This window comes from Arenibacter amylolyticus (assembly GCF_002150785.1).
Taxonomy (GTDB): domain Bacteria; phylum Bacteroidota; class Bacteroidia; order Flavobacteriales; family Flavobacteriaceae; genus Arenibacter; species Arenibacter amylolyticus.
The window spans coordinates 1-52,993 of record NZ_MTAZ01000042.1; the positions used below are offsets into that span (position 1 = coordinate 1).

Annotated in this window: 51 protein-coding genes and 1 pseudogene; 22 read left to right on the forward strand and 30 right to left on the reverse strand. The window is 40.6% G+C overall.

Annotated elements, in window-relative coordinates; genetic code table 11:
* Positions 1-296: 296 nt before the first annotated feature.
* Genes BV214_RS13475 through dnaA form a run of 3 tightly spaced genes read right to left on the reverse strand, consistent with a single transcriptional unit; the run spans position 297 to position 2,925 of the window.
* On the reverse strand, positions 297-1,019 hold the full coding sequence (locus BV214_RS13475) for an SAM-dependent methyltransferase (protein WP_086478034.1): 723 nt from the start codon (positions 1,017-1,019) through the stop codon (positions 297-299).
* Positions 1,020-1,487, reverse strand: coding sequence for a low molecular weight protein-tyrosine-phosphatase (locus BV214_RS13480; RefSeq protein WP_086478035.1), 468 nt, complete (start codon positions 1,485-1,487; stop codon positions 1,020-1,022).
* Positions 1,488-1,500: 13 nt separating this feature from the next.
* Positions 1,501-2,925, reverse strand: coding sequence for a chromosomal replication initiator protein DnaA (gene dnaA, locus BV214_RS13485; RefSeq protein ID WP_086478036.1), 1,425 nt, complete (start codon positions 2,923-2,925; stop codon positions 1,501-1,503).
* A gap of 199 nt (positions 2,926-3,124) precedes the next feature.
* Here dnaA and BV214_RS13490 point away from each other — a divergent pair, with 199 nt between their 5' ends.
* Positions 3,125-3,523 carry an acyl-CoA thioesterase gene (locus BV214_RS13490; protein ID WP_086478037.1) on the forward strand — a complete coding sequence of 133 codons (399 nt, stop codon included), beginning with the start codon at positions 3,125-3,127 and terminating at the stop codon, positions 3,521-3,523.
* Here BV214_RS13490 and BV214_RS13495 read toward each other — a convergent pair.
* Genes BV214_RS13495 through ribD form a run of 4 tightly spaced genes read right to left on the reverse strand, consistent with a single transcriptional unit; the run spans position 3,512 to position 6,648 of the window.
* On the reverse strand, positions 3,512-4,126 hold the full coding sequence (locus BV214_RS13495; RefSeq protein ID WP_086478038.1) for an IMPACT family protein: 615 nt from the start codon (positions 4,124-4,126) through the stop codon (positions 3,512-3,514). The two genes, BV214_RS13490 and BV214_RS13495, sit on opposite strands and share 12 nt — an antisense overlap.
* Before the next feature lie 8 nt (positions 4,127-4,134).
* Positions 4,135-5,004 (reverse strand): EamA family transporter, encoded by an 870-nt coding sequence (locus BV214_RS13500; protein ID WP_086478039.1) that lies wholly within the window; start codon positions 5,002-5,004, stop codon positions 4,135-4,137.
* Entirely contained in the window at positions 5,004-5,606 is a 603-nt protein-coding gene (locus BV214_RS13505; RefSeq protein WP_086478040.1) for an HAD family hydrolase, read from the reverse strand. Before BV214_RS13505 ends, BV214_RS13500 begins: the two co-directional genes overlap by 1 nt.
* Positions 5,599-6,648 carry a bifunctional diaminohydroxyphosphoribosylaminopyrimidine deaminase/5-amino-6-(5-phosphoribosylamino)uracil reductase RibD gene (gene ribD / locus BV214_RS13510; RefSeq protein WP_086478041.1) on the reverse strand — a complete coding sequence of 350 codons (1,050 nt, stop codon included), beginning with the start codon at positions 6,646-6,648 and terminating at the stop codon, positions 5,599-5,601. Before ribD ends, BV214_RS13505 begins: the two co-directional genes overlap by 8 nt.
* Positions 6,649-6,802: 154 nt before the next feature.
* On the opposite strand from ribD, the gene prmC reads away from it, so the two are divergent.
* The 4 genes from prmC (at position 6,803) to BV214_RS13530 (ending at position 11,004) form a co-directional block, all read left to right on the forward strand.
* The gene (gene prmC, locus BV214_RS13515) at positions 6,803-7,654 is read left to right on the forward strand and encodes a peptide chain release factor N(5)-glutamine methyltransferase (protein ID WP_086478042.1); all 852 of its coding nucleotides are present in this window, start codon (positions 6,803-6,805) and stop codon (positions 7,652-7,654) included.
* Positions 7,655-7,836: 182 nt separating this feature from the next.
* Entirely contained in the window at positions 7,837-9,834 is a 1,998-nt protein-coding gene (ligA, locus tag BV214_RS13520) for an NAD-dependent DNA ligase LigA (RefSeq protein ID WP_086478043.1), read from the forward strand.
* A 10-nt stretch (positions 9,835-9,844) separates the two neighbouring features.
* Positions 9,845-10,678, forward strand: a complete 834-nt coding sequence (locus BV214_RS13525) for a fumarylacetoacetate hydrolase family protein (RefSeq protein ID WP_086478044.1) — start codon at positions 9,845-9,847, stop codon at positions 10,676-10,678.
* Between the two features lie 17 nt (positions 10,679-10,695).
* The gene (locus BV214_RS13530) at positions 10,696-11,004 is read left to right on the forward strand and encodes a hypothetical protein (protein ID WP_086478045.1); all 309 of its coding nucleotides are present in this window, start codon (positions 10,696-10,698) and stop codon (positions 11,002-11,004) included.
* Positions 11,005-11,226: 222 nt separating this feature from the next.
* Here BV214_RS13530 and BV214_RS13535 read toward each other — a convergent pair whose 3' ends face one another.
* From BV214_RS13535 to BV214_RS13565, 7 genes and pseudogenes are all read right to left on the reverse strand, one after another.
* The gene (locus BV214_RS13535) at positions 11,227-11,739 is read right to left on the reverse strand and encodes a hypothetical protein (protein ID WP_217868774.1); all 513 of its coding nucleotides are present in this window, start codon (positions 11,737-11,739) and stop codon (positions 11,227-11,229) included.
* 148 nt (positions 11,740-11,887) lie between these two features.
* Positions 11,888-12,920: pseudogene (locus tag BV214_RS13540) on the reverse strand (IS1595 family transposase).
* A 174-nt stretch (positions 12,921-13,094) separates the two neighbouring features.
* Complete coding sequence (locus BV214_RS13545) at positions 13,095-15,419, reverse strand: FdhF/YdeP family oxidoreductase (RefSeq protein ID WP_086478046.1); 2,325 nt, start codon at positions 15,417-15,419, stop codon at positions 13,095-13,097.
* An 83-nt stretch (positions 15,420-15,502) separates the two neighbouring features.
* Positions 15,503-15,868, reverse strand: coding sequence for a DUF7009 family protein (locus BV214_RS13550; RefSeq protein WP_086478047.1), 366 nt, complete (start codon positions 15,866-15,868; stop codon positions 15,503-15,505).
* Between the two features lie 67 nt (positions 15,869-15,935).
* On the reverse strand, positions 15,936-16,769 hold the full coding sequence (gene fdhD / locus BV214_RS13555; protein WP_086478048.1) for a formate dehydrogenase accessory sulfurtransferase FdhD: 834 nt from the start codon (positions 16,767-16,769) through the stop codon (positions 15,936-15,938).
* Between the two features lie 139 nt (positions 16,770-16,908).
* On the reverse strand, positions 16,909-17,820 hold the full coding sequence (locus BV214_RS13560) for a bifunctional metallophosphatase/5'-nucleotidase (protein WP_086478049.1): 912 nt from the start codon (positions 17,818-17,820) through the stop codon (positions 16,909-16,911).
* A gap of 2 nt (positions 17,821-17,822) precedes the next feature.
* Complete coding sequence (locus tag BV214_RS13565; RefSeq protein ID WP_086478050.1) at positions 17,823-18,587, reverse strand: 5'-nucleotidase C-terminal domain-containing protein; 765 nt, start codon at positions 18,585-18,587, stop codon at positions 17,823-17,825.
* A 72-nt stretch (positions 18,588-18,659) separates the two neighbouring features.
* Between BV214_RS13565 and BV214_RS13570 the strand changes: the two genes are divergently transcribed.
* From BV214_RS13570 to BV214_RS13635, 13 genes are all read left to right on the forward strand, one after another.
* The gene (locus BV214_RS13570) at positions 18,660-19,193 is read left to right on the forward strand and encodes a DUF6913 domain-containing protein (RefSeq protein ID WP_086478051.1); all 534 of its coding nucleotides are present in this window, start codon (positions 18,660-18,662) and stop codon (positions 19,191-19,193) included.
* A gap of 2 nt (positions 19,194-19,195) precedes the next feature.
* The gene (dapA, locus tag BV214_RS13575; protein ID WP_086478052.1) at positions 19,196-20,086 is read left to right on the forward strand and encodes a 4-hydroxy-tetrahydrodipicolinate synthase; all 891 of its coding nucleotides are present in this window, start codon (positions 19,196-19,198) and stop codon (positions 20,084-20,086) included.
* Between the two features lie 407 nt (positions 20,087-20,493).
* Positions 20,494-21,303: an outer membrane protein assembly factor BamD gene (locus BV214_RS13585; RefSeq protein WP_223883395.1), complete on the forward strand. Its 810-nt coding sequence runs from the start codon at positions 20,494-20,496 to the stop codon at positions 21,301-21,303.
* A 13-nt stretch (positions 21,304-21,316) separates the two neighbouring features.
* Entirely contained in the window at positions 21,317-21,649 is a 333-nt protein-coding gene (locus BV214_RS13590; protein ID WP_086478055.1) for a DNA-directed RNA polymerase subunit omega, read from the forward strand.
* A 3-nt stretch (positions 21,650-21,652) separates the two neighbouring features.
* A complete protein-coding gene (gene coaBC / locus BV214_RS13595) occupies positions 21,653-22,858 on the forward strand; it encodes a bifunctional phosphopantothenoylcysteine decarboxylase/phosphopantothenate--cysteine ligase CoaBC (RefSeq protein WP_086478056.1) in 1,206 nt (401 codons plus the stop codon).
* Positions 22,851-23,738 carry a type IX secretion system protein PorD gene (gene porD / locus BV214_RS13600; protein ID WP_086478057.1) on the forward strand — a complete coding sequence of 296 codons (888 nt, stop codon included), beginning with the start codon at positions 22,851-22,853 and terminating at the stop codon, positions 23,736-23,738. The genes coaBC and porD overlap by 8 nt, the downstream gene beginning before the upstream one ends.
* 165 nt (positions 23,739-23,903) lie before the next feature.
* The gene (recN, locus tag BV214_RS13605; protein ID WP_086478058.1) at positions 23,904-25,556 is read left to right on the forward strand and encodes a DNA repair protein RecN; all 1,653 of its coding nucleotides are present in this window, start codon (positions 23,904-23,906) and stop codon (positions 25,554-25,556) included.
* Positions 25,557-25,777: 221 nt separating this feature from the next.
* Positions 25,778-26,590, forward strand: a complete 813-nt coding sequence (locus BV214_RS13610) for an enoyl-ACP reductase FabI (protein WP_086478059.1) — start codon at positions 25,778-25,780, stop codon at positions 26,588-26,590.
* Positions 26,591-26,741: 151 nt separating this feature from the next.
* Positions 26,742-27,749, forward strand: a complete 1,008-nt coding sequence (locus BV214_RS13615) for a glycosyltransferase (RefSeq protein ID WP_086478060.1) — start codon at positions 26,742-26,744, stop codon at positions 27,747-27,749.
* Between the two features lie 57 nt (positions 27,750-27,806).
* Positions 27,807-28,709 (forward strand): YbbR-like domain-containing protein, encoded by a 903-nt coding sequence (locus tag BV214_RS13620; protein WP_140157769.1) that lies wholly within the window; start codon positions 27,807-27,809, stop codon positions 28,707-28,709.
* Complete coding sequence (gene coaE, locus BV214_RS13625; protein ID WP_086478062.1) at positions 28,706-29,293, forward strand: dephospho-CoA kinase; 588 nt, start codon at positions 28,706-28,708, stop codon at positions 29,291-29,293. The genes BV214_RS13620 and coaE overlap by 4 nt, the downstream gene beginning before the upstream one ends.
* 79 nt (positions 29,294-29,372) lie before the next feature.
* On the forward strand, positions 29,373-30,947 hold the full coding sequence (locus tag BV214_RS13630; RefSeq protein ID WP_086478063.1) for a sensor histidine kinase: 1,575 nt from the start codon (positions 29,373-29,375) through the stop codon (positions 30,945-30,947).
* 8 nt (positions 30,948-30,955) lie between these two features.
* Positions 30,956-31,669: a response regulator transcription factor gene (locus BV214_RS13635; RefSeq protein WP_086478084.1), complete on the forward strand. Its 714-nt coding sequence runs from the start codon at positions 30,956-30,958 to the stop codon at positions 31,667-31,669.
* Between the two features lie 47 nt (positions 31,670-31,716).
* On the opposite strand, the gene BV214_RS13640 is transcribed toward BV214_RS13635, so the two are convergent.
* The 7 genes from BV214_RS13640 to BV214_RS13670 form a co-directional block, all read right to left on the reverse strand.
* The gene (locus tag BV214_RS13640) at positions 31,717-32,214 is read right to left on the reverse strand and encodes a gluconokinase (protein ID WP_086478064.1); all 498 of its coding nucleotides are present in this window, start codon (positions 32,212-32,214) and stop codon (positions 31,717-31,719) included.
* Positions 32,211-33,122 (reverse strand): tRNA (adenosine(37)-N6)-dimethylallyltransferase MiaA, encoded by a 912-nt coding sequence (miaA, locus tag BV214_RS13645; RefSeq protein ID WP_086478065.1) that lies wholly within the window; start codon positions 33,120-33,122, stop codon positions 32,211-32,213. The genes BV214_RS13640 and miaA overlap by 4 nt, the downstream gene beginning before the upstream one ends.
* Before the next feature lie 2 nt (positions 33,123-33,124).
* A complete protein-coding gene (locus tag BV214_RS13650; RefSeq protein ID WP_086478066.1) occupies positions 33,125-33,958 on the reverse strand; it encodes an ion transporter in 834 nt (277 codons plus the stop codon).
* On the reverse strand, positions 33,955-35,322 hold the full coding sequence (locus BV214_RS13655; protein WP_086478067.1) for an exonuclease domain-containing protein: 1,368 nt from the start codon (positions 35,320-35,322) through the stop codon (positions 33,955-33,957). Before BV214_RS13655 ends, BV214_RS13650 begins: the two co-directional genes overlap by 4 nt.
* A 65-nt stretch (positions 35,323-35,387) precedes the next feature.
* Complete coding sequence (locus tag BV214_RS13660; protein WP_086478068.1) at positions 35,388-36,041, reverse strand: YggS family pyridoxal phosphate-dependent enzyme; 654 nt, start codon at positions 36,039-36,041, stop codon at positions 35,388-35,390.
* 46 nt (positions 36,042-36,087) lie between these two features.
* Positions 36,088-36,975, reverse strand: coding sequence for a 3-hydroxybutyryl-CoA dehydrogenase (locus tag BV214_RS13665; protein ID WP_086478069.1), 888 nt, complete (start codon positions 36,973-36,975; stop codon positions 36,088-36,090).
* A gap of 64 nt (positions 36,976-37,039) precedes the next feature.
* Positions 37,040-37,999, reverse strand: coding sequence for a Gfo/Idh/MocA family protein (locus BV214_RS13670; protein WP_086478070.1), 960 nt, complete (start codon positions 37,997-37,999; stop codon positions 37,040-37,042).
* A 289-nt stretch (positions 38,000-38,288) separates the two neighbouring features.
* Between BV214_RS13670 and BV214_RS13675 the strand changes: the two genes are divergently transcribed.
* Positions 38,289-38,930 carry a protein-L-isoaspartate(D-aspartate) O-methyltransferase gene (locus BV214_RS13675; protein ID WP_086478071.1) on the forward strand — a complete coding sequence of 214 codons (642 nt, stop codon included), beginning with the start codon at positions 38,289-38,291 and terminating at the stop codon, positions 38,928-38,930.
* Between the two features lie 54 nt (positions 38,931-38,984).
* On the opposite strand, the gene smpB is transcribed toward BV214_RS13675, so the two are convergent.
* Positions 38,985-39,446 (reverse strand): SsrA-binding protein SmpB, encoded by a 462-nt coding sequence (gene smpB / locus BV214_RS13680; protein WP_086478072.1) that lies wholly within the window; start codon positions 39,444-39,446, stop codon positions 38,985-38,987.
* 129 nt (positions 39,447-39,575) lie between these two features.
* On the opposite strand from smpB, the gene BV214_RS13685 reads away from it, so the two are divergent.
* On the forward strand, positions 39,576-40,325 hold the full coding sequence (locus tag BV214_RS13685; protein ID WP_086478073.1) for a DUF6503 family protein: 750 nt from the start codon (positions 39,576-39,578) through the stop codon (positions 40,323-40,325).
* Here BV214_RS13685 and BV214_RS13690 read toward each other — a convergent pair.
* The 3 genes from BV214_RS13690 to clpB form a co-directional block, all read right to left on the reverse strand.
* Complete coding sequence (locus tag BV214_RS13690; RefSeq protein WP_086478074.1) at positions 40,322-40,852, reverse strand: SixA phosphatase family protein; 531 nt, start codon at positions 40,850-40,852, stop codon at positions 40,322-40,324. The two genes, BV214_RS13685 and BV214_RS13690, sit on opposite strands and share 4 nt — an antisense overlap.
* 229 nt (positions 40,853-41,081) lie before the next feature.
* Positions 41,082-41,678 carry a TetR/AcrR family transcriptional regulator gene (locus tag BV214_RS13695; RefSeq protein WP_086478075.1) on the reverse strand — a complete coding sequence of 199 codons (597 nt, stop codon included), beginning with the start codon at positions 41,676-41,678 and terminating at the stop codon, positions 41,082-41,084.
* 206 nt (positions 41,679-41,884) lie between these two features.
* Complete coding sequence (gene clpB, locus BV214_RS13700; RefSeq protein ID WP_086478076.1) at positions 41,885-44,500, reverse strand: ATP-dependent chaperone ClpB; 2,616 nt, start codon at positions 44,498-44,500, stop codon at positions 41,885-41,887.
* 167 nt (positions 44,501-44,667) lie between these two features.
* Here clpB and ytxJ point away from each other — a divergent pair, with 167 nt between their 5' ends.
* Positions 44,668-45,069, forward strand: coding sequence for a bacillithiol system redox-active protein YtxJ (gene ytxJ, locus BV214_RS13705; protein ID WP_086478077.1), 402 nt, complete (start codon positions 44,668-44,670; stop codon positions 45,067-45,069).
* Positions 45,070-45,123: 54 nt separating this feature from the next.
* On the opposite strand, the gene BV214_RS13710 is transcribed toward ytxJ, so the two are convergent.
* The gene (locus tag BV214_RS13710; protein WP_086478078.1) at positions 45,124-46,311 is read right to left on the reverse strand and encodes a hypothetical protein; all 1,188 of its coding nucleotides are present in this window, start codon (positions 46,309-46,311) and stop codon (positions 45,124-45,126) included.
* A 105-nt stretch (positions 46,312-46,416) separates the two neighbouring features.
* Entirely contained in the window at positions 46,417-47,703 is a 1,287-nt protein-coding gene (fahA, locus tag BV214_RS13715) for a fumarylacetoacetase (protein WP_086478079.1), read from the reverse strand.
* A gap of 115 nt (positions 47,704-47,818) precedes the next feature.
* On the opposite strand from fahA, the gene glyA reads away from it, so the two are divergent.
* A complete protein-coding gene (gene glyA, locus BV214_RS13720; RefSeq protein ID WP_086478080.1) occupies positions 47,819-49,093 on the forward strand; it encodes a serine hydroxymethyltransferase in 1,275 nt (424 codons plus the stop codon).
* An 80-nt stretch (positions 49,094-49,173) separates the two neighbouring features.
* Here glyA and BV214_RS13725 read toward each other — a convergent pair whose 3' ends face one another.
* From BV214_RS13725 to BV214_RS13735, 3 genes are all read right to left on the reverse strand, one after another.
* The gene (locus tag BV214_RS13725; RefSeq protein ID WP_086478081.1) at positions 49,174-49,842 is read right to left on the reverse strand and encodes a hypothetical protein; all 669 of its coding nucleotides are present in this window, start codon (positions 49,840-49,842) and stop codon (positions 49,174-49,176) included.
* A 232-nt stretch (positions 49,843-50,074) separates the two neighbouring features.
* Positions 50,075-50,743, reverse strand: coding sequence for a response regulator (locus BV214_RS13730; protein ID WP_086478082.1), 669 nt, complete (start codon positions 50,741-50,743; stop codon positions 50,075-50,077).
* Positions 50,744-50,753: 10 nt separating this feature from the next.
* A complete protein-coding gene (locus BV214_RS13735) occupies positions 50,754-52,820 on the reverse strand; it encodes a tetratricopeptide repeat-containing sensor histidine kinase (RefSeq protein WP_086478083.1) in 2,067 nt (688 codons plus the stop codon).
* Positions 52,821-52,993 lie beyond the last annotated feature (173 nt).

Here is a 52,993-nt window from a genome sequence, read left to right on the forward strand (position 1 = left end):
GGAATTCATGAATGCTGCGCATTTCAGCGATGGAAAAAAGTATTGAAAGGCCTGTTGAAAGGTGGATTATTGTTGTTGAGCTTACCTGATAATTTTGACTACACACAACTTTTGAGCTTGATCCTTTTTTTATGCGACTACCGCAATGTCTAAAATAGGAGATATATGATTAGGTCTAAAAACGGCCATAGGCCTTTGAGAATATACCGCAGAGAGTATAAGAGGTTAAAGAATAGATTGTTAGTCTTATTCTTTTAAGTGGATATCTTAGCTAAGCTAAAAAAAATAGTGATGTCTTAAGCCTGAATGATAAAGATGGTTGGCCTTTTATGCAGGTCTACCGAAACCCCTTTCCATTCTGCAACTGTCTTGGTTGCAATAAATTCGGTTGGCAGGGTTAAATTACAGGCAACGCAGACTTTGGTATTTGGCGACAAGATTTTAATGAATTCGGCCAATAGCTTGTCATTTCTATAGGGCGTTTCAATAAAAATCTGTGCTTGCTCTCGTTCCCTAGATAACTTTTCAAACTTCTTAAGGCTTCCTTTTCGTTCACTTGCCTCAATAGGTAAGTAGCCATTGAATGCAAAGCTCTGCCCGTTAAGTCCACTAGCCATCAATGCCAATAGAATGGAAGAGGGGCCAACTAGTGGTACCACCTGAATCCCTTTTTGGTGGGCGATATTCACCAATTCTGCTCCAGGATCGGCAATTCCGGGGCAACCGGCTTCAGACAAAATACCTACGTCGTAACCTTCTAAACAGGGGTCTAAAAATGTCGGTAATAAGTGAGGCTCCGTATATTTATTGAGCAGGTTGATGTGTAGTCCTGGCTGAGATTTCTTAGCGCTTATTTTTTTTATAAAATGCCGAGCAGTTTTTTCGTTTTCCACTACATAGTGGTCAATTTGCTCTATAGTGCCCTTTACAGAGATTGGTAAAACCTCCAAGGGGGCATTATCCCCCAAGGTACTGGGGATTAAATATAATTTGCCGTGTATGTTGCCGTTAGCCGCCATTTAGACGGTATGTTTTAGATTCAATTCTTCGGCTAGTTGCTCACATGCCATATCTATTAGTTGGTATACATGTTCAAATCCATCGTCACCCCCGTAATACGGATCTGGAACTTCCTGATCTTCTGTTGGTAATTGATGCAATAGCAATTTTACCTTTTGTTTTTCACGGTCGTCTTGTGCCAAGGCAATTATATTTGCGTAGTTGTCCTTGTCCATGGCGAAAATATGGTCAAATCGCTTAAAATCTTCTGCGGTAAATTGCCTGCAACGTTGCATGCTGATGTCTATCCCATGCTTTTTTGCAACTGCAATAGATCGTGGATCTGGCTGTTTTCCAATGTGGTAATTGGCTGTCCCGGCAGAATCCACCAATACAGAATCAGTATCAACTTTCCCTTTTAAAATGCCTTCTGCAAGAGGAGATCTGCATATATTTCCTAAGCAAACCATCAGAATTTTCGTGCTCATAAAACAAATTTTTTTATGAAAGTTTCTTCGTTAAATCGTCTATATACTTTCTAAACTGCTTATCTGTTTCTCCTAAATTGTCTACCGTCTTGCAAGCGTGTAGCACGGTAGCATGGTCTCTCTTTCCAATTTGGGATCCAATACTTGCCAGGGAAGCCTTGGTGAATTTTTTGGCGAAGAACATAGCGAGCTGTCTTGCTTGAACAATATGGCGCTTGCGCGTTTTGGATTGTAGGGTGGCGACGTCCATTTCAAAGTAGTCTGAAACCACTTTTTGGATATAGTCTATAGAAACTTCACGCTTGGTGTTTTTCACAAACTTTTCAACCACCATCTGGGCCAGTTCCAAGGTAACTTCTTTTTTGTTAAAGGAAGATTGTGCAATCAAAGAGATGATGGCTCCTTCCAATTCCCGGATATTGGTTTTAATATGCTTAGCAACATAGTCTATAATATCCTCTGGCATTTCCACACCGTCCCGGTACAACTTATTCTTGAGAATGGATATTCTAGTTTCATAATCTGGGCTCTGTAGCTCTGCGGATAGTCCCCACTTAAAGCGCGATAATAAGCGTTGTTCTATGTCTTGCATATCTACAGGTGCCTTGTCTGAAGTAAGGATAACCTGCTTGCCATTTTGATGTAAATGGTTGAATATGTGGAAGAAAACATCTTGGGTTCCCGATTTTCCAGATAGGAATTGTACGTCATCTATAATAAGAACATCTATTAACTGATAGAAGTGAATAAAATCGTTCCTAGTATTTTTCTTTACCGATTCTATATACTGTTGCGTAAATTTTTCAGCCGATATATAAAGTACCGTTCTTTCCGGATACTTATCTTTAATTTCAACACCGATGGCATGGGCCAAATGGGTCTTTCCTAAACCTACGCCTCCAAAGACAAGCAAGGGGTTAAAAGAGGTGCCTCCTGGTTTATTGGCTACGGCCATCCCTGCAGATCTTGCAAGCCGGTTGGCATCACCCTCCAAAAAGTTATCGAAATTGTAATTTGGATTTAGCTGGGATTCAATTTTAATATTCCTGATTCCAGGAATCACAAACGGATTCTTAAGCTGAGGGTTTTTGGATTTTACGGCTACGTCCAACTCCTGTGGTTCTACATTGGACCTATTGGAGCTAGGGATTTTCTCCGTAAAAGGTTCCTTGTTGCCATAGGTGTTTTCCATTTTAATGATGTACACCAATTTAGCGGTCTCACCAAGTTCTTTGGTAAGCGCTACTTTTAGTAATTTTACGTAGTGCTCTTCCAGCCATTCATAGAAGAATTTGCTGGGAACTTGAATGCTCAACGCCTTGTCCGATAATTTTATCGGTTTAATAGGCTCAAACCAGGTTTTGAATGCCTGCGGTTGGATGTTGTCTTTTATGAAGTCCAAACAATTGATCCATACAGAATTTGCAGTAACACTCATTTTTAATAATTTCTTTATTTGGTTAGTGTAAAGTTTAATGTAAATGCGGAGGAAAACCCGCGGTTTCAAGTTAGGCAAATATGTGAACAATTATCCTAATAAAAAAATGGGAGTGGGGTTGATTATATCCTTTTTTTTCCCCATGTTGTGACCAAATTTTTGCCGAATATTAAATATATAGTTTTTTAGCCGATAAAACATGGGGATTAGTAAGTTTTCTTTTAGGGTTCGATATGGAGAGACAGATCAAATGGGAGTGGTGTACCACGGGAACTACCCGCAATACCTAGAGATGGGACGGGTTGAGTGGTTAAGGTCGATAGGCATTTCTTATAAAGAGATGGAAGAAAACGGAATTATATTGCCAGTAATTTCATTGCGCATAGATTATAAAAAATCGGCCTTATACGATGACCTGTTGACGGTTACTACAAGAATCCGTAAGAAGCCTCTGGTCAAAATTGAATTCGACTACGAAATACATAATGAAGCGAACGATTTATTGGTTGAAGCGCATACCGTTTTAGCTTTTATGGACTCCAAGGCAAACAAGCCTATGAAATGCCCAGATTTCATTTTGGAAAAGCTAAATTTCTAGACGTTTTATTTTTATTGGATGCATACCAAGAAACATTTTTTCTGTACGGTCGGCATTCTTTTTTCTAACTGATACCACAATCTGGCAATCCATTTCCATTTTTTGGGATACAATTTCTAATTGATTTTGTTTGATGGCACGCATTACCTTATCCATTTCTGGATAGTCAAAGGATAAAAGAAACTGCTGCTGTAATGTTTTCTCAATTATCTGAGCACTTTCCAGTGCCATTTGTGCTGCGGTACGGTAGGCAGTTATCAGTCCGCCTACACCAAGCTTGGTTCCCCCAAATATCCTAGCTACCACAATTAATACATTGGTGATTTCAAAAGATTGAATTTGGCCATAGATGGGCATCCCAGCAGAGTTGTTGGGTTCTCCATCATCATTAGCACGATATTTAAGATCCTCTATTCCCAATTGCCAGGCATAACAAAGGTGGTTGGCCGTGGGGTGTTTCTGTGCAAGTTCCTCCAAGATAGGCTTTACCTCCCGTTCGCTTAATATGGGGTAGGCGTATCCAAAAAATTTGCTTTTCCTTTCTTTAAAGATGATTTCCGGGCTGGGGGAACTTATCGTTTTATAGGTGTCTATTGTTGCCATAAAATAAATTAAAAATATGCTACTAATAGGATGCTGATTACAGCTAGCCCAATTCCTGTCCAATTTTTAATACTAACCTCTTCCTTAAAAAGCATGATGCCCAAAAGGGTGGTGATCATAACAATGGCTACATTGTTAATAGTAAAGATAGAGGCACTGTTCAGCGTTTCGTGCTGTAGAGCAGCCAATAGAAAATATATGGAAAAATAATTAGGTACTCCCAATGCAATCCCTCCTAGTATGTTTTTAGAGGTAAATTTATTCTTATTCTTGTCCTGGGAGGGTTTTATTGCCACAAAAAGGAGTCCGGTAGTGGCTGCAAAAGCAAATACAGTTGCCGAAAACAGGGGGAATTCATCTTTGGGGATCCTTGTCTCTTCCAAAAATTTTATACTGCTATCTATGAGTCCAGATCCCAAAAATACTAGGACTGGCAATAGATAGGTGCTTTTTTTTGAAGGGGTGGACTTTGCCTTAGCAGAAGAAAAATAAACGGCTGCTAGGGCTATAGCGATTCCCACAACCTTTAAGGGTCTCAGCTTTTCATTATAAGCAACTACTCCTATAATCACCGGAATAACCAAGGACATTTTGGTAGCAACCGAAGCCACGGAAATACCGCTTCTTTGGGAGGTGGCTGCCATTAGGTTGAAGACCAGGATGAATAACACCCCCAAAATAAGAGTGCCCCAGAACCAAGGCTTACCTGGAATTTCAGTTAAAATCACCGATTTTGGAGAGAGAGAGAAGCCCACCAAGGATGCCACCAGGTAATTAACAACAATAGCGTAGGAGGTGTCTATGCCTGTTTTGGAGTACATTTTAAACACCACAAAAATGATGCTCGAAAATATGATGCTCAGCCCCAGGTCCCACATTACAGTCTGGTCTTGAGGTCTACTATGTCTTCCTTGCCCACTTGGAGGTGCCAGGTCTTTATACCTAGGGTAGCTGCTGCTTCTGTATTCTCTAGCGTGTCATCTATAAAAAGGGTCTCGTTGGCCTGTAGGTTGTTCTGGTCTAATACAAACTCATAAATTTCCTCATTAGGCTTTCTAAGTTGTATCTCATGGGATAAATAAAACTGCTCAAAACAATTTTTAAATCTGTTAAAGCGATCCTTTCCCATAATTTCTTCTACATGCGGAATGTGTAGGGCATTGGTATTACTCAAAAGAAAAAGTCTATATTTTTTCTGAGCAGCCAATTCTTCTATGAAATTAAGTCTGTACGCTGGAAAGTCCTTAAGCATGGAATTCCAAATTGCGGTAATCTCTTCGGGAGAAAGCTGATTGAATTCGGACTGAAGTTGGGTGATGAATTCTGCTGAACTGATCTTCCCAACTTCAAACTCTTCGTTTAAACGAAAGTACTTAGGTGGAAAGGTTTCCATGCCTTGATCTACGAACGCATTAAATACAACCTGCTTGTCTAGGTTGATAAAGATATCGCCAAAATCGAAAATAATATTTTTAATCATGCTCTATAATAGTTAGGGTATCGCTCAGTACAGGGATGCTTTTTACTATTCGCCCTTGTATGGACGGGGATTTTAATCCGGTTCCAAAGTGGGAGCTACCTGTAAAAATGCGGGCTTCGTCCCATAAATTGGCATCAATAAAACTTTGTAAGGTCTTGGCGCCTCCTTCTATAATTACACTTAGTATTTGGTGCTTATGGAGGAGGGTGCAGACTTGCTGTGCCAAATTACCATTAAAATCCAACTCCTCATAATAAATGCCCTTTTTGGGATTCTTAGGGAGTTTACTAGTAATTACAATGGTCTTAACGGAAGTATCCAACACATGGAAATCACTTGGAATCTTTAATTCGCGATCCAAAACAATCCTTACCGGATCTATTCCTTTCCAGTGCCGTAGGTTTAAACGAGGGTTGTCCTTTATTACTGTTTGGGTGCCGGCCATGATAGCCTGTTCCTCTGTGCGCCATTGATGTACCAATTGTTGGGAACGGGCATTGCTAATCCAGAATGGCTCAGGGTTTTGGGATCTTTTCTCCTCTTGGGGGGCTATAAATCCGTCTCGGGTCTGGGCCCATTTTAAAATTATGTACGGCCGTAATTTACTGTGGAAGGTTAAGAATCGCTTGTGGTGTTCCCTGCACTCTTTCTCTAAAACCCCAATTAGCACTTCGCATCCAGCTTGTTTTAATTTTTCCACGCCCTTCCCAGCCACTTTTGTATGTGGGTCCAGTACGCCAATGACTACTTTGGGGATTTTGTGTTTTATTATAAGGTTTGCACAGGGAGGGGTTTTCCCTTGGTGGGAGCAGGGCTCTAAGCTAACGTATAGGGTAGCCTCCCCTAAAAGCGACTGGTCCTTAACGGAGTTTATTGCGTTTACCTCTGCATGGGGTCCACCGTAGGGGCTGGTGTAGCCCTCACCAATTATTTTTTGGTTGTGCACAATTACACTGCCCACCATGGGGTTGGGAAAGGTGGTGCCAAGACCATTTTTGGCCAGTTGTATACACCTCAAAATGTATTTTTCATGTATCTTCACTCCGCAAAAATAGCACAATATTGGTAGACTATAGAAAAGAAGGAAGCTAGTACTTTCAATAGGAAAAAGAAATGGTAGGTTTAAAAATATTCAGACCATTGAGTCTCACGCTATTGTTTTACAACAACCGATATTAGGATATTAACACATACCAATGCAATTAAAAGAAATTAAGAATATTTATCATAAGGAACTAGATGCGCTTTATCCAAAAGAAGAGGTAGATAGTTTTTTCTACTTAACTATTGAGCATTATTTGGGTCTGGAACGTTTTGTTCTGGCATTAGAGCCTAATATGACCATAACTAAGGAGGAGGAAGGGCAGTTGTTTAATGTCTTGAGCGAATTAAAACTGCAGCGGCCTATTCAATATATATTAGGAAGCACCCAATTTTGTGACTTAGACTTTGTGGTAAATGAACATGTACTGATACCCCGCCCGGAAACAGAAGAGTTGATCTACTGGATTTTGGATGAGCTACGCCAGGAGGAAAAGGAGCGGAGTGTTTTAGATATCGGGACAGGGAGCGGATGTATTGCCATCTCCTTATCTAAATTCCTCCCTAAAGCCAGCGTGCAGGGATTGGATATTTCCAAAGAAGCACTAAAGGTAGCTCGGGAAAACGCTAAGGGTAATAAGGTAAAAGTTGATTTTTTGGAATTTGACGCCCTTGCTTTAGATGATTTTGAAGGAAAATTTGATGTGATAGTTTCTAACCCGCCTTATGTAAGGGAATCCGAAAAAAGTGCCATGAACCATAATGTGTTAGACTATGAACCGGATACAGCCCTATTTGTGTCCGACGAAAATCCGTTGTTGTTTTATAAAAGTATTGTTAGGTTTGCCCGCCGCCACTTGCACCCAGGCGGAATGTTGTTTTTGGAGATCAACCAATATCTTGGGAAAGAAACCAAACATCTTATGGAAACAGCTGGTTTTTCGGAAATTGAGCTGAGGGAAGATGTCTATGGAAACCAAAGAATGTTAAAGGGGACATGGTCTTAAATCGGTCAGGAACTATAAGGTTTAGGGGGTGGGTAGGTAGAGGAATTTTACTGGATCGAGTCCCTAGAATACAAAAGTAGCAATAAGAACTTGGAAGGTAGATGGTAGTTGTAAAGCACATCCAAATTAAGTTGGCATAGCCAGCGATCCCTGCCAAATTAGATAATAAAGAAAAGTTATAAATGGAAATTAAGAAGCAAATAGAGCAATTGCGAAAGGAATTGCATCAACATAACTATAATTATTATGTGCTGGACAATGCCACCATATCAGATTATGATTTTGATATGAAGCTAAAGGAGTTGCAAGCCCTTGAAAAAAAGCATCCAGAATATTACGATCCCAATTCCCCAAGCTTGCGAGTAGGGGGTGCCGTCACCAAGAATTTTATGACGGTGGTGCACGGTCAGCGCATGTATTCCTTGGATAATTCCTACTCCAAAGAAGACTTGGAAGATTGGGAAAAGAGAATTCAGAGGATTCTGGGAGACGTGGAAGTAGCGTATACCTGTGAGCTTAAGTACGATGGGGCGTCTATCAGTCTCACCTATGAAGATGGAAAGCTGGTTAGGGGCTTAACCAGGGGAGATGGAATACAAGGAGACGACGTTACCAATAACATAAAAACCATTAGGTCTGTACCTCTGCAGTTACAGGGGGATTATCCTAAAAAATTTGATATCCGAGGAGAGATAGTATTGCCTTTTGAGGGCTTTGCACAAATGAATGAAGAGCGAATCCAAAATGGGGAGGAGCCTTATATGAATCCGAGAAATACTGCTGCGGGAAGCTTAAAATTACAGGACAGTGCTTTGGTGGCAGAACGTCCCTTGGAATGTCTTTTATATAGTATTGTAGGGGAAGACCTGGGGTTGGAATCTCAATTTGAAATGTTGGAGAAAGCTAGGAGCTGGGGGTTTAAAGTACCAACCGTGGCCAAACTTTGTAAATCTATAGATCAGGTCCTTCAATTTGTGGAGTATTGGGATGTGCATAGACATCAGCTACCTTATGAAACTGATGGGGTAGTGGTAAAGGTAAACAGCCTACAACATCAAGAAGAGTTGGGCTATACCTCCAAATCCCCACGTTGGGCGATGGCGTACAAATTTAAAGCCGAACAGGTTTCAACCACTTTGGAAGAGATCACTTATCAGGTTGGGCGTACAGGGGCTATTACTCCGGTGGCCAATTTAGAGCCGGTACTATTAGCCGGTACTACGGTAAAGAGAGCCTCTTTACACAATGCCGATCAAATTGAAAAATTTGATATTCGGGTTGGGGATACTGTTTTTGTGGAAAAGGGAGGGGAGATTATTCCCAAGATTATAGGAGTGGATTTCACCAAAAGACCCTTGGATTCTCAACCCACTAAGTATATAGATCAGTGTCCGGAATGCGGTACCCACTTAGAGCGTGTAGCGGGGGATGCCAAACATTTCTGCCCTAATGAATACGGTTGTCCCCCACAGATAACAGGACGTATTCAGCATTTTATTTCCCGCAAGGCGATGGATATTGAGGGGTTGGGTGCCGAGACGGTAGAATTGTTATTTAGAGAGGGGCTAATCCGGAATTATGCCGATCTCTACAGTCTTACCAAAGAACAAATACTACCCTTGGAACGGATGGCAGAAAAATCTGCTGAAAACTTGATAAAGGGAGTGGCAGAATCGGTTCAAATTCCGTTTGAAAGGGTGCTTTTTGCCCTTGGCATACGGTTTGTTGGAGAAACAGTGGCCAAAAAACTAGCCAAAGCCTATAAGAGTATAGACGCTTTGCAGAATGCCACCAAGGAAGAATTGATGCAGGTAGATGAGATTGGACAGCGTATCGCAGAAAGTGTGGTAGACTTTTTTGGAAATGAGGTCAATTTGGAGATTATTTCTAGATTGAAAGCGGTAGGGTTACAACTGGAAATTTCCGAAGATTTGCTGCTCAATCAATCCGATCTTTTTAATGGGATGACTTTTGTTGTCTCGGGAGTATTTGAAAATGTTAGTAGAAACGAGCTAAAAAAACTAATTGAGGATAATGGAGGCAAGGTAGGTTCCAGTATTTCCTCAAAAACTTCTTATCTTGTTGCAGGTGATAAAATGGGACCCAGTAAAAGGACTAAGGCAGAGAGTGTTGGGGTTCCTATTATTTCTGAAAGCGATTTTATGGCTATGTTGAACTAATATACTGCGTATGAGGATTTTTAAAACAAACAGTGGCATCCTAGTCCAAAAAGAGGAAAAACACTATCTCTTAGAGACAGATTGGGATTCCTTCCTTTGTAATGATGCTGTTTATGCGGACACTCTTAAGCGCATCAATCAAATGACGCCTCTAACTAGTGATACTTCCGAGCTAACAATAAAACCATTGCCACCGGTGGGTAAACAGGAAATCTGGGCCTCGGGAGTAACCTATTTTAGCAGTAGGGAGGCGCGGATGGAGGAATCCAAGGATGCTGGTGGGGGCGACTTCTATGACAGGGTTTACCATGCGGAAAGACCCGAGTTGTTTTTTAAAAGTGCTCCGTACCGTGCGGTGGGACATGGGGACCAGGTGCGTATCCGAAAGGATTCTAAATGGAACGTGCCCGAACCCGAACTCACCCTGGTGATCACTCCAAATGCAAGGATAGTGGGCTATACCATAGGTAACGATATGAGTTCTAGGGATATTGAAGGGGAAAACCCCCTATACCTGCCCCAAGCTAAAAGTTATGATGGTGCTGCGGCGGTAGGCCCCTGCATTCTGCTCACAGAGTCGCCCATAGGATCAGAAACAACGATTGAAATCCAAATAGTACGAAACAACGAGGAAGTTTTTAAAGGAGAAACCAAGCTGGGTCAGATGAAAAGAAAACCGGAGGACCTAGTGCATTACCTCTTTCGCGAAATGTCTTTTCCGCATGGTTGCCTATTAATGACAGGTACCGGGATAGTGCCCCCAGATTCTTTTAGTCTGCAACAGGGAGATCTTATCCATATTTCCATTGAGGGGATAGGGGTTCTCAGTAATATTGTTGCTTAAATATATTAGTTGTTAAGATGTCTAAACCTAAGAATTACGAAACGTTTGTAACCACTTTAGAAAGTAGTACCCCGCCTAGGGGATGGTCCGATGCGCTAAAGGCCATGTGGTTCGATTGTAAGGGGGACTGGGAAGCTTCCCATGATATTGCACAGGAAATGTATACTACTCACGGAAGCTGGATTCATGCCTACTTACATAGACAGGAAGGAGATAAGTTTAATGCAGGATATTGGTACCGACAGGCAGGTAGAGAGTTTCCAACTGTAAGTTTGAAGGAAGAACAACGGCAATTGGTGGAATATTTTCTAAATCAACAGCCATAGTAATTGCGGTATTGATCTAAAAGTAAAGTTTATTATATAAAATATAGGCCCTGGTTAATTCCATGGCCTATTTTTGATGATAGGTATCCATTCCCTTAATATAAGGGCACGGAAAAGCCATACAGAATAGGATTAATAATCGGAATATTCCGTAGGGTAGTAGAAGTGGGTAACATTTTTAGATACGTTATTTTGATATTTTGGGTCTACTTTTAATTGATTTCAAACGGGTGATTCAGAAAACGATTTCCAATGCGCATCCCTACTGGCTTTGTTTTTAAAGGTGGTCATGTACATAAGGTTGGGCATGTTGGCCCCGGACAAAACTTCCCCATAGAAAACGGCATTAAATCCTAAGTCGTTGAAAAGCGTTACTTCTCCACCTTCATTAAACATAGCCACTTTATTAATGTACTTAGCCTCGGTAGCAGACTCATAGCTTCTCAATTCGTATACACGGTCTTTGCGGGGTCCGGTTAAAGGGGTGGGGATCATCTTAGGCATATCTATAAAAGCTTTCATAAGAATAGATTCAACCCTAGTGTAGGGCGGATTCTCATGAGGAGCATCTAAGAAATCTTTGGCAGCTACCATATAATCCTTGTCTTTTTGGAGTTCAGCATCCAAAGTCTCCAATAGCTGAAGGCTTTTCATGGGTATCAAAACTTTAATACTTCTGGGGTTTAAGGAATCGATTGTCCTAGGCTTAAAAACGCCTATGTTTTTTATGTTCAATCTTTTTAGGGCAGGTAATAAGGCTTCGCTTAGGTATTGGTCTGTCCTTTTCTCCTGTGCCTCAGTGTCTAAAAGATAGGTTTTAAGTTGGTAATACTCTTGTTGTTCTCCTTGTCCCCAAGTACTTATAGTAAATAGGGGCTCTAGTTTATGTTTGCGTTGATATTAGTTTTTCATACCTAGTGTCTATATTTCTGTATCTGGCATAGGTTCCAATGTCTTCAACGGTCTTGGGAACAAAGGCCTGGAGCATGTCCTTACTACCCTTGAGGTGCTCCTTTACCCTAAACCAATTCAGATACTGCTGAAGATATTTGGTCGAAACGCCCCAAAAAGTGCCGTCTATCCATTTCTTTAGTCTATTATGCGTGGAATTCACATGTTGTATATGGTAAACGCCTTGCTTTACCCGTTGTTTTATAATTCCCTTCAGGGCATGGTGTTCCAGTTTTCGATCCATTGCAAAACCTTTGTAGATTACCGATGCATCACTGCACAATATCGCCTTTTCCGGTTTTATCCGACTTCCGATGGCATTTTCCAGATCGGTCTTTTTGATATAGCCCATAGTGGCCACGGTCAGGTCCATAACAGATTTCCTGTCCTGGGTCACGATGACGGCCACACGGTCCCTATCGATTCCTTTCTTTTTTAGTGAGCCCCCCTCGTTTTATCGCGTTGCGACCGGTGACCTCCCTGCCCTTTTCAGAATTGAAGAAGAAGGTTTCATCGCTTTCGGTAATACCGGTGAAATCGTCCTTTCCCGTCTCCGAGAGCGAGGCCAATATCTTGTGCCTCCAGTCAAAAGCGGTCTTTTTATTGATACACAGAGCATCTTTGATCTTGTCCAGACTCTTCTCTTCTACCATAAGGGCCAAGTAGGCGTCTATCTTGTCCTTCTTGTGCAGCCCCGCCATCCAAGTGCCCGTATATTCGGTAAAGCTTCTCTTGCAGGACTTGCATTTATAGCGCTGTGCACCCTTGTCCTTTCCGAAACGGACATATTTGGTATGGCCACAGTGCGGGCACTCGCCCATCATATTGTCGAGAAGATGTCGGCGGGAGGCCTGTGCCCTTGGACTTCCCGCAGTCACATCGTGCTTTTCGATATCCTTGAGCAATCTCCGCCTGTCCACCAGAGGAAGCGAAAGGATCTTTTGTTTTAATTCTTCTAGTTCCATACCTAAAGATACAAATAATAGCTATTATAAACTAGAGCCTAAATAGGAGTAGTAAAATGGGAAGGTATGCTGCTTTGTTCATTAGATTGGTTTTTATTAAGATATTATTGCTCTACGTTGGAGAAATAAAATTTTTATGGGGGGCTTCCCAAATTGCCGGTCTACCTAAATTCATTAGTTGATTTCGCTTTCCTGGGATTTATGTTTTTTTACTTGGATAACCACGGACTTGGAGGTTGGGGTGTTGCTAAAGTCTGCAGTACTACCCACAGGCACCAGTACGTTGGCTTCCGGAAAATAGGTGGCACAGCATTTTTCGGGAATATTGTAGGATAAGACAATGAATTTTTTGGCAATCCTTTCCTTTCCGTCGTGATAGTTATATAAATCTACCAGTTCCTTGTTCTTAAGCTTACGGCTCTGAAGATCCTTCTCATTCATTAAAATGACCCTTCTTTCATGATAGATGCCTCTGTAGCGATCATTTAAACCATAAATGGTCGTATTAAATTGATCGTGGCTTCTAATGGTCATCATTAGAAGTTCTTTTTCTTCTAGGGAGACATACTCACTTTTGGAAATGCTAAACTTAGCTTTTCCAGTGGGGGTGTCATAGGAATTGTCCCTTGCGCAATTGGGTAAATAGAATCCAGCTGGCTGTCTCACTTGCTGATTGTAGTTGTTAAAACCGGGGATACAGGCTTCAATACTATCGCGAATATGGTCGTAATGCTGTAGGTAGCGATCCCAGTTTACCTTGGAATTGGGAAGGGTGGCCTTTGCTAAGCCACAAACAATTGCAGCTTCGCTCAGTAATTGGTCGGATACCGGGGGTAAACTTCCCATGGAGCTATGAACAATACCCATAGAGTTTTCTACACTAACAAATTGCAATTCCCCATTTTGGATATCCTTGTCCGTTCTTCCCAAACAGGGTAAGATTAGGGCTTCCTTTCCATGGATGAGGTGGCTGCGATTCAGTTTAGTGGATACTTGTACCGTTAGGGCACAGTTCTGCAGGGCTTGGGCGGTGTATAAGGTGTCTGGGGTAGCGGATAGAAAATTACCACCCATGGCAAAAAATACCTTGGCCTCTCCCTGGTGCATGGCCTTTATACTTTCTACGGTATCATACCCATTCTTCCGTGGCGGACTAAAATGAAATTCCTTCTCTAAATTGTCTAACAGGGATTTTGGTGGCTTTTCATAAATACCCATGGTCCTATCACCTTGTACATTGCTGTGCCCCCTTACCGGACAGGTTCCCGCACCTGGCTTCCCAATACTGCCTTTTAAAAGTAGCATGTTTACCAGCTCCTTAATGGTATTTACAGAATTTTTGTGTTGAGTAAGGCCCATCGCCCAACATACAATCATCTTAGGTTTGCTGGCTATAATGTCTGCCACCTTTTCTAATTCCCCAAGGGGAATTCCACACTGCGCTATTAGGTTCGATATGTCTAAGGATCTAATATGTGCAAGATAACTGTCTATTCCCTCTGTTTTTTTCTCGATGAAATCGTGGTCCAAAACCGAACCTGGGGCTTGGTCTTCCCTATTCAATAATAATTTGGTCAGTGCCTGTAATAAGGCCATGTCTCCATTTATCTTGACTTGCAGATAGATGTCTGTCAAGGAAGTGCTAAAACCCAAAACCCCCTTAAGATGCTGTGGATTGTTAAAGTTGAGTAGTCCGGTTTCCAATAACGGGTTGACCGATATTATGTAGGCGCCGTTTTTCTTTGCTTTCTCCAAGGCACTCAGCATTCTTGGGTGATTGGTACCAGGATTTTGTCCCAGTATTAAAATAAGGTCGGTTTCGTAAAAATCTTCCAGTTTTACGGAACCCTTTCCAATACCTAGGGTATCTGTTAGCGCCACCCCGCTGCTTTCGTGGCACATATTGCTGCAATCGGGCATATTATTAGTGCCATACTCACGTACAAAGAGTTGATAGAGAAAGGCAGCTTCATTGCTGGTTCTGCCAGAAGTGTAAAATATGGCCTCATCTGGATGGTTCAATGTATTTAGGTGATCGGCAATCTTCTTAAATGCATCTTCCCAACTAATCTCCTCATAATGATCTGCCCCTTGGGGCAAGAACATAGGCTGGGCCAAACGACCCTTTTTTCCAATTTCATAATCGGAGAGGGAAGCGAGGTAGGAAATACTGTTTTTCTTAAAAAATGAAGCGTCCAGTTTTTTGGTAGTGGCTTCTTCTGCAATGGCCTTTGCCCCGTTTTCGCAATATTCTGCCATGGGGCTCCTATCATCGTCTGGATCTGGCCACGCACACCCGGGACAGTCAAATCCAGATTTCTGGTTTAGATGGGCCAAGGCTTTTAGCCCCCTCCCAAGTCCCATCGCTCCAAATACGTGTTGTGCAGACGAAATAACCGCTGGTATCCCCGCTGCTGTTTTTTTTGGAGAGCCCGTTTTTAAGCCTGTTAGTTTTTCGGGTGGCTCCGGATTGGGGGGCGTGTTCTTGTCCTTCTTCATGATTATTTGGTTTATATTAAGGAAAATCCCAACCTTAATTTTTTGGGGTGCCTTTTATTGGTAGGGTGGTATACAAACGACGGTTATTTTGCAGCCGGGTTGGGGTAATTATCCGACTGATCTTCCAAGCGTTCGTCCAAACAGATAAAGTCTTTTTCTAACAGTAATTTAAGTGTTTGTCCATCGTTTAAAATCATATTGTTTTCATAGCCAACCCTATCTGTTTCTGCCCATTTTTCATTTTCTATCATTGGAAATAGTAGGGTAATGGTGTTATTATGGAAGCTTGCCTCTAAGGCAGTGAGGTTCTCCACGGCTTTGATAGCATAGGTAAATTGAGTGCCATTGAATGCGGTGTGCTCTGCTATATAACCTAATTCTTGAAGAGCACTTACCTCTGACTTGGTTAATCTGTAGCGAATGGAATTTCCCCTTATTCTAATTTTCATTCATAATGGTTTTTGCAGGTATCTTATAAAATTAGGTTATAGAGAATTAGTAGCAAAACCTAGGGGGTTATATTTTAATACGCTTGGCCCCGTTATAAATATTATAGCGGTGCTCGTTTAGAAATCCAACTAAGGTCACATCGTGCTCAATTGCCATTTCTACAGCCAGACTGGAGGGTGCTCCAACAGCACATATGAAATGGATGCCGGCCATTACTGCTTTTTGTAGCAGTTCAAAACTTGCGCGCCCACTGAGAAACAAGAGGTGGTTGTCTAAGGGGAATTTGCTGGTTTGAAGACAGCTGCCAATAAGTTTGTCCAATGCATTATGCCTGCCTACATCTTCCCTTAGTCCAAGTAAATCTCCAGTAGGGTTAAAAAGAGCGGCAGCATGGATGCCTCCGGTACTATTAAAAATGGTTTGTTGTCGATTTAATGTGTGGGGGAAGCTATGAAGTAGTGTTTTGTCTACCTGAAAATTTGCGGAGGAAGGAGGGAGGAGAGATACCGTTTTTAGCGCCGCTAAGCTAGCCTTCCCGCATACACCACAACTACTACTGGTGTAAAAATGTCGTTCTAATTTACTGAGGTCAATGTTTTTGGAGTTGTTGAGGTATAGGTGTGCCTTATTATCCTCAAGGGTGATCTGATCTATTTGATCTTTAGAAGCTAAAATACCCTCAGTAAATAAGAATCCCACGGCAAGATCGGTGTCGTTTCCTGGCGTGCGCATGGTAATGGATATGTTTTTATTTAGGATTGGCGGACTTCCCTGTAAAACACTGATACGGATCTCCAAGGGCTCTTCCGAAGCTAGGATATCGGTAAATTCCGTCACCTTACTACCCTTTATTTTCAGGATGTTTTTCGTGATGGTCGATTTTTTACTGGCTTCATTCATAATAGGGCGTTTTAATTATTTCCATTCCTTGGTGCAGGGGATACGTTGTTTAAGACACAGGCAGAGTTGACCATGGATTACACCCTTTCAAAAGAAAATTAGTTCCCCTAACTCACCTAGGTAAAATGCCAGAATCAATTTATACGGAAATGGATATCCCTTGGGTATTGGTTAGTTTTCCACTTTCGAAATAAAAATCTAATCGACCTAAATTAATACCAAAACAACCCACTTGGTTCACTAGCACCGGCAGGTCCTTCCTATTCTGCACTACGGTGGGTTTCTCCAAAAAAGTGTGAGTGTGCCCGCCTATGATTAAATCTATGTTTTCTGTGGCTGCTGCTAACTTTAGATCGTCTACTCTTTGCGAATTGGTATATTGATATCCTATATGTGATAGACATATAATTAGGTCGCAGTGTTCATTGTTCTTTAGCGTGTTACTTGCTTCCTGGGCCATTTCTATCGGATCTAAATAGACCGTTTCCTTATAGAGGTTCTTGGAAACTAGACCGTCCAAGGCAACTCCAAGTCCAAAAACACCAATTTTTATACCACCCCGACTAAAGGTCTTATACGGTTTTACTTGTCCGTCTAAAATAGTGTTGGAGAAATCGTAGTTGGCAGATAAAAAATCGAATTTTGCGTAGGGTAATTGAGCAGCAAAACCTTCCAAGCCATTATCAAATTCGTGGTTGCCAATGGTTGCCGCATCATACTGTAGCATACTCATTAATTTAAATTCCAACTCGCCACCGTAAAAGTTGAAATAGGGGGTGCCCTGAAAGATATCCCCGGCATCCAACAAAAGCGTATTGGGGTTTTCCTTTCTGATCTCTTCTACCAAGGTGGCTCTTTTGGCAACTCCACCTAAATTGGGAAAGCTAGAGTGGTTGGTAGGGAAGGGGTCTATATGGCTATGCACATCATTAGTGTGCAATATGGTGATATGTTTCGTTGTTTCTTGCTGGCAAGAATGTAACGTTAATCCGCCCATCCCTATAAAAGCGGAGGTAGCTGCGGTTCTGGATATAAAGTGTCTACGGTCCATTCTTAGTTTATTTGTATAAAACGGTCATCTATGGTGGCCTTTACGGTGTCTACTTTCATAAAATAATCAATCATTACCTTCCTCAGCATATAGTCTGTGTTTACAAGTGAAAGACGGTTTTTAAAGAAATCCATTCTATCACCCCCGTTGACTAAATAATCTGAAGTGGCTACAAAATAAGTCCTACCCTCATCAATGGGTTTTCCTTGTATACTAACTTTCTTCAAGAGGTTATTTTTATCCACAGCAATTTGGATTCCCGCAATGGGGTGGGGCACACTAGATTTAACAAGAAATTCTACCAATTCCTGTACCGTCTTCCCATCCAATTCCGCCACAAATACCGAGTTTTCAAATGGCATTACCTCATAGGCATTCCTAGCTGTAACATGCCCTTTAGAAATTATGGATCGGATGCCACCAAAATTTAGCAGTACAAAATCGATGTTTTTCCCCGTCCTGGAGGTGAATATGGGACCAACTTCTTGCATAACAATATCGGCCATCAAATTTCCCGCATTGGTGTTGTGTTTCCCCTCCATTTTGGTGAGGGTCTCTGGAGCATAGGCTAGTACGCTATCCAATACTTCATCTATTCTGTTTCGGTACGGGGCTATAAATTGTTCAATACTATCCTTGGGGGGTATAGATTGATTAATTTCTAACTGTTTTCCACTAATTGTGTTTAGTGTTGGCTCTGGCCGCTTACAGGCGTGAAGCGCACATATTGTTAGGAATATAACAAAATGTTTATTTTTTAAACTCATATAGTTCTTACCTTCGTGCTTTAAATTGCAATGATAATATTTACTTTTACATTCTTGATAATGTAAAAATACATGTTTTTAAAAAAGTTTAAGGATAATTTAAAAATTAGGGCTGCCCGTAAGTTTATTAAACGGGAATTGGAGTCCCCTTCAAACACCCCGAAAGGGCGTGTGGGGATAACAACCATAGGCTGTATAGTGAATTTGGACGAGTTTAAGGATGTGGAATCCTTTAATGAATTCGCAGAGGAATTTTCCCTGCCGCCAAATTCTGTGAAAGTGATAGGATATAAAGCAGTTGGCGATAATAATTCGCCCTTTGGTACACCTACATTTTCCGATGAGGACCTTGGGTTTAAGGCCAAAATTGAAAATAGTTATGCCTTGGAGTTCCTAGAAGGAGAGTACGATGTGCTGGTGAACTATTATACGAGGGAACAACTTCCATTGCGGTTGATGAGCGTAAAGACCAAAGCTAGATTAAAAGTAGGCTTTGGGGGAGTGGATGAAAAAATTAATGATTTGATATTGAATACGCCCATAAACGATTTTCAAACCTTTAAAAAGGAAATGAGAAAATATTTAGGGGTACTAAATGAGATTTAACAATGGAACAATTAGTGGGTACGGGTGTTGCTTTGATTACTCCGTTTAAGGAAGATTTTACCATAGATACCGGGGCACTTACCAAGGTAGTGAATTATTGTATCGATGGGGGGGTAGATTATCTAGTGGTTTTAGGTACTACTGGGGAATCTGCGGTGCTTTCCAAAAAGGAAAAGGAGTTGGCAATCAATACCGTAGTAACGGCCAATGCAGGAAGGCTTCCGTTGGTGTTGGGGATTGGTGGCAATAATACAGCTGCCGTGGTAGAAGAGTTAAAAGAGACAGACCTTAAGGATTTTGATGCAATTTTGTCTGTATCCCCATATTATAGCAAGCCATCCCAAGAAGGAATTTATCAGCACTTTAAGGCTATTTCATTGGCCTCGCCCAAACCAATATTACTGTACAATGTGCCGGGAAGGACAGGGAGCAATATGTTGCCCGAAACTGTGTTAAGGTTGGCAAATGACTTTAATAATATTGTAGGGATCAAAGAGGCAAGTGGCGATATGTTGCAGGTTATGCAATTAATTAAGGACAAGCCTTCCAACTTTATGATTATCTCTGGGGACGATTTTACTGCCTTGCCTACTGTTTTGGCTGGTGGGTCTGGTGTAATATCTGTATTGGGACAGGGACTGCCCAAAGAATTCTCTAGGATGATTCGTTTTGGATTGGAGAATAAGGTGAAAGAAGCGTTTAATTTGCAATATGCCCTTTTAGATGGGATGGACCTGATCTTTAGGGAAGGGAACCCCGTGGGTATCAAAGCGATGTTAGAGCACTTAGGACAGGGGACTGCTGTAGTTCGTCTTCCTTTGGTGGAGGCAACGGCAAGCCTTAAAAAAAGCATCAATCGGTTTCTAAGCTCGGTCTTAAAAACAGTTGCCTAAAAATTCATAAAAGAAATAAATAAACCATCCGGTGTTAGGGTAGGGCTGAAAAGCCTTATGACAGCACCGGATTTTTTTTATTCAGGGTATAGGGATTACCCTCTAAGCCTTTCTATTAAATAGATGAATGGCCAGAGTTATGGGCCGCTGGGCTTCCTCAAAGGAGGTGGAAGCAAAAATAAAGTTGCTTACCAGAGTTATAACAGTTTCATTAAACAACGACTTGTGAGCGTAGTTTGCAAAGGTTCAGGGGATGATTTTCTCCCTTGTTTTGGTGGGGTTGGAGCTATATATTTAAAACTTGTACAAATAAATTTGCCACAAGTGAGGAAGGAAGTTATTTTAGCGGGCTAATAATGTTTTTTATATCCGTTCTAAATCCTTAATTTTGCAGAATGTTTTTAAAAATGAAACGACTATTCCCCATTTTATTGTTGGCAGTAATCCTTGCTTCTTGTAGTGAGTACCAAAAAGTACTTAAAAACGAAGACGTAAAGGCAAAATATGAATTAGCGGAGAAATTCTATGATCAGGGTGATTATAGGAGGGCCAACCGCTTATTAGAGCAGATTGCACCTAAATACATAGGTAGGCCGCAGGGAGAACGGGTTATGTTTTTCCTGGCAGATTCCTATTTTCAGATCAAGGATTACAATATGGCGGGGTATCAGTTTGAGCGATTCCTGAAATCTTACCCAAAAAGTGACAAAGCTGCAGAGGCAGGTTTTTTAGGAGCAAAAAGTTATTTTGAGCTATCCCCTAGGTATTCTTTGGATCAAACCGACACCGATAAGGCATTGATTAAACTACAGAATTTTATCAACACCTATCCAGACTCGGAGTTTTTAGCGGAAGCCAATATTATGGCCCAGGAGCTTACTACCAAAAAGGAACGCAAAGAGTTTGAAATTGCCAAGCAGTTTAATACCATTGGTGAGTTTGACTATACCTTTTTAACCCCGGCAATAACTGCCTTCGATAATTTTATTACGGACAACCCGGGTTCTATGTATCGGGAAGATGCCCTGTATTACAAGTTCGATTCGGCTTCCACTTTGGCCTTCAATAGTTTTGATTACCTTAAAAAGGAACGTTTAAACAATGCCAAATCGGCTTATAATGCGTTGAAAAAACAATTTCCGGAGTCTAAGTATTTGAAGGATGCAGACAAGACCATGGAGAGAGTAGAAGAAGAATTACAAAATTATTCCAAATAAAATACCATCAGTTATGAATACAAATGATTTAAAAAGCTCCAAAGCGCCGGTTTCTACCGTAACTTACAATAGAAATGAATTTGATGCGCCCACCGGTAACATTTATGAGGCAATTTCTATTGCAGCAAAAAGAGCAGTGCAGATTAATGTAGAGATCAAAAAGGAACTTTTGGAGAAATTGGAAGAGTTTGCCACCTATAGTGATAGCTTGGAAGAAGTTTTTGAAAATAAGGAGCAGATAGAAGTTTCTAAATTTTACGAAAGATTGCCAAAGCCGCATGCCATTGCAGTAAGAGAGTGGTTAGACGATAAAATTTATTACAGGAATACAGAGAAAGACGTATAAAAGATGCTGAGCGGTAAAAATATACTTTTAGGGGTTACCGGAGGTATAGCTGCTTATAAGACCACCTTTTTAGTACGTTTACTTATTAAAGCTGGCGCTAACGTTAAAGTGATTTTAACGCATAGTGCCAGCTCTTTTGTTACGCCCCTAACCCTGGCTACGCTGTCTAAAAATCCGGTGCATTCCACATTTATTAATGAGGAAGATGGCAGTGTCTCCTGGAACAATCATGTGGAACTAGGACTGTGGGCAGACCTTATGGTGATTGCGCCTGCTACGGCCAATACCATGTCTAAAATGGCACAGGGTACTTGTGATAACTTGTTGATGGCCACCTATATGTCGGCCAAATGTCCCGTTTACTTTGCTCCTGCGATGGATTTGGATATGTTTATCCATCCATCTACTACAGAAACGTTTAAGAAGTTAGCTTCCTTTGGCAATATTATGATTCCGGCTACCTCGGGTGAACTCGCTAGTGGACTAGTAGGGGAGGGCCGTATGGCAGAGCCAGAGGATATCGTGGAGTTTTTAGTAAAAGACCTCGTAAAAGGATTGCCGTTAAGAGGTAAGAAAGTGTTGATTACTGCCGGACCTACTTATGAGGCAATAGACCCGGTTAGGTTTATTGGAAATCATTCTTCAGGTCTAATGGGGTATCAGTTGGCTCGGAAAGCGGCCAATTTGGGGGCAGAAGTAGTATTGGTTTCTGGTCCTTCCCACCTCAGCATTCAACATTCCCACATACAGCTTATAAAGGTCACTTCCGCGGAGGAAATGTTCCAAGAGGTGCATGCGGTATATCAAGAGATGGATATTGTGATCTGTGCGGCAGCCGTATCGGACTATAAACCAAAAATGGTGGCAGATCAAAAAATAAAAAAGAATGACGAGGAGTTAAGTATTACCTTAGTCAAAAACAAGGACATCCTATTTTCCTTAGGGCAAAAGAAGAAAGAACAGTTTTTGGTAGGGTTTGCGTTAGAGACGGAAAACGAGGAGGAGCATGCTATAGGAAAATTGAAAAGGAAAAATTTAGATGCCATCATTTTAAACTCCCTAAATGATACCGGGGCGGGTTTTGGTAAACAGACCAACAAAATCTCCTATATAAATAAGAAATTGAATATTAAAACGTTTGGATTAAAGACCAAGGCAGAGGTCGCTAATGATATTTTAAACGAAATCATAAACCAACTCCATGCGTAACTATTCCCTTGTTATCCTTTTTTTACTTGTTTCCCTCGGTTTGGGGGCGCAGGAATTAAAATGTACGGTAACCCTTAATGCAGACCAGGTGGGGACTACCAATAAGCAAGTTTTTAAAACGCTAGAACGAGCCCTGAACGATTTTGTGAACAATACCAACTGGTCTAACAGGGAGTATAAAGAACAGGAAAGGGTGAATGCCCAAATGTTCATCACTATTACGGAGCATGAGTCTAATAGTTTTAAGGGGAATATACAGCTGCAATCTTCCCGTCCTGTATTTAACACTTCCTATCAAAGCCCTATTTTAAACTATAAAGACAATAACTTTAATTTTCAATACATAGAGTTTCAGCCATTGATATACAATGAAAATAACTTGGATAGCAACTTGGTGGCAATGATCTCTTATTATGTCTATATTATATTGGGCTTAGATGCCGATACTTTTTCCCTGGAAGGGGGCAGTGAGTATTTTAGAAAGGCCCAACAGATTGTGGCCCTTTCCCAAAGTAGTGGTGCACCGGGATGGAGCACAACGTCGGGGGATCGCGGAAGATTTGAACTTGTAGATAACCTGATGTCCAATTCCTATCGGGAATTTAGGGTTGCTATGTACAATTACCACAGAAAGGGATTAGATATCCTTGCAGATAATAACAGTACTGGGAAACAGGTAATTGCGGGTACCTTGCGATTGTTTGAAAACTTGGCCTCTAGGCATCCCAATGCATTGTTAACTCAAACCTTTTTTGATGCTAAGTCTCAGGAGATACAGGATATATTTTCCGATGGTCCAAGGGTAGATATGGTGCAGTTAAAGGAAACCTTAAATAAGATAGCTCCCTTATACTCGGCCACCTGGAATCAAATAAAATAGGATAATCATAATCCAATGGCCTATAATCGGTCTAATCATGGAGATCCTTTTCTTGGCGAAATCTCTAATTTTAATGGGTTATATTTCGATTGAATAAAAATAGTATCCACCCATTTTTTTCCAAAACAATATCAATTATCTTTACCTCAATAATACACTAGAACCTTGTTGACAAATCTTACCATAAAAAATTACGCTCTAATAGATCATCTAAACGTAAGCTTCTCTAATGGATTTACGATAATCACTGGTGAGACCGGTGCTGGTAAGTCTATTTTATTGGGAGGCTTGGCATTGGTATTGGGTAAAAGAGCCGACCTCTCCTCGCTTAAGGACAAGGAGAGTAAAAGTATTGTTGAAGCTGAATTTGATATTTCCAAATACAAGCTGGATTCCTTTTTTAAGGAATTTGACCTAGATTATGAGCGCAAAACCATCATTAGGCGCGAAATTTTGCCCAGTGGCAAATCGAGGGCCTTTGTAAACGATTCCCCCGTCACCCTAGATGTACTCTCTAGATTGGGGAATAGGTTGGTAGATGTTCACTCGCAACATCAAACCATGCAGTTGACGGAAAATGATTTTCAGTTGAAAACTATTGACGCCTTGGCCAATAATGAAAAGGCACTGCAGCAATATTCGGCCAAATTGATACAATATCAACGGAGCAAAAGGGAGCTGGAGCAGCTTTTGGAATTCCAGAGCAATGCTATTAAAGAGCATGAGTACAATAGCTTTTTGTTAGAAGAGTTGCAAGCGGCCCCTTTAAAGGAGGGGATCGTGGAAAGACTGGAGGAGGAGTACGAGCAATTGAACAACGTGGAGAGTATTATGGAGCAGCTGTCCCAAGGTCAGCAATTACTCCAGGACGAACAAGTAGGGCTAATTACCTTATTGTCTCAATTGAAGCAGGTTGCTAATAAACTGGGCAGTTTTGGAGAGCAATATGCTGAGGTAAATCAACGCATTAATTCCGTTTTTATAGAATTGGACGATATTTCCAATGAATTTGGAAACTTAAATGATAGGGTAGAGTCTAACCCCGAAATGTTGGAGGAAGTAAATACGAAACTTCAGCTGTTGTACAATCTTTTAAAGAAGCACAACGCACAGGACGTGCCAGAGTTATTGGAGATAAAGGCAGACTTAGAGGAAAAGGTATTGGCTACCGAGAATGTAGAAAATGATATTGAGGCCAAGCGAAAAGAGTTGCAAGCTTTAGAAGCTGAGCTAAATTCCATAGCCTCCAATATAAGCAAGAGCAGAGGTAAGACCTTGCCGAAACTAAAAAAACAACTAGAGGATACCTTGTCTGAACTGGGAATGGCTAGTGCCACCTTTAAAATTGAGATTCACCCATCCAAAGGATTTAATTCCACCGGAAAAGACGATTTAACCTTTCTTTTATCAGCTAATAAGGGCTCGGACTATGGGGAGCTTAAAAAAGTAGCCTCAGGTGGGGAACTTTCCAGGATTATGTTGGCCATTAAGGCAATTTTAGCAAAATATGAACATTTGCCTACCCTGATGTTCGATGAGATTGATACCGGGGTCTCTGGAGAGATTTCCAATAAAATGGGAGATATTATGCAGGAAATGAGTAAGGCCATGCAGATATTCTCTATTACCCATTTACCACAGGTAGCAGCGAAAGGCGCTCACCATTTTAAGGTGTATAAAGAGGAGGAATTAATGGGGACCCAAACCAAGATGAAGCGTTTATCTAAGGAGGAGCGGATTACAGAATTAGCAGAAATGTTGGGAGGAAAATCCATTTCCGAATCAGCACTTGCCCATGCGCAGCAGTTACTGAACTAAACTTATAAGTAGTATCCCTTTGGGTAGTGGATGTGGAGCGTTGTATTGGTGAAGCTTCCGATCCATCATGACCTACAGTTTTATAAAGAAAATAGTTCCGTTACTGACAGAGGAACTAAAATTTCCTTTACATTTTAAGCTAGAAGCGGGCCTTCAAAAATTAATGCCCCATTAATTTTTAATATCTTTGATCCACTTAAAATTCAAAAAGAAATAGAAGTATGTCATTTAACTTATTGAAGGGGAAAAGAGGAATAATCTTTGGGGCTTTGGATGAGAACTCCATTGCTTGGAAAACTGCAGAGACCGTACATGCAGAGGGTGGAACATTTGTGCTTACCAATGCACCAATTGCCATGAGAATGGGACGTATTAACGAGCTTGCCGAAAAAACAGGAGCTACTATTATTCCAGCCGATGCAACCAGTGAAGAAGATTTGGACAACTTGGTGACCAAGTCCATGGAAATTTTGGGAGGAAAGATAGATTTTGTGCTGCATGCCATCGGAATGTCCGTAAACGTACGCAAAGGAAGGTCTTATACCGATCAAAAATACGATTTCACTAGCAAGGGTTGGGATGTATCCGCGCTTTCCTTTCACAAGGTAATGCAAAGTTTGTACAAAGCAGATGCTATGAATGAGTGGGGAAGTATTGTTGCTCTTACCTATATGGCAGCCCAGCGTACCTTTCCGGATTATAATGATATGGCCGACAATAAAGCCTATTTAGAATCTATAGCTCGTAGTTTCGGTTACTTCTTTGGTAAGGATAAAAAGGTAAGAGTGAACACTATATCCCAGTCTCCTACACCCACTACAGCCGGACAGGGGGTAAAAGGGTTTAACAGCTTTATTAACTACGCCGAAAAAATGTCGCCCTTAGGCAACGCCACTGCCCAAGAGTGTGCAGAATATACGGTAACACTCTTCTCGGACTATACCAAAAAGGTAACAATGCAGAATTTGTTTCACGATGGAGGATTTTCCTCTACTGGGGTGAGCCAGGAAATAGTGGATCAATTTTCTGAATAAGTTAGATTAAATACATCGGCAATCCCTGCCCAAAAGGGAATGCTAAAACTATTATGTGGGAAAGAGATAGAAACAGGGAGGTGTTGCTTCCCTGTTTTTAACTTTGAAATAACTTTCTCTCCATTGGTTCCTTTTAACAAGTAGTAGAAAAATGAAGCTTTACTTTTCCTTTATCGTACCCGTATATAACCGACCTAATGAGGTGGATGAACTCTTGCAAAGCCTTTCGCTTTTAGATTATCAAGCACCCTTTGAGGTAGTGATAGTAGAGGATGGATCTACTATGAGTGCAGAGCAGGTAGTAGATGGGTATAGGAATAAACTGGATATTACTTACTTGAAGAAGGACAACTCCGGACCGGGTTCTTCCCGAAATTATGGGATGGAACGGGCCAAGGGGAATTACTTCATCGTCCTAGACTCAGACTGTATTATTCCACCCCAATATCTTGGATTGGTAGATGCTGCGCTTAATAAGGACTACGTGGATTGTTTTGGCGGCCCAGATGCTGCCCATACCTCTTTTAGCCAAGTGCAGAAAGCTATTAATTACGCGATGACCTCGGTACTTACTACTGGAGGAATTAGAGGGAGTAAGAAAGCGGTGGGGAAGTTTCAACCAAGGAGTTTTAATATGGGCATATCCAAACAGGCATTCGAGAAAACGCAGGGCTTTGGCAATATTCACCCGGGGGAAGACCCAGACCTAACCTTTAGGATTTGGGAAGCCGGATTTAAAACCAAACTCATCCCCGAAGCCTATGTGTACCATAAAAGAAGGATAGATTGGGGTAAGTTTTATACCCAGGTAAAGAAGTTTGGCATGGTAAGACCTATTTTGAATCAATGGTACCCAGATACCGCTAAAATAACCTACTGGTTCCCTAGCCTATTTAGTTTAGGGCTATTATGCTCATTTGTGTTAATGTTTTTTGGGTTTCTAACACCAATTGCCATTTATCTCTTGTACTTTGGTGTACTTTTTGTTCATTCTTATAAAGAGAACAAAAGTGTTAAAGTGGCGTTTTTATCCTTAATAGCGGTAACCATCCAGTTTTTTGGATATGGATTCGGATTTTTAAAGAATTCCCTGCTCCTAGCTTTTAGTGAAAAGGACCCTCAAATATTATTTCCCAAACTGTTTTTTAAAAACGCATAGAAATTGATTGATAACATAAAAAACGCACTGCAAAAGAGGAAAGTAAAACTTTTCTTGATGTTTTTTTTGGGCTCTAGCTTGGCTTGGTTCATCAGTAATTTGGCCGACCAATATACCAATGATGCTGTCTTTAAGCTGAGTTATCATAGTAATCCGGATAGTCTGTTGCTTAAAAAGGTATCCAAAGAAAACATTAGGGTAAGGTTAAAGGCCAGTGGCTTTCAGTTTTTAATGTTCGGTTTAAAAAATAAAAGGGTGCATGTAGACCTTTCTACCTTGGAGCAAAGGGGGCAAAAGTACTTTTTGTCGCCCAAGGCGTACAGGGGGCAAATAGAAAACCAGCTATCCAATTATATGCAAATTTTGGATATGGATCAGGATACCATGTTCTTTAATTTTCAAAAACTTATAAAAAAGAAGGTTCCAGTAGCCTCCAATATCTCCATCAAATTGGAACAACATCATTTATTGGATGGCGATATGGAAATAATTCCAGATTCCATTACAGTGATAGGACCCGAGAATGAGGTGAAGGAATTGAGTAATGTCCCTACAAAGGAACGCTCCTTTAATAATCTAATGGGACCTTTTACCAAAAAAGTAGATTTGAAGCTCCCTGCCGCCCTAAAGAATACCACTTTTTCCGCAGATCAGGTGGCAGTGGAAGGAGAGGTGTTCAGATTCTCAGAGCGCATACTCACTGTTCCCATCCTTATAAAGAATGTTCCCGAAGGAGTAGTGGTGCGTACGTTTCCCGAAACGGCCGAATTGCTGTGTAGAGATCGCATAGAGGTTTTAAAAGAATTGAAGGCAAGCGATTTTGAAGTAAGTGCGGATTATGCCCAATTTAAAGGAGAAGGGGATAATATAATGGATCTTGAAATAACCAAGAAGATAGATTCCATTAATGTGGTGCGGTTAAAAGAAGATAAGGTAGAGTTTATTTTGATGAAGCAATGAGAATAGTAGGCCTAACAGGAGGAATTGGTAGTGGCAAATCTACGGTAGCGGCCATGTTCCGGGAGCTAGGAGTACCTGTGTACAATTCGGATACTGAAGCAAAGTGGCTTATGGGTAATTCCGAATCCTTAAAACAGCAGATTATAGCTCTTTTAGGAGAAGATAGTTATAAGGATGGCGCACTAAATCGGGCTTATATATCCCAAAGGGTTTTTAAGAACGGCGAGTTGCTGAAGGACTTAAATAAAATAGTACATCCTGCAGTGGCTCAGCATTTTAAAGAATGGGCGCAACAACAGAATTCAGCCTATGTAATACAAGAGGCTGCGATTATATTTGAAAATGGAAACCAGGGCCGCTATGATCAAATTATTCTGGTGACGGCCCCTCTGGAGAGTCGCGTTAATAGAGTGGTAAAAAGGGACGGAGTTAGTCCAGAACAAGTCATGGAAAGGGTAGAGAACCAATGGGAAGATGCCAAAAAAGCTCCGCTTTCCCATTTTGTAATAAACAATATAGATCTTAAAAGCACTGCGTCTCAAGTAGCGGAAATACATGGAAAATTGCTTAAGGCCAGGGCTTAAGGGCAAAACTTTAACATATTTGTTAAGGTTTGGTTAAACGTACAATCCGCTAAATGTTAAATTTATAATTTTACTGTTAATGAATAAGAGGTTATTTGGTCTTTTGGTTGTCTTGATGAGCCTTTCCCTTATTGGGATTATTTTTGTTCAAAGCTATTGGATCAACAAATCGGTAGAAGACAAGGAAGAACAGTTTTCCAATACGGTGACCCAAATTCTTAATAGGGTTGTAGAGAATATAGAAAAGAGGGAAGTACAGGACTATCTTAATGAGTTTTATAAATTAAAGGATAGTATTGGGAAGCCTAAGGCTACCCACCTTAAGAATTTCTTTTTCTTTGACAGGGATATCAACTCCAACGAAATCCGGTTTTATTCCCATGGTATCCTGGAGGAAGATTACAATATGGCTTCTAAGTTCTTTGATATTGGGTTTGACACTACTACCTTTAAGAACATTACCAGTATAAGGCGTACGGAAATTTATAAGGAGGATTTTGGACTGGATGGGAGGCAATATTCCCTAACCCCAGTGCAAAAGCTAGAGAAAATTGGTGGACTCTCCTCTATAGATAGGGCTGCCATGGACGATAGTTTTCGGGAAATGGCTAAATCCAGGTCCATAGACAATAGGGTGACCAAACAGGAGATAGAGTTGTTCCTTAGTAGGGAACTTAAAAATAGGGGCATAGATATTGATTATGAATATGGGGTGTATAGCAGGGGATTGCCTACAAAACTAAGGTCCGATCAATTTAAATTTTCTGAGACCACTTTATACAAGGCACCTTTGTTTAAGGATAGTGAGGGAAGTACCAATTATTCATTGTTGCTAACCTTTCCAAAAAAGAAGCGTTTTTTAATCCAGTCCATATTAGGAATGGCGGTCTTGTCCTTGGTGTTTACCTTGATTATTGTTATAGCCTATTCTAGCGCTATATATCAGTTGATAAAGCAAAAGCAGATTTCAGAAATCAAGTCCGATTTTATCAACAATATGACTCACGAGTTTAAAACGCCCATTGCCACCATTAATTTGGCGGTAGAAGCTATTAGGAACCCTAAGATAATTGTGGATGAAGAGAAGGTGTTGCGATACCTACAAATGATAAGGGACGAAAATAAAAGAATGCATGCACAAGTAGAAAATGTTCTTAGGATTTCTAAGTTGGAGAAAAACCAATTGGATATTTCTAAGGATAGGGCAGATGTACATGAGATTATAGAAGATGCCATTACCCATGTAGAACTGATTGTAGGAGATAGAGGTGGTTATATCAACACCCATTTAGAAGCAGAACGCAGTGAAGTATTGGCCAGTGAAATGCATTTTACCAATGTTATTGTCAATATTCTGGACAATGCGATAAAGTATTCCACAGACGCTCCTAAAATAGATGTGTTTACGGAGATTATTGGGAACAATATAATTATAAAGATAAAAGACCAAGGAGCGGGTATGAGTAAGGTGGTTCTAAAAAAGGTTTTCGAAAAGTTCTATAGAGAGCATACCGGGGACATACACAATGTTAAGGGCCACGGTTTAGGACTAGCTTACGTGAAAAAAATAGTAGATGATCACCAGGGTGAGGTTTATGCCGAAAGTGAAAAAGGGAAAGGAACAACTTTCTTTATTAAACTCCCCTTAATTTAAAAATTATGATGGAAACAGCAAATAAGAAAATACTACTAGTAGAGGACGATCCAAATTTCGGAATTGTCCTAAAGGATTATTTGGCCATGAACGATTTTGACGTTACGTTGGCGAAAAATGGTATGGAAGGCTTTGAAAAATTCAAGAAAGACAATTTTGACGTTTGTATTCTTGATGTTATGATGCCTTACAAGGACGGTTTTACGCTGGCAAAAGAAATCAGGGAAAAGAACGAGAACGTACCCATTGTTTTCTTAACGGCCAAAACCATGAAGGAAGATGTGCTTAAAGGATATAAGGCAGGTGCCGATGACTATCTAAATAAGCCCTTCGACTCTGAGGTCTTACTGATGAAATTAAAGGCTATTATACAACGGAAATCTACCAATTCCTTGGCAGATAGTAAGCAATTTGAATTTACTATCGGAGGATTCCAGTTAAATTCTAAATTGAGATTCTTAAAGTATAAGGATGAGGAAGCCATAAAACTTTCCCCTAAGGAAAATGAATTGCTAAGACTATTAGCACTTCACGAGAACGATTTAATGCCGCGAGAATTGGCACTTACTAAAATTTGGAGGGACGATAACTACTTTACTTCTCGAAGTATGGACGTTTACATCGCGAAACTGCGCAAGTACCTGAAAAGGGACGAAACAGTGGAAATATTGAATATCCACGGAGAAGGGTTTAGGCTGGTTGTAAAAACAGACGAAGCCTAGAATATAAATAGGATAAAAAAGCACTGGATTTCCGGTGCTTTTTTTGTTTAGTTCAGTTTCCTTATAATTTCCGAGACTATTTCTTTTGGACTTGCTGCTACGGATATCGTTAAAGCTTCGGTAGGGGCCTCAAAAGTATCCCACTGTGATTGCAGCAGGCTGGCGGGCATAAAATGTCCTTTTCGTTGTTTTAAACGCTCTGAAATTAGTTGGAAACTTCCTTCCAAGGAGATCCATACCACTTGAGATTCAATATCCTTTTGTAAAATATTTCTATAGGATTCCTTTAAGGCCGAGCAGCTTATGATGCATCCATCCTCCCTATGCTCCTTTGCCAATTGGTTTAAGCGTAAGAGCCAATCCATGCGGTCCTCATCGGTTAGGGGGTGACCACTGGCCATTTTTTGGACGTTACTCTGGGGGTGATATTCATCGCCCTCTAAAAATGGGAGCTTAAGTTCCTTGGCAAGTAAGCCGGCAATGGTAGATTTCCCCGTGCCAGAAACCCCAATCACAAATAGTATGTTTTTTTTATGGACGCTCATCCTTTTGCAATTTCTAGTTCTAACCTTTGAAGCACCTCCTTTGGATTATACTTATAGTTAATCCATAGGATATCCTCCCTTTTTCGCAACCAAGTAAGTTGCCGTTTAGCAAATCTTCTCGTGTTTTTCTTAATTTCCTCAATGGCGTCTTCCAATTTAAGTTCTCCATCCATATAGCGGAATAATTCCCGATAGCCAACCGTTTGCAAGGCGTTTAAGGCACTATATGGTTTTAGGGAGGCTACCTCTTCCAAGAGGCCATTTGAAACCATAAGATCTACCCGCTGGTTAATTCTATCGTATAAGATGGTTCTATCGGCTTCTATTCCTAGGGTGATGGTGCGGAAACTCCTTGGTTCCTTTTCTTTGTTTAAAAAAGAGGAGTAGGGCTGTCCACTTCCAATGCAGATTTCCAAGGCGCGTATAAGTCGATGCGGATTGTTCAAATCTACCGTATCGTAATAAGACCTATCCAGTTTTTTTAGTTGCTCCTGTAAGTGCATAATTCCTTTGGAGAGCAATTCCTCGTTCAATTGAGTGCGAATGGAGGGATCTACACTTGGAAAATAATCCAGGCCCTTTGTGACGGCATCGGTATAGAGTCCGCTTCCACCCACCATTACCACCACATTATTTTTTATGAACAGTTCTTCTAATTTTTCCAAGGCCTCTCGCTCAAAATCCCCTACCGAGTAATCTTCGTGAATGCCCCTATGTTGTATAAAATGGTGTGGCGCTTGGTTTAGTTCATCTTCTGACGGCACTGCAGTTCCAATAGACATCTCACGGAAAAATTGCCGGGAATCTGCAGAGATTATTTCGGTTCCAAAAGACTTTGCGAGGGTAATGGCCAAGGCGGTCTTGCCTATGGCTGTAGGCCCTACTACAGAGATCAGTATTTTATCCATGCTTAATCATCTCTTAATTTAAAACCGCATTGTCTGCAATAATAGGCGTCATTTAGCAATACATCTGCTCCGCAGTTTTGGCAGGCCCTACCTTGGTCCATCTTTTTCTTGTCCGAGATGTTAGATGCGTACTCTGCGGATACAATTCCCGTAGGCACGGCTATAATTCCATAACCGATGATCATGATCATGGTTGCAATAAATTGCCCCAGAGGGGTCTGGGGTGAAATATCCCCGTATCCTACCGTGGTTAAGGTCACTACCGTCCAATAAATACTGTGAGGAATACTAGAGTAGCCGTTTTGGGGGCCTTCTACAATGTACATAACCGTCCCTAAGATGACCGATATAATGATGACGAAAAACACAAAAACAAATATCTTGGTCTTGCTGGCGCTTAAGGCCCGGATTAGTTTATTGGATTCTCCAACAAATCGAACCAGTTTTAGAATCCTAAATATTCGCAGTAGCCGCAGTATTCTAAATGCTGTAATAAATTGAGAGCCCACTAGAAGCAAGGAAAGGTATTTGGGGATGGTAGAAAGAAAATCTACCACACCAAAGAAGCTGAAAATATATTTTTTAGGGCGATTAATGGTAATGATGCGTAGAATATACTCTATAGTAAAAAGTATTGTGACCACCCATTCCGAAATATTTAAGAATGCATGATACTTCTTATCTATATTGGGAACGCTCTCTAACATTACAATGATTACACTGTAGACAATTAGGCCCAACAGGATAAGATCAAAAAGTCTACCCGCCTTGGTATGCGTCCCATAGATAACTTCATGAAGTTTTGATTTCCAATTTTTTAATCGTTCCTCTTTCACGTGTCTAGTTCAATAATTTTAATAGCTTTCTTTTTTCTAAGGTAAGAGGTAATGATATGTTTGGTATTTTCATTGTGGTCCATAGGGGTGATTATGGATTCTAAAATAGGGTTGTTATTAATTTGATGGTGTAAGCTAAAATAGCCCAATCCTTTAAAAATACCATTTTTAATTAGAATACCGCAACGTTCTCCCGTTTCCCTTCCCTTTTCCAAGATTAGGATGTCCTTGCAAGGGATGTTGTATTTCTTGATGCTTTCCTCTACCCGATGGTTGTAGCTATCTACTTCCTCTTTTTCAATACAGGCTCCCTGGCATTGGCCTTCCATATAGTGGGAGCATGCCTTTTTGGCCTGTGACAGTCCGTTAATTTTGTTGCAGAGTTGAAATTCATCCCTTAACGTATAAAGGAAGTTTTCCGCTCCCTGTTGGCTGTTAAAGGTGGCGATAGGTGTTTTTTTTGGATCTACCTTTTGGGCAGACAAGGAAAGATACCCACGGTCCGTCTTGCTTTTATAGATTGCATGGGAGAACAAGCGTCTTTTATAACTGGCATTGTACTTTGGTTTATTGCGAACCAGTTCGCTGTTTTCTCTCAACATTGCTGCCAATTCATTCCCTGTTCTTTCGTAGGTGACCTTCTTGGTTTCTTTTTGGATTTTTCTTGCTCTGGTACTGCTGTTGGTAAAATATTGATTGATCCGTTTTTTAATATCGGAGCTTCTTCCCAAAAGGATAATTTCCCTGTCTTTATTATGCATATAAAATACGCCAATACTAGAGGGAAGGGATTCCACAATATCTAACTGCCTTGGGGAAAGTTCTCCCAAGGTTTCATTGCGCAAAACGTTTTTCACTATGGTTTTATCCAAGTCTTTGGATAAAAGTAATTTAAAGAGTTGTAGGGTGGCTAAGGCATCCCCATTGGCCCTATGCCGATCGCTTACGGGTATCCCTAAGGAACGAACCAATTTACCCAGACTATAGGAGGGTGCATCCGGGAGTAGCTGTTTGGACAACTCTACCGTACACAGGGTTTTACGTTCAAAATTGTATCCCAGGCGCCTAAATTCGGTGCGTAAAATTCTATAGTCAAATTGGGCATTATGGGCCACAATAACTGCGTCCTCGGTAATTTCCACGATGCGTTTTGCAACTTCATGGAACTTTGGGGCCGTCCGTAACATAGTATTGTTTATACCAGTTAAATTCGCCACAAATGGCTGAATCTCCCTTTCGGGGTTGATTAAACTGATAAAGCGATCTACCACCTTATGTCCATCAAACTTATGAATGGCAATTTCTGTTATTCCTTCCTCATTGTACTTTCCTCCGGTGGTCTCTATATCTAATACTACGTACATGTATTGCTTCTAATTCTCTAATAAACAAAGATAGGTATTCTGGGGCCTTAGCCTTGGGATAAAATTTAATTTCTAGCGCCAAAAATACTGCTTCCTAGACGTACCATGGTACTACCTTCTTCGATGGCAATTTTGTAATCCCCGCTCATACCCATAGAGATTTCCTTTAGGTTGGGAAGATAGGTCTTTGCGCGATCAAAAAGTTTCTTAAGGGTACGGAATTCGTTGCTTATTTGTTGGGTGTCTTCCGTAAAGGTGGCCATTCCCATTAATCCCTTTATTTCTATATGCTCCAAACTTTCTAGGTTCCCTGAGGAAATAAGATCTATCAATTCGTTTTCGTCAAAGCCAAACTTGGAGGATTCTTCGGCAATATGTACCTGTAGCAAACAGGGAATCACTCGGTCGTTTTGCTTGGCGCGCTTATTTATTTCTTTAAGGAGCCTTAGGCTATCCACGCCATGTACCAAGGATACAAACGGGGCCATATATTTTACTTTGTTCCGTTGGAGATGTCCAATCATGTGCCATTCGATATCCTTGGGAAGGGATTCCCATTTTTCCGTCATCTCCTGCACTTTATTCTCACCAAAGATGCGATGCCCCGCATCATAAGCCTCCTGGATATCGGCCACAGATTTGGTTTTGGTCACAGCCACTAAAGTTACATGGGTTGGCAAGGACTCCTTTATTTTTATGAGATTGCTTTTTATGGACATATATATCTAATTGATCTAAAGTGTTTTTAATTATTGAATAGTCTGCTTAACTAAATTGTTGGGATACCACTTCCGCCTTTTTAGAGGTTGAGTAATCATAAAATCCTTCGCCTGATTTTACCCCTAGTTTGCCCGCCATAACCATATTTACCAATAAGGGGCTTGGGGCATATTTCGGATTTTTAAAGCCGTTGAACATCACATTTAAAATGGAAAGACAGACATCCAACCCGATAAAATCTGCCAGTTGCAAGGGGCCCATGGGATGTGCCATCCCTAATTTCATAACCGTATCTATCTCTATTACCCCCGCCACCTTATGGTGAAGGGTTTCTATGGCTTCATTAATCATAGGCATTAGTATTCTATTGGCAACAAAACCGGGATAGTCATTTACTTCCGTTGGGGTCTTTCCAAGTTTTTTAGAAAGCTCCATAACTGTAGTAGTCACACTATCTGAGGTACTGTATCCCCTAATAACTTCTACCAGCTTCATAATGGGAACTGGATTCATAAAGTGCATACCTATCACCTTATCTGCCCTATTGGTGGCTGCCGCTATTTGTGTGATGGAAATAGAAGAGGTGTTGGTAGCTAAAATGGTATCTGGAGGGCATAGTTGGTCTAGATCGGTAAATATTTTGAGTTTGAGATCGGTGTTTTCCGTCGCCGCCTCAATTACCAACTGAACATCCTTTACCCCCTCGGATAAAACCGTAAAGGTGGTGATATTGGATAGGGTCAAATCCTTATCGGCCTCCGTAATGGTTTCCTTGGCGATCATTCGATCTAAATTTTTACCAATGGTTGCCAACCCTTTTTCCAAGGACTCCGAAGCGATATCTATCAGGTTGGTGGTATATCCCTGTTGGGCAAATACATGGGCAATGCCATTCCCCATTGTACCCGCACCTATGACTGCTATTTTCATCATTGATCGTGTTTAAAGTTTGTAAATTAAACTACAGCATAGCTGTTTTATGGGAGGTGATAAGGTATTAAAACGATTTAATCACCTGTAGTGCTACCTTTAGGGCTTGGAAACCTTGCTCCAAGGTTACTTCTGGAGTTGTGTTATTGTTTATGGCATCTGCAAATGCTTCTAGCTCATCCAAAATAGCATTATTTACCGGAACGGTGGGGTTTTCAAAATATATTTGTTTTTTCACCCCTTCGGCGTTCTGTAAAATCATATCAAAATCCCCGGGCTTTTCCGGCGCATCTTTCATCCTAACCACTTCTACCTTCTTCTCTAGAAAATCGACAGAGATATAGGCATCCCGTTGAAAAAATCGGGACTTTCTCATATTCTTCAGGGATATTCTGCTAGCCGTAAGGTTGGCAACACATCCATTCTCAAATTCTATCCTTGCATTGGCAATATCGGGGGAGTTGCTAATTACAGATACTCCACTGGCATTGATTTGTTTCACCTCGGAATCTACAACACTCAGAATAGCATCAATATCATGAATCATTAAATCCAATACCACTGGCACATCGGTTCCTCGAGGATTAAATTCTGCCAAGCGGTGGGTCTCGATAAACATGGGGTTGTTTATCTTATCCTTTACCGACATAAATGCAGGATTAAATCGTTCTACATGGCCTACCTGTCCTTTTATACCCTGCTTTTTTTCTAGCTCTAAAAGGGTCTCGGCCTCTTCCAAGGTGTTGGTAATTGGTTTTTCTATAAAAACGTGTTTCCCCTTTTCCATCGCCTTTTTTGCACATTCAAAATGGGAGAGGGTAGGGGTTACGATGTCTACCACATCTACAGCATCGATTAATTTATTGATGTTATCAAAGAAAACATACCCAAACTCTGCAGCCACCTGCTTGCCATTGATTGCATCCGGGTCATAAAACCCGACCAGATTATATTTTGGGGATTCATTGAGTAATCTAAGGTGTATTTTTCCTAAATGTCCTGCTCCCAGGACGCCAACGTTAAGCATAGTGTTGTTTTTGTTCAAAAATAAGGATAGTTTATAAGTTATGCTGCTACAAAACAAAAAATAGACCCTCTCTCCCCATTTTTAGTGTCATTTGAAGGAAATGCTGACAAGGGGTAATATTGGAATTGGTTGCCAAGGACCGCCTAAATAAATTATTTATAGTATCTTTATTTTTAAGATGGGTTGATCACCAACAAGTTGCTTGGCAACGGGTGTCCCAAAGCCAAATTGCTCCATTTAATTGGGTTTTCTTTTATAACTTTACAGGCCAAAACCAAAGTCAATTACATTGAAAGATACGTTAAAACATCGCGGTATGCGTAATCAGCTTGCCGAAGTTCTTATAGAAAAGGGAATTGTGGATTCTGCGGTGTTGAATGCCATCCGTTCCATACCCAGACATTTGTTTCTAGACAGTAGTTTTGAAGATCATGCCTACCAGGATAAAGCATTTCCTATTGGGGCAGATCAAACCATTTCACAGCCCTATACCGTGGCTTTTCAAACTGAATTATTGCAGGTAGAACCCAATCACAAAATTCTCGAAATTGGGACCGGAAGTGGATATCAGACAGCTGTTCTACTAAAGCTTAAGGCGAGGGTTTATACCATAGAACGACAATTGGAGCTTTTTAAGAAAACCAACCTGTTTTTTAATAAAATGGGTTATAGGCCCAAGAGTTACATTTTTGGGGACGGTTATAAGGGGATGCCCGAAGAGGCCCCCTTTGATGGGATTATTGTTACGGCAGGTGCTCCTTTTGTGCCCAATCCCTTACTGGCACAGCTTAAAATTGGAGGCAGATTGGTGATTCCAGTAGGAGTGGATGAACAAATAATGACCTTGTTCGTTAGAAAGTCGGCCAAGGAATTTGAAAAAACAGAACTGGGTTCTTTCCGATTTGTGCCCTTGTTAGAAGATAAAAATTAAGGCTGCTTACATTCATAAGCAGCCTTATTGGCTTTGGTGACTATACCTTTTGTCTTAATTATTGAAGCTCTTTTTAATCCGATCTAAATCTCTTTTGTTATCCCGGTCTTTGATGGTTTCGCGCTTGTCATAAAGTTTCTTACCCCGTGCCAAAGCAATATTTACTTTTGCCAGACCTCGGTCATTAAGAAAAAGATTTAGGGGAACTATGGTGAGTCCGCTATTTTTCACCTCTCGCTCTAACTTTTTTAGCTCTCCACGGTTAAGAAGCAACTTGCGTTCTGCTTTTGGGCGGTGGTTGTAGTGGGTCCCATGCGAATATTCGTCTACTTGCATATTAATCACAAACAATTCGCTCCTATCATTAAATTCACAAAAGCTCTCAGATATAGAGGCCTTGCCTTCTCGGATAGACTTTATCTCGGTGCCCGATAATACGATGCCTGCAGTGTAGGTATCCAACAACTCATAATCAAACCGAGCCCTTCTGTTTTTGATATTTATTTTCTTCTGCATATAGCTACAAAAATAGAAACAATTATTCAATTTATCTGCTTAGATGGGGATCTACTATTCTTAATAATGCTATTTCCTTTAGTATTTCTGTATTGTTTTTCCCATTTTTACGATTAATCAAGAAAACATATGATCAGAGTATTGTATTTCGCCGCATGGGCGCTTTTAGTTGGGGCATGTAAGGAACAACCGAAAGATGTGCTTACGGCCCAGGAAATAGTGGATAGGTCTATCGCCATTAGTGGTGGGGAGAAGTACAGCAACAGTACTATTTCCTTTTCTTTTCGAGATATGGACTATAGCTCTACTTGGGAGAACAACAAGCGAAAATTAAGTAGGACTGGGGTAAAAGATTCCGTTCCATTTACGGATGTCTTGCTAAATTATAAGTTTGAACGTAGGCAGGGCGATAGCGTGCTAAAGCTTTCCGATTCATTGGCCAATATTTACTCTAATTCATTGAATTCCGTGCATTATTTTGTACATCTTCCCTATGGCTTAAATGACCCGGCCGTGAATAAGGAACTATTGGGAGAAACTACCGTAAAGGACGCGCCTTATTATAAAATCAAGATTACCTTTGATGAGGAAGGTGGGGGCGACGATTTTGAGGATGTATATGTATATTGGATCCATAAGAATACCTTTAAGGTTGATTACCTGGCGTACCAATTTCATGTGAATGGCGGAGGAATTAGGTTTAGGGCAGCTTACAATGAGCGTGTTATAAACGGAATTCGTTTTGTGGATTATGAAAATTATAAGGCAGACCCAGAAAGTGTATCCATATACGATACGGACAAATTGTACGAGAAAGGGGACTTAGAGTTACTCTCAAAAATTATCTCGGAAAATGTAATGGTTCAACCAACAGATTAATCCATTTTTAATCGGATATCAGTAGCTACCCCATCTATGATGCGTACTATAAACAAGCTCGAATTGTCATAATCTTCCATGGATTGATACTTTTCTTCGCCCAAAAGGCCATTTACAAATTGAGGGATGGTATTACTGTGCCCCACAATAAGGACATTCTTATCTAGATTAAGGTTTTTAAATTTCTCTATATTAACGGCATGGGGATCGTAGTATTGGGGTGTAATATCCTTTTTTATGGCAGTTGGGGCTGCCGTCATGGAAGTCCGCTTATAATTGGAGGTATATATAGCGTCCAATGCCACATTATCCAATATCTCTGCCCAACGCATGGCGCGACCCAAACCCGATTGGTTTAATTCGGGATCTTTGTCCTCAGGTCTACTTCGATCCTTTTCGGCGTGTCGTATAAAGTAAAAGGTAGAAATATGGTTGTTGACAACTTGTTCCACTTCCTTGGGATCTTCCTTACATCCCAAAAAACCTAAGGTTAATACTAGTATCAATAGTAACTTTATGCCCTTCATAATCTATTCTGATTTAGGTAATTCTCATTGGTATTATGGTAACTGAAAAAATGGGGAAATAGTATGTATCCACGAGGGTTTTTGTGCATTGCGGTATGTTTCAAAGTAATCAACGATTTTTTGTGGACTCCCTTTTGTGATAAAGCATCAAGATCTTTCTGAAGCATACCTGAAAAATGACATTCAGATTATTAAAAATGCTTGGCTGCTTCGGCAAATTCCAATTCGGTTATTTCTTTATTTCCCTTGTGATTAATTGGTCCAAGTAAGCTACCGTATTGATCAAGTATTTTCGATCATCGGTAATGGTAGCCATGGTAACGGCGCCTTGTATCATGGTAAATAGTTGTTTTGAAAATTGCAAGGGGGTTACTGGTAGTCTAATTTCATTATTGTTTACTCCATTTTCCAAAACCAAAGCAATCTTACCTTCAATGTTTTTTATAGTTTCCTTGGTGGCAGCTAAGAGTAGGTTGTTGTTATTTTTGGCATCTATACCTACATTTACCAAGGGGCAACCTCCTAGGGATTCCGTAAACTCATCGTAAGTGCGATAAAAATTAGTGAACACCAAAATTTTCTCCAAGGCAGATCCCTCAGTATTTAATTGTTCATCCAATTTGGAGAGTAGTTTCTTGCTATTGTACTCAAAAGAGGCCAAGGCGAGAGATTCCTTGTTTTCAAAATTTCCGTACAAAGCACCCTTGGTGAGTCCGGTTGCCTCTGTAAGATCGCTCATACTAGTGGCAACATACCCTAGTTTATTAAAGATGGGTGCTACGGTTTCAATAATGTAAGCGGTGGTCCTTTCTGCTTTAGTAGACATGTCCTAACAGTTTTAAGCTAATATAGAATATTTTTATACTGTAAGGTATATAATGTTTGTCAATAAAACCAATTTCGCTTTAAAATTATTATGGGATATTACATAGGAGGGAAGGAATATGCTAAATGCCACTAATGCTGTGCCTGTGTCTTCTTGAATAAAAAAGCGCTCCATAGTTAAATGGAGCGCTTTTGAGGAAAATTAATTTACGATTTTCCCAGCTTTTTGGCAAGGTCTTTTTCATTTCTAAATACCAGCTTATCGTCAAAGTTATCCATAAGGACCACACTGCCTGGTCCTATATTACCGCTAAGGAGTTCTTTGGAAATGTTGTTTAACACCTCTTTTTGAATTACTCTCTTAATGGGGCGCGCTCCATATTGCGGATCGTACCCTCTATTGGCTAAATACTGGATAGCTTCCTCCGTGGCATCGAGGGTTATTTGTTGCTCCTCTACCATTTGTTTTAATTGATCTAATTGTAAAATCACAATTTTCTTGATATCCTCCTTGCTCAAAGGTGTAAACATGATTATATCGTCTATTCGGTTCAAGAATTCTGGACGAATGGTTTTCCGTAGGAGTCCCAGAACCTCTACCCTTGCGGCTTCGGTGGCACTATAGATATCGGAATTATCCTCGAATTTCTCTTGGATAATGTGACTTCCCATATTACTGGTCATTATTATGATCGTGTTCTTAAAATCGGCAACCCTTCCTTTATTATCTGTAAGGCGACCTTCATCCAAGACCTGTAGTAGTATGTTAAAGGTATCGGGATGTGCTTTTTCAATTTCATCCAATAATACCACGGAGTAGGGTCTTCTCCGTACCGCCTCGGTTAATTGCCCTCCCTCTTCGTAACCAACATATCCCGGAGGTGCACCTACCAGTCTACTCACCGCATGCCTTTCCTGATATTCGCTCATATCTATACGGGTCATGGCGTTTTCGTCATCAAAAAGGTAGGCTGCTAACGTTTTGGCCAGTTCCGTTTTACCAACTCCTGTGGTTCCCAAAAACAGGAAGGAGCCAATAGGTTTCTTATGGTCTTGGAGTCCGGCGCGACTCCTTCTAATGGCGTCCGATACTGCTTCTATTGCTTCTTGCTGACCAACTACCCGTTTGTGGAGCACCCCTTCTAGGTTTAAGAGTTTCTCGCGCTCACTTTGCAGCATTTTAGTAACTGGGATACCCGTCCATTTAGCCACTACCTCGGCTATATCCTCATAGGTAACTTCTTCCTTAATCAAGGTTTCCCCGAGTTGTTGCTGTTCTAGATCGGCTTGGAGTTTCTCTAGCTTTTCCTGGGCCTCTTTAATTTTTCCGTATCTAATCTCAGCTACTTTTCCGTAATCTCCATTTCTTTCTGCCCTTTCGGCTTCCACCTTGTAGTTTTCAATATCCTTCTTTGTTTGTTGGATATCATCAACCACGGCCTTCTCGCTCTCCCATTTGGCATAGATTTCGTTTCGTTCTTCCTTGATATTGGCCAAGTCTATGTTCAGTGCTTTTAGTTTAGAGGTGTCGTCTTCCCTTTTAATGGCCTCCATCTCAATTTCTAACTGCATTATTTTACGATCTAGGACATCCAATTCCTCGGGCTTGGAGTTTATTTCCATCCGTAGTTTTGAAGCGGCCTCATCCATTAGGTCTATTGCCTTATCGGGAAGGAAACGGTTGGTAATATAGCGCTGCGATAATTCCACGGCTGCAATAACTGCCTCGTCCTTGATTCGGACCTTGTGGTGGGTCTCGTATTTTTCTTTAATACCTCGCAGGATAGAAATGGCACTTTCAGTATCTGGCTCGTCTACCACTACCTTTTGGAATCTTCGTTCCAAGGCTTTGTCTTTCTCAAAATATTTTTGATACTCATCCAGGGTGGTAGCCCCTATAGCTCTTAATTCGCCCCGTGCTAGTGCCGGTTTTAGAATATTAGCCGCGTCCATGGCCCCTTGCCCGCCTCCGGCGCCTACTAGGGTATGGATTTCATCTATAAATAATATAATGTTCCCGTCCGAGGTAGTAACTTCCTTAATCACTGCCTTTAGCCGCTCCTCAAATTCCCCTTTGTATTTAGCACCTGCAATGAGGGCTCCCATATCCAGGGAAAAGATGGTTTTGTCTTTTAGATTCTCCGGGATGTCGCCCTGTACAATTCTATGCGCAAGCCCTTCGGCTATAGCGGTTTTACCAACACCTGGTTCCCCTACCAGCATGGGATTGTTTTTGGTTCTTCTAGATAAAATCTGTAATACCCTTCTTATTTCCTCGTCCCTGCCAATTACGGGATCTAAATTGCCACTATCTGCCAGTACATTTAGGTTTTTGGCATATTTGTTTAGGGAATTATAGGTGTCCTCCGCACTTTGGGAAGTAACCTTTCCTCCTTTGCGCAACTCATTGATTGCGGCAGTGAGGTCTTTTTCGGTTACCCCTTGGTCCTTTAGGACCTGTGCAATCTTACTTTTAGACTTAAAAATGGCCAACAGTAAATGCTCAATGGATACATATTCATCTTCCATCTTTTTTGCAATAATGCCCGCCTCGTTTAGGGTTTTCCCTGCTTCCCTAGAAACCATAATCTCCCCTCCGGAGACTTTTGGAAAACTTTCCAGTTCCTTATCTAGAATTTGCTTCAGCATGGAAATGTTGACGTTTAATTTCTTCAGAATAAACGGAAGTACATTCTCCTCTACTTCAGAAATAGCCTTAAATATATGTTCGTTTTCTATTTGTTGGTGCCCAAAGCCTTGCGCAATTTGTTGCGCTTGCTGTATGGCCTCCTGCGATTTTATGGTGAAATTATTAAAGTTCATATAGCTGTTTTTTATGTCTTGTTATTGTGTATTTTTGATGTGATTAAGGCAACAACCTTACCATATTCAATTTAAGACAAAATGTCGCTTTGCTGGAGGAATTTTAAGACAAAAAGACATAGTGTAAGGAAGTTAGCAAATGTTCGACCGATTCATAAAATTACAAAATGGGAATATTAAACAGGTTATTTGGGAAGGATAATAATTTGGAAGACAATAATAAGGAAGAAAATCAGGTGCCATGGATACCCTTAACTTCTGTGGATCAGCTTTCGGAAATTAAAGAAAAGTCGGGCAAGAAGACCCAAGTGATTTTTAAGCATTCCACTACCTGCGGAATTAGTAGGATGGTTATGAACGGATTTAATGCATCCTATAATCTTTCTAGTGATCAAGTAGATTTATATTACCTAGATCTTCAAAGTTATAGATCTGTTTCCAATGAAGTAGCAGCATTATTTCAACTAAGACATGAATCGCCCCAACTATTAGTCATTAAGGAGGGGGTAGTGGTGGCGCATGATTCGCATGGAGGAATTTCCCAACTAGATTTAGCGGAATTTGTTTAACCCTAGAAGCTAACTTTATGCATCTAGGGTTTTGGAAGGGAGTGATAGAGTTGTTTAATTAAAGCGATGCCTGTTCAGGATTCCCTTTAATTTGAACTTTAGATCTTCCCCGGCATCATACACCATTTCCTCATTAGTAGGGAAGGGGACGGAAGAGTTGGACAAGAGGGTAAGTAGTTTGTCTTCTAAGGCCCTTTTATCACCCTCATGCGTTGCGTAATTGTGGCTAAACACAAACTCACTGACTAGTGGGTAGGAGTTTAACTGCTGTTTGCTATGAAGGTCTACAAAACGAACGTTTCCTCTAAGTTGCACCTTTTTAAATTGGTTGAACTGATAGAAATCGCAGCGAACGGTTTTAAACTTATCTACTTTAATCTTATTGCCTAGACTATCCTTTACCACATTCCCCTCCGAGTTAAGTGCGTATTTATAACCGTCTTTAATTAACTTCTCTCGCTGTATCTGTTTTTCGGTAATCTGTTCTGGACTAATGTTAATATCCGTAAAGGCAAGTTCCATTTCATAATCATAAGGAACGTTATCTTGAGTGTTGGTATGGTAAACCGTCCATATATCGTTTAGGCCGTAGGTATTAAAGTTTAATAGTTCGGCTTCTAGTCTAGCGGGAATAATTTGCTCGGAATCATTGATCATAACTACATTCACATAATCTAATCCCTTGCGGTGGGCTTCTTCCAATTTTAGCTTCACGTCCCTAAAATTCGGATTAATTTGGTTTAAATAATTGAAGTCTGCATAGGCTTTTCTATAGTCTTGCTTGGAGTTTCCCGTTTGTAAAAGTGTATTGGCATTTGCATAAAGATAGTTAGAGAGCTTCTTTTTTGCGTTGAGTATATCGTTGTCATAACTTTTAAAGCTAAACCTAGCTTGTCTATTTTCATCATAAAGTTGTAAGGGAAGCAATGGTCTTATGCGTTCTTGCATGGCTTTTAATCCCTCATACCCGTTATAAATGGCTTCCAGATTTGCCGGGTTGTTTTCCTTCTTTAAGAAGGCAATATGTTGTAATTCGCGCTCAGCATTCTTTTTAAAAGCCTCTTCCAATAAAAGGATATAGGGTTGATGGCTTTTCTTAGACTTATTCTCCCTTAGGTTTTTTAAGGCGTTGGTGATAGCAGCGTTATAATTGCCTACGTTGATATCTGCCTGGGTTTTTTTCACCCCGCTACAGGAAAGGAAAAATATGGTAAGTAAGGGCAACAGAATAACTCTCTTCATAATTTGATCGTTCTAATTTTTGCAATGAATGATTTGGCTAGGACCAAAACTCTTAATTACTGAAACGCAAATGAAGAGAAAATCGTACAAATACGAATAAAATTTTTATTGTTTATGTTGGTAAGTCGGTAATAGCTTGGTAGCCACTTCCCCAAACCCGATGCGTACGTTATTCTTTTCGCAATAACCACGCATGGTAACGGTGTCATGGTCCTCAATAAACTTTCTGGTGGAGCCATCCTTCAGTTGTAAGGGTTTTTCTCCACGCCACGTAAGCTCTAGCATAGAACCATAACTATCAGGTGTAGGTCCAGATACGGTTCCGCTTCCCATCATATCCCCACTATTAATCTTACAGCCATTTACCGTATGGTGGGCTAATTGTTGTGCCATGGTCCAATACATATACTTAAAGTTAGACTTGGCTACTATGGTTTCACTGCCATTATCTGGGGTTATGGATACTTCCAAATTTATGTCTACCCCCTTGTTGTTTGGGTGTCTTAAGTAGGGTAGGGGGAGTGGATTTTGTTCAGGACTGGGCACTCTAAAAGGCTCCAAAGCATCCATGGTAACAATCCAAGGAGATATGGAGGAAGCAAAACTTTTGGCTAAAAACGGGCCTAAGGGTACATATTCCCATTTTTGAATATCCCGGGCACTCCAGTCGTTAAACAGTACCATTCCAAAGATATAATCTTCTGCATCCTCTATGGGAATAGGTTCTCCCAATGCGTTGGCATCGGTAGTAATAAATGCCATCTCCAACTCAAAATCCACCAATTTGGAGGGGCCAAATACGGGCTGCTCTGCCCCTTTTGGAAGCGTTTGTCCCGAAGGTCTTCTTATAGCGGTGCCGCTGGGTACAATAGTAGAGCTTCTGCCGTGGTAGCCCACAGGAAGGTGGAGCCAATTGGGTAACAAAGCATTTTCCGGGTCCCGAAACATCTTGCCTACATTGGTGGCATGTTCTTTAGAGGAATAAAAGTCGGTATAATCGCCAATCTGTACAGGTAGTTGCATTTCTATCTCGTCCATAGTAAATAGCACAACACTTTTATGGTCCTCGTTGCCCTGCAAGGCCTTGTTGTTGATATCAAAAATTTCGCTGATCCTGTTCCTTACCAAGCGCCATGTTTTTTTCCCGTCGGAAATAAAGTCGTTAAGCGTGTCCTGTAAAAATATATCATTGTTTAACGGAATGCCTTTAAAATAGCCCAATTGGTGCAGTGCACCCAGATCAATAGCGTAATCGCCAATTCTGGTGCCTATGGTTATGATATCGTCTCGGGTTAAAAAGACACCAAAGGGAATATTCTGGATTGGAAAATCGGAATTGGGCGGTACTGGTAGCCACGTTTTCTTTGCAGGGTCGTTGGTTTTAAGAGGCATATACAGGCTTGTTAATTAATGTTGAATAAATATCTATATCAAATATATTGTTTTCTTCCAATTAACGCGATGCAATTTGTATTTTTGCGCTTTATTTAATTGAATCTTTAACAGTATGCAACGGGATAATTTAATTTTTGAACTAATTGAGGAGGAAAGGGAACGCCAAATTGATGGAATAGAACTTATCGCTTCGGAAAATTTTGTAAGTCCACAAGTAATGGAAGCGGCTGGGTCCGTACTTACCAACAAATATGCTGAAGGTTACCCTGGTAAGCGATATTATGGTGGATGTGAAGTAGTGGACGAAGTAGAGGAAATTGCCAGGAACAGGGCAAAGGAGTTGTTTGGTGCGGCTTATGCCAACGTACAGCCCCATTCTGGTTCTCAGGCGAACGCCTCTGTATACCACGCTTGTTTACAGCCGGGCGATACCATTCTTGGTTTTGACCTCTCTCATGGGGGGCATTTAACCCATGGTTCTCCCGTAAACTTTTCGGGTAGATTGTACAATCCTGTGTTTTACGGGGTAGATAAGGAAACCGGTAAATTGGATTATGACAAAATTCAGGAAATCGCTACCAAGGAAAAGCCGAAAATGATTATTGCTGGAGCCTCTGCTTACTCCATGGATATGGATTTTAAAAGGTTTAGAGAGATTGCAGATAGTGTTGGGGCACTTTTATTAGCAGATATTTCGCATCCTGCCGGACTCATTGCTAAAGGAATTCTTAGTGATCCCATTCCACATTGCCATATTGTAACCACTACTACCCACAAAACTTTGCGTGGTCCTAGGGGAGGACTTATTTTGATGGGAGAGGATTTTGATAACCCCTTCGGAATTAAATTAAAAAATGGGAAGCTTAGAAAGATGTCTGCTTTGTTAGACTTAGCGGTATTCCCAGGAAACCAAGGAGGACCCTTAATGCATGTTATTGCTGCAAAAGCTGTAGCTTTTGGAGAAGCCCTTACGGACGATTTCTTGCATTATATGTTGCAGGTTAAAAAGAACGCTGCTGCCATGGCCAACGCCTTTGTAGAAAAGGGATATAAGATTATTTCTGGAGGTACGGAAAACCATATGATGTTGATAGACCTAAGAAGTAAGGATATAACTGGTAAGGATGCAGAAAACCTATTGGTAAAAGCCGATATCACCGTGAATAAAAACATGGTTCCTTTTGATGATAAATCTCCCTTTGTAACTTCAGGGATACGTATTGGTACCGCTGCAATTACTACCAGAGGACTTAAGGAAGAGCATATGCCGGTAATCGTAGGACTAATTGATCAGGTATTGACCAATCCCGAAGATGAGGCAGTTATCCAATCTGTTAAGGAGAAAGTAAACGAATTGATGCATAACCGAGAGCTGTTTGTAGCTTAAGGATAAGTAATAAATAAGCAAAAAGCCAGCACTTTTAAGTGTTGGCTTTTTTTTTGCTGTAGAGTGAAATTAATATCCGGCTAGAAAATCTGCACGTCCCCTTTTATCAGTTTTTGGGTAGATAGGTCGTAAACTGCTGCCTTTTCTGCACTGCCAAAGTACATCCCCCAATAGTAAAAATAGTCGCTTGGTTGAGGTGTGTTGTTAACCTTTACACCTAAAGACTGGGGTAGGGGATTCGGATCCGGTTGCTCAAATACAGGAATGAAAATTTCATAAGGCGTATCTGATAGCCCCTTTGTATAATAAATTGTATGCTTGTCTAATTCGTTGGCAATTTCTTCTAACTGATGCACAATACTTTGTTCGTAAATCCTACTAATTAGGATGTTGGTATCCGTTAAGACTATAGAAAGCTCACTGATATCCATGGAAAATTCGTTTACCTCCAGTAAGTCGGAGTACGCCTCATGGAATAAGGTGGTTTTCTTGGGGTTTTGTTTTGGCGTATCTTCAGGCGATCCATTTGGGTATTGTAAAAAATAGAGCGCTTCTGAAAGACTAAAATTGCAACTGAATTCGATGCTTAAGTGGGCGTCGTTCTCCCGTTGCCAATAACTGCTGATATTTATATTGGCATAAAAGTCTTTTTCCAAGCGTTTTCTAAATTTTTCTAAGCCTACTATATGGGTACTGGCATTGCAAACCTTTTTTCGGTTGTTAAGAAAATCATCGTTTTGTATTGGCATCCCTAGAGCGATTTGGTGAAACTAAACTCCAAATTTAAGTTTAAGTCTTATTCACCATTGAACTAAAACCTTATAAAAAGTAAGGTTTCCGTCTATTTTGGATGCATTCATCGAAAATTTATCGGTTAAAATACACTATATAGGAATCGCCTAGGGTTCCACAAAGGCTGGCTAAGCTAGTGCAAATCAGGGATTAATGCTTGTTGGCTCTATGCTGACAGGTGGGTTTTATCTAGAGGAAACCCCTGATTTTTGCTTCCGTAATGAGTGCAAGGTCATTTTGCTTTTCTACCCCAAAAATTACCTTGAGCTGTCTTTTCCTATTCTCAATACCCGCTAGCGATAGATTTATGTGGTTCACCATATCCTTTGTTCTGGTGCCGATAGATACGTGATAGAGAATTTTTTTATCATTATCGTCCAAAGTCTCGTCATGAGATACTTTTTTTCGAATGGCCACTAGTGCTTTCTGACTGTAATAGGGTGGATTGGTAATAACCCCCTTAACCATGGCTAAAAGTGATTTTTGATCTACTTCTGACTTCACCATGTATCCGTCCGGATTTACATTTTTTAGGATGCTATTAATCCGGTAATTATCGCTGAAGGACGACATAAAGACTACCTTGGTATCGGGGACGACTTTTCGGGCTAAAATTCCCAAATCTTCTCCAGTATAAGGTTCTTCCAAATGAGTTTCTGTTAACTGTATGTCCAGTAAGAGTAGGTCGTACTTAAAAGATCGTGCAGAATCCTCAATCTTTTGTTTACCAATTTCATAGGTGTTAGCAGTTTCAACCTTTACGGTAAATTCTTCGAATTCAGCGGCTTCCAATAGGAATTTATAACCAGTAGTGATCATTTCATGATCGTCTATCGCTAAGATTCTTAAAGTCTTCATTCTTTATAAGTTATGCAGATTTGGGAGCTGCAGGTTTATTTACTTGGTAGGGGATGGTTACGGTTACCGTTGTTCCCTTGCCAAGTTGACTATCTATGGAATAAGTTCCGTTTAGTTTTTCTAATCGGGATCTCATATTTTTTAGGCCTATTCCTTTTTTTCCTTTTTTCACATTAAAACCAATACCGTCATCTGTAATAGCGATTTTTAGTTGCTTTTCATCCTTTTCAAAAACAACCGAAACCGAGCTTGCCTGTGCATGCTTTCTACAGTTTTGCAAGCTCTCTTGTACAATACGGTAAATGTTAATCTTCAATTCTGCCGTTAACTGGTCCCAATCTATGCTATCATCATACTTAAATTGACATTGCATATTAGAGGAATCCCTTACGGTTTGAAGCAACTCCTCAATGGAGGTGATAAAGTTATGTATTTTTTCTTGGGAAGCTTTGCTTAATTCATGAGAAATGGTTCTAATTTCTTCTTCCAGTTGCTGTAGCTTCTCTAATAGTTCTGTTCTTTTTAAAACGGAGGCTTCATCGGTTTTATTATTGAGGCCCGTAAGTATAAGTCGTATCCCGAACATTTGACCTAAAATGCCGTCGTGTAATTCTTCGGAGACTCTCTTCTTTTCTAACAGCTTACCTTCCTCCATTTTGGTGCTTTGGGCTAGTAAAAGATTAAATATTTCCTGATTGGTCTTTTGCTGTGCCTGCTCAAACTTTAGTTTCTGGTTTCTTTTTCTCTGATAGAATATTAGTAAAAGGAGTACCGCCATAACCAGGGTCCCTGCGGCGATCCCGATCCATAATTGTCGCTGCCGGGCCAATAGAGCATTCTGCTCAATAAATTGATCTGTCTCAAACCTAATCCTGGTAAACTTATTCTGAATGGTTCGTTCTTCGTGTATTAGGCTATCATTAAGCTTTATGTATTCTTGGGTGTAATGGGTAGCATTTATTGGATCTATTCTACCTAGTAAGGCCAATATTTCCAAGGTTCTAAGATTGCTGCTGCTTTGTTTTGCATTTTCTTTACCAATTAATGCATATTTTAAAGCGTTAATACTATCGCCGTGTTGTAAATAATGATCTGCAAGCTGGTATTGTACAAGGGCCATTCCTCGGGTATCATGTAGGCTATCCTTTATTTTTAACACCTCATTAAAAATATCTACTACCTGCAAGGTATCGCCCAGCTTACTTTTACTATCGGCATAGTTAGAGAGCGCAGTGGCATAACTCTTTAAATTCTTAGTTTTTATACTATCGGCAGTAATTACCTTTTCAAAATATTCTAGGGCTTTCTGGTGGTTTCCAAGCACTTGATAAACAGTACCTATATTGTTGTAGATTTCAAGATTTCCAGTACTATTGGGGGCAGCTTTGTTTAAGTAAAATAAGGCCTCGTCATAATAGTTTAATGCTCGCTCGTATTCTTTTAAAGCATTGCTCACAGAACCGAGATTGGTGTAGCAATAATATAAATTTAGGTATTTATCTAGCGGTTTAAACAGCTCAATGGCTTTCACCGTGTTTATTTCGCTTCCTATATAATCCTTTATCGCAGATTGAATGGTGGCCATATTGTACAACATCCTACCACTTTGGTAAGGATTGCCTAGTGCCGAAAATATTTGTTGAGCTTTTGAATAGTGGTAAAAGGCGCTGTCTACTACGCTGTAGTCATCAAAAAAAGTGGCCAAATCCCAATGGTTATTGGCCAGAGAGGTAGAATCTCCCATGCGCTTGGTGTATTGGAGCGCTAGTTTACTGGACTTCCTAAACTTTAGGGAGTCATTTTTTAGTAAGTAATTATAAGAGATGTCGGTAAAATAATTTGCCTTTAGGGAGTCGTTTTTCGCTTTTAAAGCCAACGCAAAGGCTTTGTCTAAATTGCTTTGGTGCTGGGAAATAGCAGCGCTATTGGCCTTAGATATATAAAACAAGACACTATCTGTTGGTTGTGAGTGCGCTTGCTCAGTAATGGATTTCTTGGAATAGCTACAACTATAAAGCGTGTAAAGAATTAATAACGCTAATGAAATAAAATACCTACATTTTATTCTTTCTTCCATATAGCGTGCAAGATAAAAAAAAAGCCCTTAACAAAACTGTTTAGGACTTTTTTAAAATTTTAAGCAGGTATATATTATGCTACAGTTTAGCTAAGTGGGTCTCTTCTGTCCTTGATGATGATGTCCCTGTCGGTTGCTACGGCATTGTCAAAATTGATTGCTTCAAAGTTGAT

Bases quoted from the DNA above. Each gene is read 5' to 3' on its own strand.
- BV214_RS13660 (WP_086478068.1), bottom strand. From the start codon at position 36,041: ATGTCCATAAAAAGCAATCTCATAAAAATAAAGGAGTCCTTGCCAACC.
- BV214_RS13585 (WP_223883395.1), top strand. From the start codon at position 20,494: ATGAAACGACTATTCCCCATTTTATTGTTGGCAGTAATCCTTGCTTCT.
- BV214_RS13550 (WP_086478047.1), bottom strand. From the start codon at position 15,868: ATGAAAATTAGAATAAGGGGAAATTCCATTCGCTACAGATTAACCAAG.
- BV214_RS13505 (WP_086478040.1), bottom strand. From the start codon at position 5,606: ATGATTAAAAATATTATTTTCGATTTTGGCGATATCTTTATCAACCTA.
- BV214_RS13710 (WP_086478078.1), bottom strand. From the start codon at position 46,311: ATGAAGAGAGTTATTCTGTTGCCCTTACTTACCATATTTTTCCTTTCC.
- BV214_RS13475 (WP_086478034.1), bottom strand. From the start codon at position 1,019: ATGGCGGCTAACGGCAACATACACGGCAAATTATATTTAATCCCCAGT.
- BV214_RS13495 (WP_086478038.1), bottom strand. From the start codon at position 4,126: ATGGCAACAATAGACACCTATAAAACGATAAGTTCCCCCAGCCCGGAA.
- dnaA (WP_086478036.1), bottom strand. From the start codon at position 2,925: ATGAGTGTTACTGCAAATTCTGTATGGATCAATTGTTTGGACTTCATA.
- BV214_RS13500 (WP_086478039.1), bottom strand. From the start codon at position 5,004: ATGTGGGACCTGGGGCTGAGCATCATATTTTCGAGCATCATTTTTGTG.
- BV214_RS13690 (WP_086478074.1), bottom strand. From the start codon at position 40,852: ATGAAGGGCATAAAGTTACTATTGATACTAGTATTAACCTTAGGTTTT.
- BV214_RS13630 (WP_086478063.1), top strand. From the start codon at position 29,373: ATGAATAAGAGGTTATTTGGTCTTTTGGTTGTCTTGATGAGCCTTTCC.
- glyA (WP_086478080.1), top strand. From the start codon at position 47,819: ATGCAACGGGATAATTTAATTTTTGAACTAATTGAGGAGGAAAGGGAA.
- BV214_RS13725 (WP_086478081.1), bottom strand. From the start codon at position 49,842: ATGCCAATACAAAACGATGATTTTCTTAACAACCGAAAAAAGGTTTGC.
- BV214_RS13635 (WP_086478084.1), top strand. From the start codon at position 30,956: ATGGAAACAGCAAATAAGAAAATACTACTAGTAGAGGACGATCCAAAT.
- ytxJ (WP_086478077.1), top strand. From the start codon at position 44,668: ATGGGAATATTAAACAGGTTATTTGGGAAGGATAATAATTTGGAAGAC.
- fdhD (WP_086478048.1), bottom strand. From the start codon at position 16,769: ATGAATGAAGCCAGTAAAAAATCGACCATCACGAAAAACATCCTGAAA.
- BV214_RS13695 (WP_086478075.1), bottom strand. From the start codon at position 41,678: ATGTCTACTAAAGCAGAAAGGACCACCGCTTACATTATTGAAACCGTA.
- BV214_RS13615 (WP_086478060.1), top strand. From the start codon at position 26,742: ATGAAGCTTTACTTTTCCTTTATCGTACCCGTATATAACCGACCTAAT.
- clpB (WP_086478076.1), bottom strand. From the start codon at position 44,500: ATGAACTTTAATAATTTCACCATAAAATCGCAGGAGGCCATACAGCAA.
- BV214_RS13570 (WP_086478051.1), top strand. From the start codon at position 18,660: ATGTTTTTAAAAAAGTTTAAGGATAATTTAAAAATTAGGGCTGCCCGT.
- BV214_RS13490 (WP_086478037.1), top strand. From the start codon at position 3,125: ATGGGGATTAGTAAGTTTTCTTTTAGGGTTCGATATGGAGAGACAGAT.
- dapA (WP_086478052.1), top strand. From the start codon at position 19,196: ATGGAACAATTAGTGGGTACGGGTGTTGCTTTGATTACTCCGTTTAAG.
- BV214_RS13620 (WP_140157769.1), top strand. From the start codon at position 27,807: ATGTTTTTTTTGGGCTCTAGCTTGGCTTGGTTCATCAGTAATTTGGCC.
- BV214_RS13735 (WP_086478083.1), bottom strand. From the start codon at position 52,820: ATGGAAGAAAGAATAAAATGTAGGTATTTTATTTCATTAGCGTTATTA.
- BV214_RS13685 (WP_086478073.1), top strand. From the start codon at position 39,576: ATGATCAGAGTATTGTATTTCGCCGCATGGGCGCTTTTAGTTGGGGCA.
- coaE (WP_086478062.1), top strand. From the start codon at position 28,706: ATGAGAATAGTAGGCCTAACAGGAGGAATTGGTAGTGGCAAATCTACG.
- BV214_RS13640 (WP_086478064.1), bottom strand. From the start codon at position 32,214: ATGAGCGTCCATAAAAAAAACATACTATTTGTGATTGGGGTTTCTGGC.
- BV214_RS13610 (WP_086478059.1), top strand. From the start codon at position 25,778: ATGTCATTTAACTTATTGAAGGGGAAAAGAGGAATAATCTTTGGGGCT.
- BV214_RS13670 (WP_086478070.1), bottom strand. From the start codon at position 37,999: ATGCTTAACGTTGGCGTCCTGGGAGCAGGACATTTAGGAAAAATACAC.
- smpB (WP_086478072.1), bottom strand. From the start codon at position 39,446: ATGCAGAAGAAAATAAATATCAAAAACAGAAGGGCTCGGTTTGATTAT.
- BV214_RS13560 (WP_086478049.1), bottom strand. From the start codon at position 17,820: ATGGACCGTAGACACTTTATATCCAGAACCGCAGCTACCTCCGCTTTT.
- BV214_RS13525 (WP_086478044.1), top strand. From the start codon at position 9,845: ATGAGGATTTTTAAAACAAACAGTGGCATCCTAGTCCAAAAAGAGGAA.
- BV214_RS13545 (WP_086478046.1), bottom strand. From the start codon at position 15,419: ATGAAGAAGGACAAGAACACGCCCCCCAATCCGGAGCCACCCGAAAAA.
- miaA (WP_086478065.1), bottom strand. From the start codon at position 33,122: ATGGATAAAATACTGATCTCTGTAGTAGGGCCTACAGCCATAGGCAAG.
- porD (WP_086478057.1), top strand. From the start codon at position 22,851: ATGCGTAACTATTCCCTTGTTATCCTTTTTTTACTTGTTTCCCTCGGT.
- BV214_RS13565 (WP_086478050.1), bottom strand. From the start codon at position 18,587: ATGAGTTTAAAAAATAAACATTTTGTTATATTCCTAACAATATGTGCG.
- BV214_RS13530 (WP_086478045.1), top strand. From the start codon at position 10,696: ATGTCTAAACCTAAGAATTACGAAACGTTTGTAACCACTTTAGAAAGT.
- ligA (WP_086478043.1), top strand. From the start codon at position 7,837: ATGGAAATTAAGAAGCAAATAGAGCAATTGCGAAAGGAATTGCATCAA.
- BV214_RS13665 (WP_086478069.1), bottom strand. From the start codon at position 36,975: ATGATGAAAATAGCAGTCATAGGTGCGGGTACAATGGGGAATGGCATT.
- BV214_RS13480 (WP_086478035.1), bottom strand. From the start codon at position 1,487: ATGAGCACGAAAATTCTGATGGTTTGCTTAGGAAATATATGCAGATCT.
- coaBC (WP_086478056.1), top strand. From the start codon at position 21,653: ATGCTGAGCGGTAAAAATATACTTTTAGGGGTTACCGGAGGTATAGCT.
- fahA (WP_086478079.1), bottom strand. From the start codon at position 47,703: ATGCCTCTTAAAACCAACGACCCTGCAAAGAAAACGTGGCTACCAGTA.
- prmC (WP_086478042.1), top strand. From the start codon at position 6,803: ATGCAATTAAAAGAAATTAAGAATATTTATCATAAGGAACTAGATGCG.
- BV214_RS13590 (WP_086478055.1), top strand. From the start codon at position 21,317: ATGAATACAAATGATTTAAAAAGCTCCAAAGCGCCGGTTTCTACCGTA.
- BV214_RS13730 (WP_086478082.1), bottom strand. From the start codon at position 50,743: ATGAAGACTTTAAGAATCTTAGCGATAGACGATCATGAAATGATCACT.
- BV214_RS13655 (WP_086478067.1), bottom strand. From the start codon at position 35,322: ATGTACGTAGTATTAGATATAGAGACCACCGGAGGAAAGTACAATGAG.